Raw genomic sequence first — 57,671 nt, forward strand, 5'->3', positions numbered from 1 at the left:
CCTCATTTTTGGAGCCGAGCATGACGCTGACGCGTTCGTGGAGCTTGCCGGGCTGCAGGTCGAGGATGCGCTGTTTGCCGTTGGTGGAGGCGCCGCCGGCCTGCTCGACCAGCCAGCTCATGGGGTTGGCTTCGTACATCAGGCGCAGCTTGCCGGCCTTTTCGGGCTCGCGTTTGTCCCAGGGGTACATGAAGACGCCGCCGCGGGTCAGGATGCGGTGCACGTCGGCCACCATGGAGGCGATCCAGCGCATGTTGAAGTCCTTGCCGCGCGGGCCGTCCTTGCCCTGCAGGCATTCGTCGATGTAGCGCTTCACGGGTGCATCCCAGTGCCGCATGTTGCTCATGTTGATGGCGAACTCCTTGGTGTCCTCGGGGATTCTGACGTTCTCTTCGGTCAGCACAAAGGAGCCCTGCTCGCGGTCCAGCGTGAACATGGCGACGCCGTCGCCCACCGTCAGCACCAGGGTGGTCTGTGGGCCGTAGATGCAGTAGCCGGCCGCGACCTGCTTGTTGCCGGCCTGCAGGAAGTCTTTTTCTTCGACGCCGGCATGGCCTTCGGGCTTTTTGAGCACGCTGAAGATGGTGCCGATGCTGACGTTGACGTCGATGTTGCTGGAGCCGTCGAGGGGGTCGAACAGCAGCAGGTATTCACCCTGGGGGTAGCGGTTGGGCACCACGTAGATGCTGTCCATTTCTTCCGAGGCCATGGCCGCCAGGTGGCCGCCCCATTCGTTGGCTTCGATCAGCACCTCGTTGGCGATGATGTCGAGTTTTTTCTGGATTTCGCCTTGCACGTTCTCGCTGGAGGCGGTGCCGAGCACGCCGCCCAGCGCGCCTTTGTTGACGGCCTGGCTGATGCTCTTGCAGGCGCGCGCGACCACTTCCAGCAGCAGCCGCAGCTGCGAGGGGATGTGGCCGTCCATGCGCTGCTGCTCGACCAGGTAGCGGGTCAGGGAGATTTTTTGGGACATGGGGGCTCCGTTGGATGAAAGGTTGGATCGGTTGGCGGCGATGTTGTTGTCGGGTATGGCCGGGCGAGGTGATCAGCGGGGCTTGCCTTGCGGTTTGCGCTCTTCAAATTCGGCCAGCGTGGCCAGGGCGCTCTCCAGCAGGTACTCGTCGTCCTTGGCGCGCGCAATGTCCACGCGTTGCTGGAAGAAGGCGCGTGCTTCGGCAGTCCGACGTATTTCGTGCGCGAGCACCCCGAGCTGGAACAAGGCGTCGAGCACGATGTCGGTGTCCTCCAGGGCCTTGCCCAGCGCCAGGCGCTGCTGCAGCCAGGTTTTTGCCTCGGCATGTCTGCCCAGCTCGTAGGCATTTTGCGCCAGGTTGTTGATGACGCCGGACAGGCGCTTGTCCGTGCCGAAGCCGAAGGCGGCTTGCGCATCGGTGAGCAGTTGCCGGTTGTGCGCCAGCGCTTCGGCGAAGCGGCCGGCCTCGTGCAGGGCGTAACCGATTTCTTCGCGCATACCCAGCTTCTGCTCGACGCTCAACGTGACGCCTTCGTGCGCGGCCCAGTGGGCCGACTGCTGAATGTGTTCGATGGCGGTGTCGTATTCCTTGGCCTCCAGGGCCGACTCACCGATGGCGTAGTGTTGTTCATAACGCCCGGTGGGGGTCAGCTTGCCTTTGGCGGCGCGCATGGCCAGGGCGCGCAGGCCCAGAGGCAGGCCTTCGGTGTCCTGCTGGCGTTTGTGGAACACCGCGAACTGCAGCCACAGCAGGTCGGCCATTTCGTCGGAGTCGGCTCCCACGGCTTCGGCCAGGGGCTGCAGAGCGGCCAGGTCGGCCGACATGCGTGAACCGCTGAACACGCCGCTGGCGTCGTACACGGTGTCGCTCAACCGCTTGAACTTTTTCGCAAACCGCTGTGCGGGGGTACCGAATGAGAAGAATGCCATGGTGGTGTCGTCCTCGTTCAGTCGGCCAATGCGCGCGAGACCACTTCGTGGGTGTCTTTGCTCAAATCGGTTTTGGCGGCGACGCGGGCAATCGCTTCACGCGCCGCGCTGCGGTAGGGCTCGGCCAGCTTGCTCCAGCGGTCCAGGGCGCGCGCCAGGCGGGCGGCGACCTGCGGGTTGATGGCGTCGAGCTCCATCACGCGGTCGCTCCAGAACACATAACCGGCGGCGTCGGCGCGGTGGAAGGCGGCGGGGTTGCCCTGGCAGTAGGTGCTGACCACGCTGCGTGCGCGATTCGGGTTGCGCAGGCTGAAGTCGGCGTGCTTCATGAGCTGCTTGACGGCCGGCAGGATGTTGCCGTTGCGGTCGGGCGCGCCGGCCTGCAAGCCAAACCATTTGTCGATGACCAGGGCTTCGTCCTTGAACATGGCGTGGAACAGCGGCAGCGCCTCGCCGGCCAGGGCATGGCCGCTGGAGACCAGCGCGGCCAGCGCGTTGAAGCGGTCGGTCATGTTGCCGGCGTCCTTGAAGCGCTGCAGGGTCTTGCCGGGCCAGGTGCCATCGCCCGTGGTTTGCGCGGCCAGGCACAGATAGGTCAGCGCCATGCCTGCGAGCGCGCGGCGGCCGCTGGAGATGGGGTCGGGTGTGTAGGCGCCGGTGTCGTGGTTGGCCTGGTAGGCGGCCTCCCAGTCGGCGGCCAGGGCCGTGGCCAGTTGCAGGCGCATGGACTCGCGCACCGCGTGGATGCGTTGCGGGTCGACCACTTCGAGTTGTTCGGCCAGGTAGGTCTCGGACGGCAGCGTGAGCACCAGTTCCTTGAAGGCCGAATCGAGCGTGGGGTGGCGCAGCACCTGGCGCATGGCGTCCAGGTAGGCTTCGTCGAGCACGGCGGCGGGGGTGGACACCGCGGTGATGGCCGCGATGGCGCGGTTGACGGCCAGGCGCTGGCCGGCCTCCCAGCGGTTGAAGGGGTCGCTGTCGTGCGCCAGCAGGTGCAGCAGCTGGGCATCGGTGTAGTCGAACTCGAGCACCACCGGGGCGGTGAAGCCGCGCAGGATGGAGGGCACGGGCTCGGCATCGATGTTGGTGAAGGTCAGTGTTTCGCTGGGCTGCGTGAGCACCACGGTGCGCGTGCTGGCGGGCGGCTGGCTTTCGCCGGCGAGCTGCAGCGGCAGGTCTTGCCCATCCGCGCCCAGCAGGCCCAGGCCGACCGGGATCACAAACGGTTGCTTGACCGGCTGGCCCACCGTGGGCGCGCAGCTTTGCGCCAGCGTCAGCGTGTAGGTGCGGGCGACGGCGTCATAGCTGCCTTGCGCGCGCACGCGTGGCGTGCCGGCCTGGCTGTACCAGCGCTTGAACTGGGGCAAGAGGCGCGCCAGGTCCGACATCGGGTTGGCGTCGGCAATCGCCTGCGCGAAATCGTCGCAGGTCACGGCCTGGCCGTCGTGGCGCTCGAAGTACAGCGTCATGCCGCGCGCAAAACCCTCGCGCCCGACCAGGGTCTGCATCATGCGCACGACCTCGGCGCCTTTTTCGTAAATGGTGACGGTGTAGAAGTTGCTGATCTCGACATAGCTGTCGGGCCGCACGGGGTGGGCCATGGGGCCGGCGTCCTCGGGGAACTGGGCGGTGCGCAGCACACGCACGTCCTCGATGCGCTTGACGGCGCGGGCCGAGGGGGCGCCGGCCAGGTCCTGGCTGAACTCCTGGTCGCGGAACACCGTGAGGCCTTCTTTCAGGCTCAGCTGGAACCAGTCGCGGCAGGTGACGCGGTTGCCCGTCCAGTTGTGGAAGTACTCATGGCCGACCACGCTCTCGATGTTGGAAAAATCCACGTCGGTGGCGGTGGCCTGGTTGGCCAGCACGTACTTGGTGTTGAAGATGTTCAGGCCCTTGTTTTCCATGGCGCCCATGTTGAAGTCGCTGGTGGCGACGATCATGAAGCGCTCCAGGTCCAGCGGCAGGCCGAAGCGGGCTTCGTCCCAGGCGACAGAATGCATCAGCGAGGTCATGGCGTGCTCGGTCTTGTCGAGGTCGCCGGGGCGCACGTAGACCTGCAGCGTGTGCTGCTTGCCGGCGCGCGAGGTGATGCGCTGCTCACGGCTGACCAGCTGGCCGGCCACCAGGGCGAACAGGTAGCTGGGCTTTTTATGTGGGTCCACCCACTTGGCGAAATGCCGCGCGCCGTTGGGGCCGGGCTCCAGCGGGCCCTGGTCGACCAGGTTGCCGTTGGACAGCAGCACCGGGTACTGGGCCTTGTCGGCGCGCAGGGTGACGGTGTAGCTGGCCATCACGTCGGGGCGGTCCAGGAAGTAGGTGATGCGGCGGAAGCCCTCGGCCTCGCACTGCGTGAAGAAGGAGTCGTTGCTGACGTAGAGGCCCATCAGCTTGGTGTTTTTGGCCGGGCAGGTGGTGGTGAAGATTTCGAGGTCGAAGGGCTCGTGGCCTTCGGGCAGGTTTTCCAGCACCAGCTGGTTGCCTTCCATCTTGAAGGAGGTGCCCTGGCCGTTGACCAGCACGCGCGACAGGTTGAGTTCCTCGCCGTCGAGCTTGAGCGGCTGGGCCGGCACGCCGGGGTTGCGGCGCAGGCGCATCTTGTTGAGCACGCGGGTCTTCGCCGGGTCCAGGTCGAAGCACAGGTCGACGGTGTCAATCCAGTAGGCGGGGGCGATGTAGTCGGCGCGGTTGATGACCACCGTGGGTCCTTGTCCTGATCCACGGTCATCGGGCATTTGCAACATGGCTACTTCCTCAAAATCAAAACAGTCTAAAAACTCAAATCAAATCAGCAAACCCCGGCCGGCCGGCGTGGCCGCCCGGGCGGGCCTTTATCAGACGCCCTGCTTCAGCGAGGCCTCGATAAAGACGTCCAGGTCGCCGTCCAGCACTTTCTGCGTGGCCGAGACCTCGACGTTGGTGCGCAGGTCCTTGATGCGGCTGTTGTCCAGCACATAGCTGCGGATCTGGTGGCCCCAGCCCACGTCGGTCTTGGTGTCTTCCAGCTTTTGCTGGGCTTCCTGCTGCTTGCGCAGCTCGAAGTCGTAGAGCCGCGAACGCAGTCGCTTCCAGGCCACGTCGCGGTTGCTGTGCTGGCTGCGGCCGTCCTGGCACTGCACCACGATGCCGGTCGGGATGTGCGTCAGGCGCACGGCCGAGTCGGTCTTGTTGATGTGCTGGCCGCCGGCGCCGCTGGCCCGGAAAGTGTCGGTGCGCACGTCGGCCGGGTTGATCTCGATCTCGATGGAGTCGTCGATCTCGGGATAGACGAAGACCGAGGCAAACGAAGTGTGGCGCCCGCCGGAGGAATCAAACGGCGACTTGCGCACCAGGCGGTGCACGCCGGTTTCGGTGCGCAGCAGGCCGAAGGCGTACTCGCCCTCGATCTTGATGGTCGCGCCCTTGATGCCGGCGGTGTCGCCGGGGGACTCGTCCTCGACGGTGGTCTTGAAACCCTTGCGCTCGGCGTACTTGAGGTACTGGCGCAGCAGCATGCTGGCCCAGTCGCAGGCTTCGGTGCCGCCGGCGCCGGCCTGGATGTCCAGGAAGCAGGGCAGGGGGTCGGCCGGGTTGTTGAACATCCGGCGGAATTCCATTTTTTCGACCTCGGCGGCGATCTTGGCGGCATCGCCTTCAATCGACACCATGCCGGCTTCGTCGCCTTCGCCCTTGGACATCTCGAACAGCTCGGTGTTGTCGGAGAGCTCCGACGTCAGGCGGTCGATGACGTGGACCACGTCTTCCAGCGATTTCTTTTCCTTGCCGAGTTCCTGCGCGCGCTTGGGGTTGTCCCAGACCTTGGGGTCTTCCAGCGCGGCGTTGACTTCGTTCAGTTTTCGTTCTTTGGCAGGGTAGTCAAAGATACCCCCGAAGCTCGTTGACCCGGTTGCTGAGGTCGACGAGCTGGTTGCTGATGAGGTTGATGCGTTCTGCGTCCATGGTTCTTCTGTCCTGAAAGTGGTGGCCGCAGGGGGCGGCCTAACCCGCTATTTTCTCACGACACAGAGGCGTTTAGCCCAGAAAGCCCTCAATCAGTGTTGCCAGCTGTTCCGGCTGGTCGTGGTGCAGCATGTGGCCGGCGTCCTGGATCACGGCGACGCGGGCCTGGGCCACCTGTTTGAGCCTTTCGTGGTAATCGGCCAAACTGTATTTGCCCTGCCACCAGCGGGCCAGCGAATCGTCGGAGGCCTCGACGGCCAGCGTGGGGGCGCCGATGCGGCGGTAGATCGCCAGGGTTTCGTCGACGCGGTAGAGCTGCGCGCTGCCGATCTTGTGCGCGGCTTCGCCCAGGATTTGCCATTTCCCCGCGGCATCCGGCCGCGCCCAGTGGCCGGCCAGCCAGCCGGCCTTGTCGGCCGACAGGCGCGGGTTGGTCTTCATCAGGCGGCGCGCCACGCCGTCCACGTTGTCGTAGGCCTTGAGTTCGAGTTCGCCGCGCCGCAGGCTTTTGAGCTCGTCCATCCATTTGGCATAGCGGCCCGGTGCCTGTTCGGGCTGGCTGGGCGGCAGGCCGAAGCCTTCGAGGTTGACCAGCCGGCGTACGCGAGTGGGCCGCACGCCCGCATACAGCATGGCGACATTGCCGCCCATGCTGTGGCCGACCAGGTCCACCGCTTGCTCACCGACATAGTGGTCGAGCAAAAAATCCAGGTCGGCCAGGTAGTCGGCAAACCAGTAGTTGTCAGCGGGGCTGCCCTCTGGGCCGGAGCCGGTCAGCCCGAAGCCGCGCCAGTCGGGCGCGATGATGCTGCGGCCTTGTGCGAAGGCATCCGACAGGGCGTCGACCATGAACTGGTAGGAGGCGGCGACGTCCATCCAGCCATGGACCAGAACCAGCGGCGGCAGCGCGGGGTTGGTGCCGGAGGGGCTTTCCCAGAGGCGAACGTGGTAGCTGAGGCCGCGTATAGGGACAAACTCGCTGCGGGAAGATCGTTTTTCTTTGTACATTGGACCCCATGATAAAGAGACACGAAGCCAAGCGCAGTCAACACAGGGACAAGCCGGCCGTCCCCCAATCCCAAGCCGACCACTACGCGGCACTGCACACCGGTTTTCGCTGGCAGGTGGATGAATTTTTCAACATCGCCGAGGCCTGCTGCGGCCGCTGGGCTCGGGCCGAGGCGCGGACAGCCATACGCATACACAAGCCGGGCGCAAAAACCGTGCTGCACAGCTACCAGGAACTGCAGAAAGCCGCCGATGCGCTGAGCCAGGTGTTGGCGGGGCTCGGGGTCAAGCGCGGCGACCGTGTCGCCATCGTGATGCCTCAGCGCCTGGAAACCGCGGTGGCCTATATGGCGGTGTTCCAGATGGGCGCGGTGGCCATGCCGCTGTCCATGCTGTTCGGCCCCGAGGCGCTCGAGTACCGGCTGCAGGACAGCGATGCCGTGGTGGCCATCTGTGACGAAAGCTCGATGGCCAGCCTCAAGGCGATCCGTGGCCATTGCCCGGCGCTGCGCACGGTGATCGCCGCCGGCACGGCCCAGGGCCAGGGCGATCTCGATTACGGCAGCGCGCTCGCGGCGCAGAAGGGCGTCTTCACGGCCGTCAAGACCAAGGCCGAGGAAGGCGCCATCCTGATCTACACCAGCGGCACCACCGGCCCGCCCAAGGGCGCACTGCTGCCGCACCGGGCGCTTATCGGCAACCTGCCGGGGTTTGTTTGCAGCCACAACTGGTTTGGCTTTGACGGCAAAACCAACAAGAAGTCCGACGCGGTGTTCTGGTCCCCGGCCGACTGGGCCTGGACTGGGGGCCTGATGGATGCGCTGCTGCCCAGCCTGTATTTCGGCCGTCCCATCGTCGCCTTCAACGGGCGCTTCAGCCCCGAGCTGGCGTTCAGCCTGATGGCGGCGCAGGGCGTGACACACACCTTTTTGTTCCCCACGGCCCTCAAGGCCATGATGAAGGCCTATCCCAAACCGAAGCAGCATTTCAGGATGACGCTGCAGGCCATGATGAGCGCGGGCGAAGCGGTGGGCGACGCCGTGTTCGCCTACTGCCGCGAGCAGCTGGGTGTGACCGTCAACGAAATGTTCGGCCAAACGGAAATGAATTACGTGGTCGGCAACTGCAGCCGCCTGTGGCCGGCGCGCCCCGGCAGCATGGGCAAGGCCTATCCGGGCCACCGCGTGGCGGTGATCGACGACGAAGGGAATGAATGCGCGGTGGGCGTGCCGGGTGACGTGTCGGTGAACCGTTACGACGTCCACGGCGATCCCGATCCGATCTTCTTCCTGGGCTACTGGAAAAAAGAGGCCGCGACCCGCAACAAGTTCACCGGCGACTGGTGCCGCACCGGCGACCTGGCGCGCCGCGACGCCGACGGCTATCTCTGGTACGAGGGCCGCGCCGACGACGTGTTCAAGGCCGCCGGCTACCGCATAGGCCCCGGCGAGATCGAGAACTGCCTGGTCAAGCACGCGGCCGTCGCCAACGCGGCCGTGGTGCCCAAGCCCGACCGCGAGCGCGGTGCGGTCGTCAAGGCCTATGTGGTGATCGCGCCCGACCAGGCCGCGGCCCGTGCGGCGCATCCAGGCGGCGCGGCGCGCTTTGACGAAGAGCTCACGGTGAAACTGCAGGCCCACGTCAAGAACCTGCTGGCGCCTTATGAGTATCCGAAGGAGATTGAATTTATTGATGCGCTGCCGATGACGACGACGGGCAAGGTACAGCGGCGGGTTCTGCGATTGCAGGAAGAAGAGAGATTCAGGGCTCAGTCATAGCCCTGAGGCAGACATAAAAAAAGCACCCGAAGGTGCTTTTTTTATGGGTTAGCCAATGCTCAGCGGGCTGCGACATGTTCGGCGACGTAGATTTCAACGCGGCGATTTTTGTCGCGGCCTTGCTGCGTGCTGTTGTCGGCAACCGGTTCGCGCGAACCGCGGCCGTCTGTCACGATGCGGGTGCGGGCCACGCCGCGGCTGACCAGGTAGTCGCGGGCCGAATCGGCACGGTCCACCGACAGCGGGTTGTTGATGGCGTCGGAGCCGGTGTTGTCGGTGTGGCCGATGATGGTGACCGTCGTGACCGGGTTCTGGTTCAGGCTGGTCGCGAACTGGTTCAGGATGGGCGCGAAGTTGGGCTTGATGGCCGAGCGGCCCACGTCAAACGAGACGTCGCTGGGGATGTCCAGCTTCAGGCGGTTGTCGGTGGTCTGGCTCACGGCCACGCCGGTGCCGGCGGTGGCGCGTTCCATCGCGGCTTTCTGGTCCTGCATTTTCTTGGACCAGATGTAGCCGCCGCCCGCGCCGACCGCACCGCCCAGCACCGCGCCGGTGGCGGCGCCCTTGGAGCCGCCGGTGGCCGCGCCCAGCAGCGCACCTGCGACAGCGCCTATGCCGGCGCCCTTGGCCGTGTCGGACTGGGTTTCCGTCATGTTGGCGCAGCCGGAAAGCATGGCGGCGGCCAGGACGGCGCAGCTCAGGGAAGTGGTGGTCAGTTTGTTCATGGAAGTTCTCCTCGGGAAAAATTGGACGATTGTCGTTTTGAAGCTGTATATGAAGCCGTGTTGGCGTTTCAGGATTCAGCCACGAGCGATTAAATCGTTGGAGTGTGAATACTAGGCAGGCAATTGGTGAGCAGTTGTAAGACAAAGGCCCGAATTGGCCCTCAGCAAGCCGCGCGTTAAGCCCTTAAACTAGCCGCTTTGTGAACTTCGTCACACCGCTTCTTCATTGACGCAACACTGCCTCAAGCCCGTTTTTATCCATCCCTTATCTCATCCCCAACCGCATCAAGCGCAAATCCCATGAATAAAGTCCAACTCGGCTCCAGCGACCTGCAGGTGACACCTATTTGCCTGGGCACCATGACCTTCGGCGAACAGGTGGATGAAAAAACCTCGCATGCCATCCTGGACCGTTCGCTGTCGCGCGGCGTCAACTTCATCGACACGGCCGAGATGTACTCGGTGCCGGCGCGCGCCGAAACCTGTGGCTCGACCGAAACCATCATCGGCAACTGGTTTGCCAAAAATCCGTCGGCGCGCAACAAGTTGGTGCTGGCTACCAAGGTGGCCGGCCCCTCGCGCGGCATGCCCTGGGTTCGCGACGGCAGCGGCATGACGGCCAAGGACATCGTGGCTTCGTGCGATGCCAGCCTCAAGCGCCTGCAGACCGAGGTGATAGACCTCTACCAGATCCACTGGCCCGAACGCCACGTGCCGGCCTTCGGCGCGCTGTACTACAACCCCGCGCAGGAGCGTTCCGCCACCTCCATCCATGAACAGCTGGAGGCGCTGGCCGGCCTGGTCAAGGCGGGCAAGGTGCGCGCCATTGGCCTGTCGAACGAAACCCCTTACGGCGTGCATGAGTTCGTGCGCCTGGCCGAACAGCACGGCCTGCCGCGCGTGGCCGCGGTGCAAAACCCGTACTGCCTGATCAACCGCACCGTGGAAAACGGCCTGGATGAAACCATGCACCGCCTGGGCGTTTCGCTGCTGGCCTATTCGCCGCTGGGCTTCGGCCTGCTGACCGGCAAGTACGACGAATCGGGTTTCGAAGGCCCGGCCGCGCCGAAAGAGGCGCGCATCGCAAAATTCGAATCGACGCGCAAGCAGCGCTGGGGCCGCCCCGAGGCACTGGCCGCCGCGCGGCGCTACAACGCGCTGGCGCGCGCCAATGGCCTGACGCCCACGCAGCTGGCCCTGGCCTTTTGCTACACCAAGTGGCAGGTGGCCAGCACCATCATCGGCGTGACCTCGGTCGCGCAGCTGGATGAAGACCTCGATGCCTGGGGCACAAAACTGTCACCCGAAGTGTTGGCCGAGATCGACAAAATCCGCTGGGAATCGCGCGATCCGGCACTGTAAGCCCAGGTTTGTCGCGCGCGCTGCACCATGGCCAAAAAAGACGGCAAAAAGGATCACGTTAGCGAGACTCCGGCTACGCAGTTGTTGAAGGCGAATAAGGTCGACTTCACCGAGCACCCCTACGAGTACCTGGAACACGGCGGCGCCCAGCACAGCGCCGAGGTGCTGGGTTTTGACCCCTTCACCGTCGTCAAGACTTTGGTGATGCAGGACCAGGACGCCAGGCCGCTGGTGGTGCTGATGCACGGCAACCGCAAGGTCTCGACCAAAACCTGGCGCGGCAGATAGGCGCCAAGTCGGTCGAGCCCTGCAAGCCCGAAGTCGCCAACCGCCACAGCGGCTACCTGGTGGGCGGCACCTCGCCCTTCGGCACCCGCAAGGCCATGCCGGTGTATATCGAGGAAAGCATCCTGGCTTTGCCTAGAATCGCCATCAACGGCGGGCGGCGCGGCTACCTGGTCGGGATAGACCCGCAGGCCTGTGTCACATTGCTCGGTGCAAAATCGGTGAACTGCGCGCTCAGCCTGGACAATGCCGCCGGCTACGGCTGACCCCGGCCCCAGGGTCCGCAGCCACCACATATATAAAGAGGGAGACCCATGGTTTACGCATACTCAATTGGCGCCACGCTGCTGGCCTACCTGCTCGGCTCGCTGTCTTTCGCGGTCATCGTCAGCAAGCTCATGGGCCTGAGCGACCCGCGCAGCTACGGCAGCAAAAACCCGGGGGCCACCAATGTGCTGCGATCCGGCAGCAAGCCGGCCGCCGTGGCGACCTTGCTGCTGGACGGCCTCAAAGGCTGGCTGCCGGTGGTGCTGGTCAAATGGTTCGGCGCCGACTACGGCCTGGGCGACGGCACGGTGGCCGCCGTCGGCTTTGCGGCTTTCCTCGGGCATCTGTACCCGGTGTTCTTCCAGTTCAAGGGCGGCAAGGGCGTGGCGACGGCGGCGGGCGTGCTGCTGGGCGTGAGCTGGATCCTGGGTCTGGCGACGCTGGCCACCTGGGTGATCATCGCTTTCTTCTCGCGCTATTCCTCGCTGGCCTCGCTGGTCTCGGCGGCTTTCGCGCCCCTGTACTACCTGTTCGGTGACCGCGAGGCCTGGTATGTCGACAAGGCCATCCTGGTGGTGATGTTCGCCATCAGCGCGCTGCTGGTGTATCGCCACCGCGAGAACATCAGCAAATTGCTCAAGGGGACCGAGTCGAAACTCGGTAGCGGCAAGAAGGGCTGAGCCCCTCAAAAACCCTCCTGGCGTTGTTGCGCCGCCTTGCCGTACTGGTGTACTGTCTGCGGCGACGCGCCTAGCCAGGACCGCTTCGCTGGGTTTTGTGAGTGGCTCTTGATCGAAGCAGGGTCAGAAGCGCCGGGTCAAGACCATTTCTTCATTGGTCCGATTCATTTGGAATCGTGTCAGGAAGCTGTTGCCCAGCAGGATGAAGGGCATGTCGCGCGCGGCCACCACGGCCGGCACGTTGAAGACTTCCACATCACCGACGCGCACCGAGGCGAGCGTGGTCTGCCAGCCGAGGATGGTGCCGTTGGCCGTACCCAGCTGCACGGGCCGGCCCGATTTGTAGTCAATGCCCATGCGCTCGGCATCGGCCAGCGACATCGAGACGGCGCTGGCGCCGGTGTCCACCAGGAACTGGGCCATCTTGCCGTTGATCTGGCCCTGGGTCATGAAGTGCCCGCCGCTACCGGCCGTCAGCACGATGCGGCTGCCCTGACCGGCTTGTGTGCCGGGGCCTCCATTGGCACCCACGCTCATGGGCGCATCCCCGATACGCAGGGAATGGCGCTTGCCGTCGAGGTCCACCACGGCCTGGTCGCCGGAGGTAGAGACGACCTTGACGCCCTTGTGCGTTTCCCCGGGGGCGACGGTCTTGGGCGGGCCGCCGTCCACGATCAGCAAGGCCTTGTTGCCCAGCATGCCGGCCAGGCCCACGGTCTGGGCCTGCGCGGCGGCGGGCAATAGCGCGAGCGCCAGCAGCAAGCGTGCCGCACGCGAAGTGCCAAGCATGGGAGTCATGGTTATTTCTATCTAGTCGCGGAAGTTGTTGAAGCTCAGCGGGAAGTCGCTGATTTCGGCGCGGATCATGGCCATGGCGGCCTGCAGGTCGTCGCGCTTGGCGCCGGTCACGCGCACCGCGTCGCCCTGGATGGAGGCCTGCACCTTGACCTTGCTGCCCTTGATGAGCTGCTGGATTTTCTTGGCCTGTTCGGCCTCGATGCCGTTGCGCACCTTGGTCACCTGCTTGACCTTGTCACCGCCGATTTTTTCGGACTTGCCGACATCGAGGAAGCGGATGTCGACGCCGGCCTTGGTGAGCTTGTTGCGCAGGATGTCGTTCATCTGGTCGAGCTGGAAGTCGCTGTCGCCGATCAGCGTGATGTCTTTTTCCTTCAGCTCGATGGAGGCGGAGGTGCCCTTGAAGTCGAAGCGCGTGGCGATTTCCTTGCCGGTGTTTTCCACGGCGTTTTTGACCTTGACCAGATCGGCTTCAAGAACGGTGTCGAAAGAGGGCATGATGCGAGTCTTTGTTACGGGTGTTGGGGTGAGACAATCCCCCGGATGTTAGTCGAGAAAAACGTTCCACTCCAGCATTCCAACAGCTTTGGCATCGTGGCCAAGGCCCTGAGCCTGGTCCGCATCGCCGGGGAGGCGGATATCGCCGCCGTGCTGCAGGACCCGGCCCTGAAGGCCGCCCCGAAGTTCGTGCTGGGCGGCGGTAGCAACATCGTGCTGACCGGCGACGTCAAGCCGCTGGTGCTCAAGGTCGAAATCATGGGCAAGCGCCTGGTGGGCGAAACCGCCAAGGCCTGGATCGTGGAGGCCGGCGCCGGCGAAAACTGGCACGAGCTGGTCACCTGGACCCTGCAAAACGGCTACCCGGGGCTGGAAAACCTGGCGCTGATCCCGGGCACGGTGGGCGCCTCGCCGGTGCAGAACATAGGCGCTTACGGCGTTGAACTGCAGGACCGCTTCGAGTCGCTGGACGCCGTGGACCTGACGACGGGCCAGCCCTTCACCCTTGAAGCCGCCCAATGCGCTTTCGGTTACCGCGATTCGGTGTTCAAGCACAGCAGCGCGGCGCCCGGGCCGGGCGGCCACGGCTTCGGCTTCGGCTTGGCCGACAAGGCCCTCATCACCCGCGTGCGCCTGGCCCTGCCCAAGGCCTGGAAGCCGGTGCTGGGCTATGCCGACATCGAGAAAAAAATGCAGCAGTCCGGCATCCACGCACCTGATGCGCAGCAGATTTACGAATGGATCTGCGAGATCCGCAAGGCCAAGCTGCCCGATCCGCAGGTGATCGGCAACGCCGGCAGTTTTTTCAAGAACCCCACGGTGTCGCCCGAGCAGTGCGCCGACATCATCCAGCGCGAGCCCAAGATCGTCCATTACCACCTGGCCGACGGTTCGGTGAAGCTGGCCGCGGGCTGGCTGATAGACGCCTGCGGCTGGAAAGGCAAATCCGTCGGCAACGCCGGCGTTTACGAAAAGCAGGCGCTGGTGCTGGTCAACCGCGGCGGCTCCGCCGACCCGGTCACCGGCGGCGAGGTCATGACCTTGGCCAAGGCGATCCAGACCAGTGTGTATGAACGCTTCGGCATCCTGCTCGAGCCCGAACCGGTGGTGGTCTGATATATGGCACGTTTGGGTAAGGTTTACATGGGGCCGCAGGTGTCGTTCGGACGCCGGTTGGCGCTGAAGTATTCAGGCCTGGCCGCTACATTACTGGGCCTCCTCTGGGTTTGCTTGTTTCTAGGCTCGATATTTTCCGGCTGGCGTCGTCCGGACGGGGCACTGCTGCTCATTGTTGCGTTGGCCGGCATGCTATCTCTTGTCGCAATGTGGGCGACCTGGGAGCGCGGCCGGCTGGTCCGTGAAACGCCGCTGCCCAGGTTCCTGCGGCGCAAGCTAATGGACACCTATCCGCACCTGAGCCTCAGGGATGCCGAACTGGTAGAACGCGGGCTGCGCCAGTTCTTTATCGCCTGCCAGCGCAGCAACAAGCGCTTTGTCGCCATGCCCTCGCAGGTGGTCGACAGCATGTGGCATGAGTTCATCCTGCACACCTCGGCCTACCGCGAATGGTGCGACCTGGTGATAGGGCGCTTCATCGACCACGTGCCCGCCGAAGTGCTGGGCCGCAAAGCCTCGACCAACGACGGCCTGCGCCGCGCCTGGTTCTGGTCCTGCCGCGACGAGTCCATCAACCCCAAGCAGCCGAGCCGCCTGCCCCTGCTGTTCGCGCTCGATGCAAAGTTTGCGATTCCCGGCGGTTTCATCTACATGGCCGATTGCAAGGGCGTGCGCCGTGATGGCGAGCAGGGCGGCGCCCACTGCGGCGAAAGCTTTTCGGACGGCAGCTACAGCGGCGATGCCGACGGGTTTGGCGGCAGCGAGTCGTCCTCCAGTAGCAGTAGCGATAGCGACAGTTCCGGCAGCGGCTCCGACGGCAGCAGCGGATGCGGCTCGGGTTGCGGCGGCGGGGGCGACTAGCTGCGAGCCACCACGTACGGGCGCCGTCCGGAGTACCTGGTCAGGCAAAAACGGCTGTGTTGGCGTGCGCCGGGGTGGGTAGGCTAAATTTTTCTGGGCATCTGCGCCCTGTTCAAGCCTGTTTTCATACTTGCGCTTCACATTAAAGATTGGTTTAATGTGACTCGACTCCATTAAAGACTTCTTTAGCACCATGCGCAGCACCGGTACCTACACCACCTCCACCACCTCGGGCGAGCCCGTGCAGGCGTTCGTGCCCCACGCACTGCCGCCCGCCAAGCCAGCGCTGGCGCCCGAGTCCTTTGTGGAGGCCAACCGTGCGGCCGAGCTGGCGCTGGCCCGCTTGTCCGGCGTGGCCGGGCTGGTGCCGTCGGTGGACTGGCTGCTCTACAGCGCCATCCGCAAAGAAGCGCTGCTGACCTCGCAGATTGAAGGCACCCAGGCCACGCTGGCGGACCTGTTTGACGAAGAAGCCGGCTTTGCAGTCAGCAACACCGACGACGTAGAAGAGGTCACCAACTACCTGCGTGCCTTTCGGCGGGTGCAGTCGCAACTGCGTGACCCGGCTGGCTTGCCCTTGAGCGTGCGTTTGCTGTGTGATGCCCACCGGCTGCTGATGGACGGCGCCCGCGGCAACGGCAAGCAGCCAGGCGAGTTGCGCCGCTCTCAAAACTGGATTGGCGGCACCCGGCCCGGCAATGCGGTGTTTGTGCCAGCACCGCCCGAGCGGGTGCCCGCCTTGCTGGCAGACCTCGAGCGCTTCATCCATGACGCAGCGCAACCCTTGCCGCCGCTGGTGAAAACAGCACTGGTCCACCTGCAGTTTGAGACGATTCACCCGTTTCTGGATGGCAATGGCCGCATCGGGCGCCTGCTGATTGCCGCGCTGCTGGAGCATTGGCGCTTGTTGTCAGAGCCATTGATGTACCTCAGCGGCTACCTCAAGCAACATCAGGCCGAGTACTACCGCCGCCTTTCCAACGTGCGCACCGAAGGCGATTGGGAAGGCTGGGTGGCGTTTTTCCTCGAAGGCGTGGCCGTCGCCGCGCAGGATGCCGAACGCAACATTGTGGCCATCGCCACGCTGCTGGCTTCAGACCGTCGCAGTTTGCTGGCTTCGCCCAAGGCAACGCCCAGCAGCTACCGCCTGTTTGAAATGCTGCCCATGATGCCGCGCTTCACAATCGACCAGGTGCGCCAGAAGCTGGCCACCAGCTTCCCAACTGCCACCGCGGCGGTGAAGGTGCTGGAAGATTTGGGCATCGTCACCGAGCTGACCGGGCAGAAAAAAAACCGCAGCTACAGTTACACGGCGTACATTGCACTGCTGGCTGAATAAGAAATTCGAGGGGAGGGAGTCATGCTCATCAAATCAGCGGACGACAAGTCCAAACGCCTGGCCTTGCTGCAGGATTTACAGCAGTCACCTCTGCTGGACGCCCGCCAGAAAGAGTGGCTGCGCGTTGAACTGCGCAACCTGACCGCCGGCATCAAGGGCGAGCGAGAAGCGGCCTTCCACCTCGACGGCCATTACAAGGATGGCCAAAACAACGTGCTGTTGCACGACTTGCGGTTCAAGATCGATGGTGAGGTGGCCCAAATTGATCATTTGGTCATCAATCGCACCGGCTACATGGTGCTGATTGAAACCAAAAACTACTCAGGCGACCTGGAAGTCAACACCCATGGCGAATTTACCGTGCGATACGGCAGGGAGCGCTACGGCATTCCCTCCCCTTACGAGCAAAGCCGCCGCCACGCACGCATCCTGGGCAAGCTGCTGGAACGGCTTGAAATCAGCACTCGTACCGACAAGCTGCCCGAGTTCCATAACGTGGTGCTGATGCACCCGCAAGCCATCATTCAGCGGCCAGACGCCAAGGCCTTTGACACCAGCTTTCTCATCAAGGCAGACCAGTTCCGCGCCTGGCATGAAAAGCTGGTGGACCGCATCGGTACAGGTGCTGTGCTCAAGGCTATGCTCAACATCCGAAGCCCAGACACCATCAAGGAATGGGGCGAGAAGCTCAAGCGCCAGCATCGACCGCCAGACCTGCTGGAGCTGCCGGACTTTATGCAGCCCAAGCCCGAGTTGGCTAACGCCGTGATGGAGCCTCAATCCGCGGCGCCAGTGTTTGTAGCAGCGCCCGCCACCCCGGCGCCCACACAGCCCGACGCCTCATTGGCCAAAAAGCTGATCTGCGCCCACTGCCGTGAGAAGATCAGCTTCCCCGAAGGCAAGTTCTGCTGGAACAACGCCAAGCGCTTTGGCGGGTTGCAGTATTGCCGGGAGCATCAAGGGTTGTTTGCCTGATTCCGTCTAAATCGTATTAATACAGCTCCAATGGTTTACCGCGACAAAACTGAGGCTGAAACTCGATCAAATCTGATTGATCAGCAGCTCGCGCAGGCAGGCTGGTCTCGGAATCGTCGCACGTTGCTTGAAGAGGTTTTACTTAGTGCCTCTGAGCCAGATAGTGCTTATGGTAGTGAGCAGTTCGCTGACTACGTACTTCTCGGTTCAGACGGGAAGCCGATTGCGGTAGTCGAGGCCAAGCGATCATCCCGAGATGAAATCGCCGGAAAACGTCAAGCTGCGGACTATGCCGATGCGATCAAAGCCAAATTTGGCACTGATCCATTCGTATTTCTCACCAACGGCAAAGAGATTCAATTCTGGGATCGCGAACGGTACGCGCCACGAAAAGTCTCCGGTTTTTTCACTCGGGACGATCTGGAACGACTGCGACATCAACGCCAGTTTGCCGAACCGTTGAGCGGCGTTTCCATCAACCCCGACATCGCCGGCCGCGACTACCAAAACGAAGCTATCCGCCGGGTTACGGAGGGAGTGGATGCAGCCAAGCGCAATTTCTTGCTAGTAATGGCGACGGGCACCGGCAAGACTCGAACGACCATTGCTCTTGTAGATACATTGTTGCGTTCAAAGCGCGTGCAACGGGTGCTATTCCTGGCTGATCGCCGCGAGCTAGTGCGCCAGGCAATGTCGGAATTCAAGTCACATCTTCCCAGCGAAAGCTTGGCTCGAATCGAGTCCGGCGAAACCTCAGGTGCGCGCATCCAGTTCTCGACCTACCCCAGCATGATGCAGGTGTATTCGCGCTTGTCGGTGGGTTACTACGATCTGATCGTTGCCGACGAAAGTCACCGTTCCATCTACCAGCGCTACAAAGCTATCTTCGACCACTTCGACGCTATCCAACTCGGTTTGACCGCGACTCCGACTGACTACATCGACCACAACACGTTTAAGTTGTTTGAATGTGGTGACGGAGCACCCAGCTACTACTACAGCTATGAGCAGGCGATTGCTGACCGGAACTTGGTGAACTATCGAGTACTCGACGCGCAAACCAATTTTCAGCTTCAGGGTATTCAGGGTGACGCATTGCCAGAGCCGCTGAAACAGATGGCCCGCGATCAGGGTGTAGAGCTAGAGGAGCTGAATTTTGAGGGCAGTGATATCGAGAAAGGCATCGTCAACTTGGGCACTAACGATGCCATGGTGCGGGAGTTCATGGACAAAAGCCGCAAAGACGTGCGCGGCTTGCCGCACAAGTCCATCATTTTTGCGGTCAGCCATGCCCACGCCAAACGGCTTTACGAAGGTTTTAACCGCCTGTATCCGGAATTGCAACGCCAAGGCATGGCGGAAATCATCGATAGCCACATGGAGCGCGCCGACGCGACGTTGGACGATTTCAAATACCGCACCATGCCGCGTGTGGCCATCTCGGTAGACATGCTAGATACGGGTGTGGACGTTCCTGCTATACAGAACCTAGTTTTCGCAAAGCCCGTTTTCAGCAAAGTCAAGTTCTGGCAGATGATCGGGCGCGGCACTCGGCTACATACTGATAAGACCACAGGCGAGATCAAGAAAGACTTCCTGATCATCGACCATTGGAAGAACTTCGCATATTTCAAACTCAAACCCGATGGCGAGGTAGATCACCCCAGCGAACCGCTACCGGTGCGCCTTTTTCGCCTACGACTGGAAAAATGGCAGCTGCTGCATGCCCAACAGCTAGAAACACAAACAGCTATTGCCGATTTACTGGCTATGCTTCAAGCGTTGCCTCGCCACAGCATCAATGTGCGTCCGCATTGGGATGATCTCGATGCATTGGTAGCGCAATGGCCGATCCCGAGCCAAAGCGCGATGGAGCACCTGTCCAAGACCATCGCACCTTTGATGCGACTTGCCCCATTTGCTGGTCTGGATGAGCTTCAATTTCGCATCTGGTGCGAACGCCTCACCGTTGCCTGGCTCAAGGGTGATGCCTCCGAACAAACCAAGGTGCGCGAACGCGTCCAAGAGGCTGTAGGCAGCCTAGCCGAGAACATCCCTGAGGTGCAACGAGTGGCTGAAAAACGCGCATGGGTGCAGTCAGTTGGCTTCTGGCAACACCTGGATGGCGACCGTTTGACCACACTTCAGGCCGTATTCGCCCCGCTAATGCGCTTCCGCACCACAACGCCTAGCCACACGGTCGAAATCAATCTGCCAGACAGCATCACCCAGCGTAGTTGGATCATTTACGGGCCTACTGGCGAAGGCGCATTTGCAGAAAGCTATCGCGAGCAGGTTGAGGCACTGGTGCGACGGCTAGCCGACCAACTTCCAGAGCTCGCCAAACTCAAGCAAGGCGAGCAGTTGGGCGATGACGAACTGGAGCGAATCAGCGACACGCTGAACCAGACGGATCTCTTCGTCACCGAAGACACCTTGCGCAAAGCTTTTGAGGCCCCTGCCGCGTCGTTGACCGATGTCCTGCGTCACATACTGTGCGAGGGGACGAATCTGCCCAACCGCGAGCAGCGCATCAATACCGCGTTTGATGCATTCATTGCCGCTCATGGATACTTACGTGCCAACCAACTCAACTTCCTGCGGGCTGTAAAAGCTGCTGTGCTACGCCACGGGCGCATTACCCGCGCTGCGCTTAGCGAGCCGCCGCTATCGCGCGTGGGCCGAGTGGAAACACTTTTTCCGCCGCAGGACATCGACGAACTCATCAACCTCTCCAGCCAGCTGTTGGATGAGGCTGCCTGAACCATCAAGGACACCACTGAATGCTTGCCCCTCATATTAAGAAAAAAGTCGACGAACTCTGGAGCCGCTTCTGGGCCGCAGGTATTACGAACCCGCTCGTCGCAGTAGAGCAAATCACATATCTAATTTTCTTGCGGCGTTTGCAAACTATTGACGTCAACCGCGCTACTTCAGCTCAAAAGGCGGGTAAGCCCTACGTGTCTATTTACGAAAAGCGAGAAAGTGACCCACCTGAGTGGAAGCCGGATAGATGCAAGTGGAGCTACATCCGCGAAGAAAAGACGGATGTTAAAAACCTGATCGACAACGTCTTCCCTTGGCTGCGCTCAATCGAAAGCCGGCTTAGTGGGGCGGATTCAACCGGTAGCGACGAACTTAATAGCCTGCATAACCGCATGGCCGATGCCTACTTTCAGCTCGATCCCAACAAGGGCAAGGTGCTGAGCGACGCCATTGATGCCATTGATCAACTATTTGTCCGCGCCGGTGAAGGTTCTGCTGCCCAAGACATCATGGGCGACACCTTTGAGTATCTGCTGAGCGAAGTGGCCACTGCCGGCAAGAACGGCCAGTTTCGCACCCCGCGTCATTTGATCCGCTTTATGGTTGAGTTACTCAACCCCGAGCCCGGTCAGCGCGTTATAGACCCGGCTGCCGGAACGGGTGGTTTCTTGTTCAGCACCCAGCAACATCTGATGCGCAAATACTCGGCGCAAGAAAACCTCGTGCTGGAATGGGACGGGACCCCGCACCGCACCGATGGCGCTGCCGCCACACCCGAGCAATACGCGGCTATCCACAACGGTGCCAACTTCATTGGCCTAGATAACGACCGCACCATGGCGCGCATCGGCTGGATGAACCTTGTGCTGCACGACGTGACCGATCCGCATTTGTTGCAGGGCGATTCGCTCAGTAGACGCGAGGGCAAGGCCAAGCTTAAGGAACTGCTAGAGCCGGGAACCTATCAATACGTCCTCGCCAATCCACCCTTTACCGGAACGGTTGATAGCGGCGACCTGGAGCCTGACTCTGTATTGTTCCCGCGCGTCGGCGGCGGCGGCAAGAAGAAAGACGAATCGATCACCAATAAGAGCGAGCTGCTTTTTCTATGGTTGATGCTCGACTTGCTGGATACTGGTGGGCGCTGCGCGGTGATCATTCCCGAGGGTGTGTTGTTCGGTAACACCGATGCTCATGTGCGGCTACGTCGAGAGTTGCTTGTAGAGCATGTGGTTGAGGGCATCATTTCCCTTCCTGGTGGTGTGTTTCAGCCCTATACCGGTGTCAAAACCTCCATCGTGATCTTTCGCAAAGTCACGCGCCGCGATAGTAAACAGACCTTGCCCAGCAACGCGGTACCACTCAGTGAACACGTATGGTTCTATGAGGTAGAAGAAGATGGCTATTCGAAGGACGCCAAGCGCAACGCCCGCCCCGGTCAGCAAAACGACCTTTGGGACGCGCTCGAAAAGTTCAAGACGTGGATATCCCATGGGCGCTCAGGCGCTAAGCGCAATGAGAAAACCTTGTTGCAACCCAGCTTTCACCTCGAGCGTTGGCGCCAGGCTCTTCTGCGCGATACCGCCGACAAACTCACTCCTGCAGGTGAAGCCTTTGCCTCGCTGCCTGACACCAGCATGTGGGACGGTCAGGTTTGGGGTATTCACGAGCTGTTTCCTGACATTCCGAGGAATCCCAAAGAAGCCGAAATCCAAGTGCGAAACAGCGCAAGTCGAATGCTGTATGACCAAGTAATTGCGTTCTTTGCACCAGCGACCAAGCCTGTGTGGGAAAAGTGGAAAGATGCTGGCACCGCTGTCAAACAAATGGACGGCGACAAAGCATTGGCCGAATGGCAAAAGGCCGTCAAGGTGCCGCAACAGGAATTCAACCGCGCCGCGCGCGATGTGCAGCGCTTTTTTGAATCAGAGGACGGCCCGGCACTCCAGCTATGGAAGGACATGGTTAAGGACGCACTCAACGCGGGCCTTACCTATCACAAGCACGCTGCCACACAAGCGCCCACGGTGCTGTTTAGCCCTCATGAGCCGGTTGCCGACCTCAACGCAGCGCTGGAAGTCATTGCCCGCGAAGTTGCCAAGGTCGATGGCTTCGATGTCACCCTGCGCAGCTTGGCCGTCGACCAGGCCACTGACCTCAAGGCTGCCAAGCACTGGGTGGTGGCTGTGCGCGACTGGGCGCGCAATGACGAATGGCAAAGTAAAGATGGCCAGCTCATCGGCTCGCACGATGCCGACGGCTTGGTGCGTCCGCCGTATGTGCAAGCTATATTGGCCGACGGCCTCTACGATGACAAAGGCACGCTCAAGGAAGGCCTGCTCGACCCCGACTGCATCGAGGCCCGCGACTGGAACCTGTCCGCTGGGCAGTACAAACCTTTTGACTTTACCCAACTTAAGAGCGAAAAAAGCGTGGCTGAGCTGATCGGCGCACTGAAGACCACCGAGCACGACATCATCAAAGGCTTGGACCAGCTGCTGGCGATGGTGGAGGGGCGGGCATGAGTTTGCCTGAAACCTGGATACAGACCACGGTGCGCGCCGTGGTTGAGGATATCCAACCCGGCTTCGCTCAAAAGCCTGGCGATGAAGATGAAGGCACAACGCCACAGATCCGTACGCACAACGTCACACCGGATGGCAAGATCAGTTTGGAAGGCATCAAACACATCACAGCCAGTGAAAGAGAGACGGCACGCTATTCGCTGGCGATCGGTGATGTGATTTTCAACAACACCAACAGCGAAGAGTGGGTAGGAAAAACCGCAGTCTTTGACAAAGAAGGCGAATTCGTTTTTTCTAACCACATGACGCGTTTACGGGTATGCCGAGATTTGGCCTTGCCCGAGTATCTCGCTTGCTATCTGCACCTGTTGTGGTCGATGGGATATGCTAAAACTCGCGCGAAGCGCTGGGTAAGTCAGGCGGGTATCGAAAGTGATGTACTCGCCTCGTTCAAGATTCCACTCCCTACACTTCCCGAACAGCAGCGGATTGTCGATCTGCTGCGGCAGACGGAGGAGGTGGCGAAACTTCGACATGACTTTGATGAGCTTCTCGTCAGAGCCAAGCGTCAGTTGTTCGTTGAAATGTTTGGTGATCCAAACCCTAAATTCAATGCGCGGTGGCCTGTCGTAAAGCTTGGGAAATTTGTCACCGTCGCGACGGGTGGAACTCCACCGCGCGAGCAAGCCGACAGCTATGGGACTGCCCATGCCTGGGTGAAGTCTACTGATCTTAAGGATGGCTTGATCGTCACAACTGAAGAACGAGTATCAGAGCTCGGCATTCAGCGTAGCAATGCCAAGCTTTATCCCAAACAAACGATTATGTTGGCCATGTATGGGCAAGGGCAGACGCGAGGACGCACAGGAAAGTTGTTGATCGATGCTGCGTGCAATCAGGCTTGTGCAGCATTGTTGCCAAGTGATGAACTGATTCCGGACTACCTTTGGATCTGGCTGCAACTTTCTTACGAAGCTGTGCGAGCGCTGGGGCGTGGAGGGCAGCAAGAGAACCTTAACCTGGACATCGTTCGCGGCATACAACTTCCAAAGCCACCTGCCACGTTGCAGCAAGAGTTTTCTAGGCGCCTAACAGGCCTGCTGGACTTGTTTAAGCAGTCGCGGGTGGCTAGGGAGCAGTTTTCTACGATGCAGGAAGTGTTGCAGATAGAGGCACTCACAGGCGATGCAACAGCCGCTTGGCGCGAGCTGCACTCGTCCGAAGTCGCAGAGGCGGCGCACAGGCGGGACACCCTGCTTCGCGAGCGCGGAACTAAGGTCGCATTGGCCGGAACAGCCAAAATCAGTTTTGCGGCACAAGCTGACCTAACCGCACGCCCCGCGCGCCACTGGTTACTGGGTGAGCTCAGTGAGTTCCAGCGTCAGGTACTGGCGGCCTTCACCGAATATTGCCAACAAAGTGGCCTGCCCTTGTTGGTGGAAGACCCAGACATATTTGCCCGCTTTTGCGACGACGCGGCCTTGACCGAGCGTTTGCAAGCCTTCGGCCAGTCCCACGGCAATCGCATCCGCCGTTCCCTCAGCCAATTGGCGGCGCTGGGGCTGATCGCCAAAATCACCCTGCCTAAGCAAGACCCGGATAGCGGGGAGCACGACTACCTAAAGGCCTTTCGTCCCCTGCGACCGGAAGAATTCGCGCGCATGGCAGACGTGAAGACCTTACGGACGGCTTTGGCGCGCAGTACAGATGAGGAGCTCGAGTAATGCGTCTGCGCTACTTGCACCTGAAGAACTACCCACCGATCTCCGACATCAAGGTGTGTTTTGCCAGCGGTTCGCCGCTGGCCCGTGAATGCGCCATTCGCTTTGTGGTGGGGGTGAATGGCAGCGGAAAATCCAACTTGCTGCGCGCTGTGGCCGAGGTATTTCTTGCGCTGGCGGACCTACGTGTGCCGGCATTTCCAGTGAGCTTGGTGTATGAACTGGGCGCGCGCGGGTCGCCGAACCACCGTACCCTGCTCCTACACTGCCCGGGCAGCCGGCAGCGAGCCAGCTTGTGGCTGCACGAGCGCTTTGCCTTTGACGATCAGAATGGCCAGGAGGTGTTCGATGCCTGCATCGAACACCTGGACCTCAAGGGTGTGCCGATAGTGCCCGGTTTCTCGGCACTGATTGCCCTCGGCAGCTGGCCGCTTCGCGACAGCTCGCCACCGCAGATTGCATTACCGTCGGCTGTGCTGGCCTACACAACTGGTGACCTACGCCCTTGGCGCTCGGTGTGGAGTCGAAACCAGAACGCGGACGGGTGGCAGCTAAACATTGACAACGCCGAAGATGAGGAGCGCCCCGCGGGTTGGACTGCTGCGCACGAGCGCGCGCTACTTGCGGTGAGACCACCCTTCCGCGCAACGCAAGACACCGATAAGGGCGTGTCAGTTTCCGAGACGCAAACATTTCGACGCCCAGTGCTGCTGGATGCAACGCTGCTCAAGTGCGCATTGTTGGCAGTGGCCCTGCCGCAGGCCCTTGTTGAAGCAGCAGACACTCCGCTACGGGCGGAAGCTGATGCCGTGATGGCCAAGCTGCGTGGGCGTGAAAACAATAGGAGCCCGTTGCAAGAGCTACTGGAGCGTGGCGGCTGGCATCATTTGGTTTCAGTCGCGTTCCGCTCGCGCCTGCAAACAGATCAATGGGATGGCAAGCTGTGCGAGACCGCCCACGATTGGTGGCTGTGCGCGAGCGAGGTGATTGTCGAGCCGCATCCGGTGGAACCGCGTCGCACAGTTTGGTTCGACCTCAACGGACCATTCGACACTCAAGGGCAGTCTTTTTTGTCTCCCGCCCGCGATGAGTTGCAAACCTGCATCAGCCAGGGCGAAGCCTTGTGGGCCTTGCTGGGTGGCGCAAAGGATGCCAGAAGCTTTGAGCTCTTTACCCGCTTGCTAGAGTTGAACCAGGCTGGCTTGTTTGACGATGTGCTGCTGCGCTTGCGCCGCGCGGCCGTGCCTGCCGGGAGCGCCGAGCCCGGTTCGCCCGACATTGGCGTATTGCGCTACGAGGAACTTTCGGACGGAGAGCAGATGGTGCTGGGCCGCATGGCGCTGTTTCACTTGCTGCAAGGCCAGCAGGACGCCTTGCTACTACTCGATGAGCCCGAGACCCATTTCAACGATAAATGGAAGCGCGAGATTGTCGACATCATCGACGACGCCATTGGTCACACGTCCAACGACGTGTTGATATCCACCCATTCGGCCATCGTGCTCTCGGATGTGTTCAACAACGAGATCGTGATGGTGCAGAAAACGCAGAATGGTTCGACCGTCCGCAGTGTGGACGAACCGACGTTCGCGACCGATCCCAGTGCGCTAATGATGACGGTGTTCGGGGCGGAAGATAGCATTGGCAAACGCGCTCAGGAGTTCATTGAGGGCAAGCTCCGTCAAGCTACCGGCACGCCAGACGAAGTGGCCGACTTGGAGCGCCTGATCGCCCGAATGGGCTCGGGCTTCTATCGCAGCGAGCTGCGCACTTTGCTCAATACTTGGCGGGGGGGCAATGCTTAAACCCATCCATCGCGTTGCGTGTTCTCCGGCTCTGGCTGCCTGCCAGCAGTTGATGCGGCGTTTTGCGCTGTGGTTGTGTGATCCTGCGATCACAGGTGCCCACATCAGCCTGCAGGGTTTACAGCCCCCCGTGCTTGCCAGCACGATTGAGGCGAATTGGTTGTGGGAATTTCTCCAGCGCGTTGACGCCGGTCAATCGTTATTGAGTCGTGCACAAACGGTTGCGGCCATGCCTGCGGCGCAGAAGACAGCCTTGGGGGCTTGGATACAGACTGTCTCTGCTCTTGCAACCCAATTTCAACCCATACCAACACCGTGGCCAATCAATCGCCCGGTTGCAATCGAGTCGGACTGGATCGCTTTCAAAGAGCTATTTGAATCCTTCTACCAAAAGGGATTTGAGAGTGGCTTGCCTTACCTGCCCAATGGCACGCCCACGGCTGCTGCTGGCGTGAACTACGCCGACTACGTGACCGCCTTTCGCAATACCCATCGCCTGAATCCAGCCCCCGATGCGCGTGAGGTTTGCGTACTATGCGGCGGCCTGCTAGGCGACACTCCGCAGGTTGATCATTGGGTTCTCGAGAGTAGGTTTCCGCTGCTGAGCGTTTGTGCAGACAACCTCTTTTTAATTTGCAGCACCTGCAACGAGGCACCGAACAAGGGTAAAAAACCTGTTCATTCCAACGGCAGCTTTGCCGATTGGTTTCATCCATACTTGCGTCCGGGCAATGGCACGGTGCGTTTGGGCTACGTGCTGGCTGATCTCTCTGTGCAGTGCTCGGCCGTCACCCCTGCCGATCAGCCCAAAGCAGCCAAGCTAGACGCACTACTCAATTTATCAAGTAGGTGGACACGTGAATTCAAGGCCGAATATGCCAAGCAACAAGGTGTGCTGTCTGGACGTGAACGAAGAAGAATAGCGCAACAACAACTAAGACAAACACAACAAGACGTCGAGCTCCATGTGCAGCAATGGAAAGATGATCTGCTACTCAGTGAGCCTCATCACGAGGTACATGATTTGTTGGGGCTGGCCTTAATGGAGCCCGCGCGGGTCCAGGCTTGGTGTGCAGAGCTTGCATCGATTAGTTGAAAGGTAGTGTTATGGCTGAAATTACACGCCGCCGTACCGGCGAACTGTTACGCGAGTTGTTCAACATTCTTATGTCCAAGACCGATGGACTGCGGGCCAGCGAGGCGCTGCAAACACTATCGGAGCGGGTCACGCTCACGCCCTATGAGACAGACACCTATGAGTCTGGAGGGCGGCGCTTTGACAAGATCGTGCGCTTTGCAACGGTGGATTGTGTCAAGGCAGGTTGGCTGCTTAAAGACAAAGGCATTTGGTCCATCACTGACGAAGGTCGCAAGGTGCATGCGGAGCTACAAGATCCGGAGGCCTTTTATCGCCAGGCCGTAAAGCTCTACAACGCCTGGCGTTCTGCCCAGCCAGATGCAGGGCCCGTGCCTGCTGTAGGCGCAGGAGACGCAGAGCCGCTAGACAGCGACAATGCGGCCAAAGCGGTAAGAATTACGTTTGAAGAAGCCGAAGAACACGCTTGGGCCGAGATTTCGCAGTACCTGCGCAACATGCCGCCGTACGAGTTTCAAGAGCTGGTGGCAGACTTGCTGCGCGCCATGGACTACTACGTGGCCTGGGTGTCGCCGCCGGGGAAAGATGGTGGCATCGATATCTTGGCGCAGCCAGACGTGCTGGGCACACGTCCGCCGCGCATTAAGGTACAGGTCAAACGGCAACAGCAGGCCGTGAGCGTGGACGGTTTGCGATCGTTCATGGCCCTCTTGGGCGATGAAGATGTGGGCCTATTTGTGTGCACTGGTGGTTTTACCAAAGACGCCATTTCCGAGGCGCGCACGCAAGAGAAGCGCCGCGTCACCCTAATCGGACTAGAAAAACTGTTTGATCTGTGGGATGAGCACTATGACCGCTTGTCCGACACGGCACGTAGGCGTCTACCCTTACGATCTATCAAATTTCTGGCACCTGACGGGGCTTGATACCTAGAAAAAGAAAAGCCCGCTTTCGCGGGCTTTTCCATTAAAGCTATTGATCTTGGCTTACTTACCCAACTTCAAAAAGTCATCCCCCTTGCCCAGCTCCAGCATCCCGGCATTGGAATAAATCCCCAGCTTGGCGCGCGTATCGGTGATGTCCAGGTTACGCATCGTCAGTTGCCCAATACGGTCCAGCGGCGAAAACGGCGCGTCTTCCACCTTCTCCATGCTCAGACGCTCAGGCGCGTAGGTCAGGTTGGGTGATTCGGTGTTCAGCAGCGAGTAGTCGTTGCCGCGGCGCAGTTCCAGCGTGACGGTGCCGGTGATGGCGCTGGCGATCCAGCGTTGGGCGGTCTCGCGCAGCATGATGGCCTGGCTGTCAAACCAGCGGCCCTGGTACAGCAGCCTGCCCAGCTTGCGGCCGTTGTCGCGGTATTGCTCTATGGTGTCTTCGTTGTGGATGCCGGTGACGAGGCGCTCGTAGGCGATGAACAGCAGCGCGAGGCCGGGGGCTTCGTAGATGCCGCGGCTCTTGGCTTCGATGATGCGGTTTTCGATCTGGTCGCTCATGCCCAGGCCGTGGCGTCCGCCGATTTCGTTGGCCTTGAGGATCAGGCTCACGAGGTCTGGGTATGCGACGCCGTTCAGTGCGACGGGGCGGCCTTCTTCAAAGGTCACGCTGACTTCTTCGGCCTTGACGACGCAGTCGTCTTTCCAGAAGGGCACGCCCATGATGGGGTTGACGATCTTGATGCCGCTGTTGAGGTTTTCCAGGTCCTTGGCTTCGTGCGTGGCACCCAGCATGTTGCTGTCGGTGCTGTAGGCCTTCTCGGCGCTCATCTTGTAGCCAAAGCCGTTGGCCGTCATGAAGGCGCTCATTTCAGAGCGGCCGCCCAGCTCGTCGATGAACTGCTGGTCCAGCCAGGGCTTGTAAATTTTCAGCGCGGGGTTGGTCAGCAGGCCGTAGCGGTAGAAGCGCTCGATGTCGTTGCCTTTGAAGGTGGAGCCATCGCCCCAGATGTTGACGTCGTCCTGCTTCATGGCCGACACCAGCATGGTGCCGGTGACGGCGCGGCCCAGCGGCGTGGTGTTGAAGTAGGTGACGCCGGCGGTGGTGATGTGGAAGGCGCCACTTTGCAGCGCTGCAATGCCTTCAGCGGCGAGTTGTGGGCGGCAGTCGACCAGGCGCGCCTTGATGGCGCCGTATTCCATGGCCTTGCGCGGGATCTCGTCGTAGTCGGCTTCGTCGGGCTGGCCCAGGTTGGCGGTATAGGCATAGGGCAGGGCGCCCTTCTGCTTCATCCACAACAGCGCGGCGCTGGTGTCCAGGCCGCCAGAGAACGCGATGCCGACCTTTTGGTTGGCGGGGATGTTTTGGAGAATGGTGTTTGACATTGAATGTGCCTCTAGCCCGTGTGAAATATGCGCAAGCAGCTATGAATAAAGGAGCGGTTTTGGATGGCTCCAGACGTTTTTTAACCGAAGTGGCAGATGTAGTGGTAGGCCGCTTCGCCTGCGGCAACGCGGATCTCGAATTTGGCATTGCCGGGGACGCTGAATTTTTCGCCGGCTGAGGACTTCATCCAGCTGTCGCTGCCGGCCAGCTTGTATTCGCAGGCGCCGGCCACGCATTCCATGATCTCGGGCGCGCCGGTGTTGAAGGTCAGGGTGGCCGGCAGGATCACGCCCACCGATTTTTTGCTGCCGTCGGCGAAGGTGATGCCGTGGCTCACGCATTTACCGTCAAAGTACACATTGGCCTGGGTGCTGACGCTGACGTTGTCGATTTTTTCGGTGGGCATGAAGAAGGGGTCTGAAAAAAGCAGGGAAGGGCGGGAAAAGGCGGGAAAGGACGGGGAAAAGGGCTGGGGCGGCACCAAAAACCCCTGATTTTAGGTCACGCCGCGCCCCGGGGGCGGGTCGCCGTGAATCCGTTGGGCCTTCTGTCGCGTATCCCCTGTCAATACCTCACAATGTTCGCCATGAAACCAGAAAGCCCGGACCTCCAATTGATCGCGCTGATCGACCGTGTGGCCCGGGCCGATGAAGCAGCCCTGCGGCAGCTGTACGACCTGAGTTCGTCCAAGCTTTACGGTGTCGCGGTGCGGGTGGTGGGCAATCGCGAATGGGCCGAAGACGTGCTGCAGGAGGCTTTCCTGAACATCTGGCGCATTGCCGGCGACTACAAGGCCACGCTCTCGCCACCCATGGCCTGGATGGGATTGATCGTCAGGAGCCGCGGCCTGGATTTCCTGCGCCGCCGAACGTCCGACCGGGCCGACCTGATGCAGGAACTGGACGACGTGCTGTCGGACACCGTGGCGGGCGACTCGCCCAACCCCATGGACACCACACAGGCCAGCGAACAGGCCTGGGCACTGCACCAGTGCCTGGACAAGCTGGAACAGAAGCAGCGCGAGGTTGTGAGCCTGGCCTACCTGCGGGACCTGAGCCATAGCGAACTGGCGGAACAATTGAAGCTGCCGCTGGGGACGGTCAAAACCTGGATACGCCGCGGACTTGAGCAGCTGCGCGGCTGCATGGCGAGGTTTGCGTAATGAACATCCGCAACAACCCCTCCCTCATGGATCAACTCGCGGCCAGCTATGCGCTGGGCACCTTGCGCGGCGGTGCGCGCCGCCGCTTCGAGGCCTTGGCGCGCGACGACGCCACCCTGCGCGCCGCGGCCCTGGTCTGGCAAAGCCGGCTGTCCTCCGTCGCCGAGCTGCAACCGCAGGCGGCGCCCAGCCCGGCGGTCTGGACGCGCATTGAAAACCTCGTCAAGGCCGACAAGGAGGCACGTGCCATGCAGGCCGCACGCGGCGCTGCGCCGGCAGCGGGCGGCTGGTGGGCCAGCCTGGGGCTGTGGCGCGGCGCCAGCGCTGCCGGTGCTGTGGCTGCGGCGCTGGCGGTCGTTGTCGGGCTGAATGTGAACTCGCGGCTGAGCGGGCAGGTCAGCGAGCTGTCGGCCAGACTCACGGCCACGCCGGAGATCGAATACGTGGCCGTGCTGACGGATGACAAGGCCTCGGCCTCGCTGCTGGTGACCTTTGACCCGAAGAACAAAACCCTGGTGCTCAAGCGCGTGGGCGGCTTCCGCGAGCAGCCGGACAAATCGCTGGAGCTGTGGGCCTTGCCGCCCGGCGCGGCGCCGAAGTCGCTGGGGGTGCTCAATGCCGACCCGGTGGTGCGCCTGGCCGCCGCGGGCACCGACATGCGGCAGGTGCCGACACTGGCGATCACGCTGGAGCCCAAGGGCGGTGTGCCGCCGGGCAGCGGGCCTACGGGGCCGATGCTATTCAAGGGCGCACTCATCGAGACGCCGAAGTAAGAGCGCTCTTGCCACCATGATTGGCAGGCAACAAAAAAAGGGCGCTGGTAGCGCCCTTTTTTGATGGAACCGGAAGCCGCGGCCTCAGGGCCTTAGCGCCAGTGATGGTGGCCGTAGCCCCGGCTGTAGCCGAAGTTCAGCGACAGGCCGATGGGTGGGTAGTAGGGGCGGTAGTAGGCCGGTGCGTAATAAGCCGGATAGACCACGGGCTGCACATAAGCCGGTTGCACATAGGTCGGGGATTGCTCGACGTAAGCCGGTTGTACGGGAATCGGCTGGCTGTAGGCTTGCGGCTGCTGGGGCGCGGACTGGAAGGTCTGCGGAGCGGGTGTCATGGCGCCGACCGGCGTGACCTGCAGGCGCACGTACTGGCCGGGATCGTTGGCCATCTGCGTGCTGTACTGCGTGCCCTGGTATTCATAGACCACGTTGTAGTGGCTGGGGCGATTCTCGTAATAGGTCTGCGTCGTGCACTGCTGCATGTTCTGGACCTGGTTGTTCGAGCCCTCGATGCGGTCGCCAATCATGGCACCGCCGACCAGGCCAATGACCGTGGCCACCGCACGGCCGCCGCCATTGCCGATGGCGTTGCCGGCTGCACCGCCTGCGATGGCGCCCATGAGTGCGCCGGCGCCTGAATTGGGAGATTGCGTGATGACCGGCTGGTTGGTGCAGACCTGGCGCGGCACGGCGACCTGCTGCACCACCGGCGTGCTGGAAATCACCCGCGCCAGGATGTCCATGGCGGAGGCGGGTACGGCGGCAAGGCCTGCGGCCGCGGCGAGGGTGGAGAGGACGAGTGCTTTTTTCATGGTTCGAATCCCTTTTCAGCAAATGGCTGAAGTTGCGCCGCCTGGTGGTGCTGCCCGGGGTGCGGGCGGCGGCGCTGGCGGCTAGTGCGATTTTAGTAAGTCAGAGCCGTTTTGGGGCGCGGAGTTCGGTAAATCGGCTGTAAAGCTCTTCAGGAACGGTAAAGCGCTGCGAAAGCGGTCCAAAAAGCGTGGAAAAACACCTATTTGTGTGAAGGTGCGCGGCATGCGCATCGGCGTTCAGACCCGCGCCGCCCAGGCCGCGGCATCAAAGCCGACGGTGATGCCCTTGCCCCAGTCCACCACGGGGCGCTTGATGACGCTGGGGTTGGCCAGCATCAGGGCCTGGGCGCTCGCGCTGTCCTGCGCGCCGGCCTGGGTTGCCGGGTCCAGCTTGCGCCAGGTCGTGCCCTTGCGGTTGAGCAGCGTTTCCCAGCCGGCGGCCTGGGCCCAGCGCCCCAGCTGTTCGGGCGGCACGCCCTGTTTTTTGAAGTCATGGAACTGGTGCTCGACGCCATGCTCGGTAAGCCAGCCACGGGCCTTTTTGACCGTGTCGCAATTGGGGATGCCGTAGAGAATGATCATGCGGTGATTCTGGCAGATGTAGCGGCTGCACCTGCGGCCTGCGAGGCTGGAATAATCAAACGATGCTGCCACCCGGTAGCCCCTGTTCGCTTCAACATTTCACGGATGTCCCATTCATGACCGCTGCTTCGGCCACGCCCACCGACTCCTCCCAAACCGTCTTGTACCCGCCCATCGAGCCTTTTCGCACCGGTGTCCTGGAAACCGGCGACGGCCACTCGGTCTACTGGGAGCTGTGCGGCAATCCCAAGGGCAAGCCGGCGGTGTTCCTGCATGGCGGCCCGGGCGCGGGCTGCTCGCCCGAGCATCGCCGCCTGTTCGACCCCGAGCGCTACTGCGTGCTGCTGTTCGACCAGCGCGGCTGCGGCCGCTCGCGTCCCAGCGCCTCGCTGGACAACAACACGACCTGGCACCTGGTGGCCGACATCGAACGGCTGCGCAGCCTGCTGGGCGTGGAGCGCTGGCTGGTGTTCGGCGGCTCCTGGGGCAGCACGCTGGCGCTGGCCTATGCGCAGACGCATCCGGCCCGGGTGTCCGAACTGGTGGTGCGCGGCATCTTCGCGCTGCGGCGCGCCGAAGTGCTGTGGTACTACCAGGAAGGCGCCTCCTGGCTGTTCCCCGACCTGTGGGAGGGCTTTCTCGCGCCGATTCCCGAGGCCGAACGCGGTGACCTGATGGCCGCCTACCGCAAACGCCTGGTCGGCAGCGACAGGGCGGCGCAGCTGGCGGCCGCGCGCGCCTGGAGCCTCTGGGAAGGCCAGACCATCACGCTGCTGCCGGATCCGGCTTTCACCGCGCTGCACGGCGACGATGATTTCGCGCTGGCCTTCGCGCGCATAGAAAACCACTACTTTGTGCACGCCGGCTGGCTCGAAGAGGGCCAGCTGATCCGCGATGCACACAAGCTGGCCGGGATTCCCGGCGTGATCGTGCAGGGCCGCTACGACGTGGCCACACCGGCCAAAACCGCCTGGGACCTGCACCGCGCCTGGCCCGAGGCCGATTTCCAGCTGGTCGCCGATGCCGGCCATGCTTTCAGCGAGCCCGGCATCTTGCATCGGCTGGTCGCCGCAACCGATCGCTTCGCCCGCTGAGTCCAGGGTTTTGGCCCGTGCGCGACAATTCGGGCCTGTATGCAAAACCTCAACACTCTTGAAGATTGGCTGGCTTACTGCGAGCACCTGCACCCTGTCGGCATTGACATGGGCCTGACGCGTATCAGCGCCGTCGCCAAACGCATGGGCCTGGCCTTTGACTGCCCCATCATCACGGTGGCCGGCACCAACGGCAAAGGCTCGACCTGCGCGATGCTCGAAGCCATCCTGCTGGAGGCCGGCTACCGCACCGGCGTTTTCACCTCGCCGCACCTCGTGCATTTTGAAGAGCGCTGCCGTGTGCGCGGCGATATCGTCAGCGCCGCCGACCTGGTGAAACAGTTCGCGCGCGTCGAGGCGGCCCGCACGCAGGGCGAGGCGATTTCGCTGACCTATTTCGAATTCACCACCCTGGCCATCCTGCAACTGCTGGCGGATGCGAAGCTGGACGTCGTCATCCTCGAAGTCGGCCTGGGCGGGCGGCTGGATGCCGTCAACATGCTGGACGCCGACTGCGCGGTGATCACCAGCATAGACCTGGACCACATGGAATACCTGGGCCCCGACCGTGAAAGCATAGGCCGCGAAAAAGCCGGCATCATGCGCGCCGGCAAGCCGGTCATCGTGAGCGACCCGGTGCCGCCGCAAAGCGTGATGGACCATGCCGCGGCGGTGGGCGCCGATTTGTGGCGCTTTGGCACGGACTTCAATTTTTCGGGCGACAAGCAGCAGTGGGGCTGGGCCGGGCGCGGGCGCCGGTACGCAGGGCTGGCTTACCCGGCGCTGCGCGGCGCCAACCAGCTGGTCAATGCCTCGGGTGTGCTGGCGGCGCTGACGGCGCTGCGCGACCGCCTGCCGGTCACGGCCCAGGCGGTGCGCAACGGCCTGTCCATGGTCGAATTGCCGGGGCGCTTCCAGATCGTGCCCGGCCAGCCCACGCTGGTGCTGGACGTGGCGCACAACCCACATTCGGTGGCCGCGCTGGCCGAAAACCTCGATGCCATGGGCTTTTACCCCTGCACCCATGCGGTGTTCGGCGCCATGGCGGACAAAGACCTGGCCCCCATGCTGGCGCGGGTCGCGCCGCTCATCGACAAGTGGTATTTCACCGATCTTCCGACACCGCGGGCCGCCACCGCGGCGGATTTGCAGGCGCGCTGGACGGCGGCCAACACCCGGCCCGACGCCACCTCCGGCACCCATCCGTCCCCCGAAGCGGCGCTGCAGGCGGCGGTCAAGGCCGCGACCCCCGCTGATAGAATCGTTGTGTTCGGCTCGTTCTACACAGTGGGCGGTATTTTGAAGGACGGCGTGCCGCGTCTTTCGGCCCCGCACCTGGCCAGCTGAAGCCGGACGCGCCGCCCCCGGCCCCGCGTTCCGGAGGGCCCGGAGCCCACCTTCACCGTTAACGCCACCCTTATCGGATCCAAGCCACACCATGCCGTTTTTCAACTTCCGCCGGGGCGGCTCCAACGCTGCCTCCAATGCCGGGCCAGCCGCTCAACCGGAAAGCGTGGAAGTGATGCGCAAGCGCGCCAAACACCGGCTGATCGGTTCGGCCGTGCTGGTGCTCATCGGCGTGGTGGGTTTTCCGCTGCTGTTCGACACCCAGCCCCGGCCCATCCCGGTCGACATCCCCATCGAGATCCCCGGCAAGGGCACGGTCAAGCCCCTGGCCGCGCCGGCAGCGCCGACCGCTACGGCCCCCGCGCCGGCGGCAACCGCAACACCAGCCCCCACGCCCGCTGACAAAGTGGCCGCAGCCGCGAGCCTGGCGCCCAAGGAAGAAATCCTGCCGTCCAAGCCCGCCGCTGCTGCGTCTGCGCCGGCAGCGGTCAAACCCGAAGCCAAGCCCGAGGCAAAACCGGCGCCCAAGCCTGAGCCCAAGCCGCCCGCCAAGCCTGAACCCAAGCCCGTCGCCAATGCCGATGCCGCTCGCGCCAGCGCGCTGCTCAACGGCAGCACGCCGCCGGCCGCCGCCAAACCGGCCGCCTCCGAGGCCGAAGGCCGGCTGGTGGTGCAGGTGGGCGCCTTTGCCGACGTCGCCAAAGCGCGTGAGGCGCGCCTGAAGCTCGAAAAAGCCGGGCTGAAAACCTATACGCAAGTCGCGGAAACCAAGGACGGCAAGCGCATTCGGGTCCGTGTGGGGCCGTTTGCCACCAAGGCCGAGGCTGAAAAGGCTGCCGGAAAAGTCAAGAGCCTTGATTTACCGGCCGCCATCCTGACCTTGTAATGATTCGTGACGGCTGTTGACTGGATTTTGCTGGGGGTGCTGGTGTTTTCCATGCTGCTGGGCGCATGGCGCGGGTTGGTGTACGAGGTGTTGTCGGTGCTGGGCTGGGTCGTGTCGTTTTTTKTGGCGCAATGGTTTGCGCCTGACCTGGCCACCCGGTTGCCGCTGCAGTCGGCGGCCGACCCGGTGCGTTATGCGGCGGCCTTTGTGCTGATCTTCATCGCCTCGGTGTTCGCGGCGGGGCTGCTGGCGTTTTTGGTCAAGAAACTGGTGGCCGCCGTCGGCCTGGCGCCCATTGACCGTGTGCTGGGCGCCGGGTTCGGCGTGCTGCGCGGCGTGATTTTGTTGCTGGCCGCGACCGTCGTGATCGACATGACGGCGCTGAAAACCAGCGACTGGTGGCGGGAATCAAAGGGCGCGCCGGTGTTGGCGGCCACGCTCAAAGCCCTGAAGCCGGTGTTGCCCGAACAGTTTGCGAAATATTTAACCTAACTTTGAAGAGTCAACTCATCATGATCGGAACACCATGTGCGGGATAGTCGGCGTCGTCAGCAAAGCCCCCGTCAACCAGCTCATCTATGACGGCCTGCTGCTGCTGCAGCACCGCGGCCAGGATGCGGCGGGCATCGTCACGCAGCAGGGGCGCAAGTTCTACATGCACAAGGCCAAGGGCATGGTGCGCGACGTGTTCCGCACCCGCAACATGCGCGCGCTGCCGGGCACGGTGGGCCTGGGCCAGGTGCGCTACCCGACGGCCGGCAACGCCTACAGCGAAGACGAGGCCCAGCCTTTTTATGTCAACGCACCTTTCGGCCTGGTGCTGTCGCACAACGGCAACCTGACCAACGCGGCCGAACTCAAGGCCGAGCTCTTCAACACCGACCACCGCCACATCAACACCGACAGCGACTCCGAAGTGCTGCTCAACGTACTGGCGCATGAGCTCGAGAAAACCACGCGCGGCCTGCCGCTCAAGCCCGTCGACGTGTTCGCCGCGGTGCGCGGCGTGCACAAGCGCGTGAAGGGCTCCTACGCCGTCGTCGCGCTGATCGCCGGCCACGGCCTGCTGGCCTTCCGCGATCCCTTCGGCATCCGCCCGCTGTGCATAGGCCGCGGCCAGAACGAGGGCGGCGCCACTGTCATGGTGGCCAGCGAATCGGTGGCCCTGGAAGGCACCTCGCACCAGTTCGAGCGCGACATCGCGCCCGGCGAGGCGGTGTATGTGGACATGGAAGGCGTGGTGCACGCCGAGCAGTGCGCGCCGAATGCCAAGCTCAACCCCTGCATCTTTGAATTCGTCTACCTGGCACGTCCCGACTCGGTGCTGGACGGCATCTCGGTCTACCAGGCCCGCCTGAACCTCGGCGAGACGCTGGCCAAGCGTGTGGTCTCCACCGTGCCGCCCAGCGAGATCGACGTGATCATCCCGATCCCGGAATCCAGCCGCCCCAGCGCCACGCAACTGGCGCATCTGCTGGGCATTCCCTACCGCGAGGGCTTCGTCAAGAACCGCTACGTCGGCCGCACCTTCATCATGCCGGGGCAGGGCGTGCGCAAGAAATCCGTGCGCCAGAAGCTCAACGTGATTGCCAGCGAGTTCAAGGGCCGCAACGTGCTGCTGGTCGACGATTCCATTGTGCGCGGCACCACCAGCCGTGAGATCGTGCAGATGGCGCGCGACGCCGGCGCCAAAAAGGTTTACCTGGCCAGCGCCGCGCCACCCGTGCGTTTCCCCAATGTCTACGGCATCGACATGCCCACGCCGGGCGAACTGGTGGCGCATGGCCGCACCATCGAGGAAATCCGCGAAGTCATTGGCTGCGACGCGCTGATTTACCAGGACGTCGAGGGCATGAAACGCGCCATCGGCTCGCTCAACACCAAGCTCGACGGCTTTGACGCCTCCTGTTTTGACGGCGTCTACATCACCGGCGACGTCACGGCCGAAACCATTGCCGCGATGAACTCGCAGCGCGCCGACACCGCCGAGAAGATCGGCGAGGACAGCGACGTCGATGTGTCACGCCTGGCGCTGCCCAATCCGCAAGAAGCCTGAGCATGACAAAAAGAAAACTGCCCGACAACCTGCACCGCGACACGCTGGCCGTGCGCGTGGCGCTGGAGCCCAGCCAGCACGGCGAAAACTCCGAAGCGCTGTACCTGACCAGCGGTTTTGTGCAGCCCGATGCCGAGACCTCGGCGCGGCGCTTTGCCGATCCGACGGAGGGCTACACCTACGGCCGCACTTCCAATCCCACGGTCACGAGTTTTGAGCGCCGCCTCGCCGCGCTCGAAGGCACGGAAGCGGCCATTGGCGCCTCCACCGGCATGGGCGCCATCCTCATGATGTGCATGGGCCTGCTCAAGGCCGGCGACCACGTGATTTGCTCGCGCTCCATGTTCGGCTCGACCATCGCGCTGATAGGCCGCGAGTTCGGCAAGTTTGGTGTTGAAACCACCTTTGTCTCGCAGACCGACATCAGCGAGTGGAAGGCCGCCTTGCGTCCCGGCACCAAGCTGCTGTTCGCCGAAACGCCGACCAACCCGCTGACGGAGGTCTGCGACATTCGGGCGCTGGCCGACCTGGCACACAGCGTGGGCGCCTTGCTGGCGGTCGACAACTGCTTTTGCTCGCCGGCCTTGCAACGCCCGGTGGAGTTCGGCGCCGACCTCATCATGCATTCGGGCACCAAATACCTGGACGGCCAGGGCCGTGTGATGGCGGGCGCGCTCTGCGGCCCGTCCAAACTGATCGTCGACGTGTTCGGGCCCATCGTGCGCACCGCCGGCATGACGCTGGCGCCTTTCAACGCCTGGGTCGTGCTCAAGGGCCTGGAAACCTTGAGCATCCGCATGCAGGCGCAGAGCGCGAACGCGCTGGCCGTCGCGAAATGGCTGGAGACCCAGCCCGCCGTGAAGCGTGTGTACTACCCCGGCCTGGCATCGCATCCGCAGCACGAACTGGCCATGCGCCAGCAGTCGGGGCTGGGCGGCGCGGTGCTGTCCTTCGACGTGCGCGGCGACACGCCGGAAACGGCGCGCGCCAATGCCTTCCAGGTCATCAACAGCACGCAGGTGCTCAGCATCGCCACCAACCTGGGCGACACCAAGACCATCATCAGCCACTCGGCCACCACCTCGCACGGGCGCCTCAGCGAAGAGCAGCGCCAGGCCGCCGGCATAGGCCAGGGCCTGGTGCGCGTGGCCGTCGGGCTGGACCACGTGGACGACATCAAGGCCGACCTCTCCCGCGGCCTCAGCCTCATCGCATGACTGCAGTAATGACTCAAAAGACCCGCACCCGCTTCGCCCCTTCACCGACAGGCTTCATCCACCTCGGCAACATCCGCTCCGCGCTCTACCCGTGGGCCTTTGCCCGCGCCACCGGCGGCGACTTCATCCTGCGCATCGAGGACACCGACGTGGAGCGCTCCAGCCAGGAGGCCGTCGACGTCATCATCGAAGGCATGCGCTGGCTGGGCCTGAACCACGACGAGGGCCCGTTCTTCCAGATGCAGCGCATGGACCGCTACAAGGCCGTGCTTGCGCAGATGCGCGCCGACGGCCTGGTCTACCCCTGCTACATGAGCGTGGCCGAGCTCGACGCCCTGCGCGAAAAGCAGATGGCCGCCAAGGAAAAACCGCGCTACGACGGCACCTGGCGCCCCGCGCCCGGCAAGACCCTGCCGCCCGTGCCCGAAGGCGTGTTGCCGGTGCTGCGCTTCATGAACCCGCAAGGCGGCAGCGTGGTGTGGGACGACAAGGTCAAGGGCCGCATCGAGATCAGCAACGACGAACTCGACGACCTCGTCATCGCGCGGCCCGACGGCACGCCGACCTATAACTTCTGCGTGGTCGTCGACGACATCGACATGGCCATGACCCACGTGATACGCGGCGACGACCACGTCAACAACACGCCGCGGCAGATCAACATCTTCAAGGCCCTGGGCAAGGAGCCGCCGGTCTATGCCCACCTGCCCACCGTGCTCAATGAGCAAGGCGAAAAACTCAGCAAGCGCAACGGCGCCAAGCCGGTCACGCAGTACGCCGCCGAAGGCTATCTGCCCGACGCCATGGTCAACTACCTGGCGCGCCTGGGCTGGAGCCACGGCGACGACGAAATCTTCAGCCGCGAGCAGTTCATCGGCTGGTTCAACCTGGACCATTTGGGCAAGAGCGCCGCGCAGTTCGACGAAGCCAAGCTGCGCTGGGTCAATGCCCAGCACCTCAAGGCCATGCCCGACGACAAGCTCGCCGAGGCGGTCACGCCTTTCCTCGCGGCGCAGGGCGTCACGGGCCAGGACACGGCATGGATCGCGCGCGGCTGCGGCCTCTTCAAGGACCGCTGCAGCACGCTGGTGGAACTGGCCGGCTGGCTGCAGCGCCTGGTCACGGGCGGCCAGCCTGGCGCTGAAGACCTGGCCACGCACGTGACCGATGCCGTGCGCCCCGCGCTCGCCAAACTCGCCGATGCCCTGGGCTCGGCCGAGTGGAACAAGGCCGCGATTTCCGCGGCCATCAAGCAGGTGCTGGCCGACACCGGCCTCAAGATGCCGCAGCTCGCGATGCCGGTGCGCGTGCTCGTGATGGGCACACCTCAGACCCCGTCACTCGACGCGATTCTGGAGCTCATGAAACGCGAAGATGTGGTCTCCCGGCTCAAGCTTGTCTGAGGATTTGAAAAAGATCAAATTTTCGGGCTATAATTCAAGGCTCGACACAATTGCAGGGCAACTTGCAATAGCTTGAAGGGGGTATAGCTCAGCTGGGAGAGCGCTTGCATGGCATGCAAGAGGTCAGCGGTTCGATCCCGCTTACCTCCACCAAAGTTTGTCGCGAAGAATTTGAAGTTAGCCGGGACTTTGTGTCACCACAAAAGCCCGTCGGAAATTCCAAGGTTTTGACCCTATCGTCTAGAGGCCTAGGACACCACCCTTTCACGGTGGCTACAGGGGTTCGAATCCCCTTAGGGTCGCCAGCATTCATCACCTCGTGTGGTGCCCAAGGCGCAAGTTGACAACCGCAGTCCCGCAAGGGCCAGCGACTTGGCTCGAAAGAGCGAATGTTGTCACTACCAGGAGTGGTAGTTCAGTTGGTTAGAATACCGGCCTGTCACGCCGGGGGTCGCGGGTTCGAGTCCCGTCCACTCCGCCAAATCCGAAAAGGGCCTGCAAGATTTCTTGCAGGCCCTTTTTTCGTTTTCGGCTTTTGTGTCCTGCGTGCGGACGGTGACGAAATGGTCGAACTCATCCGTCACCACCACGCACCCCAGGCAGCCCGGCACCTTCTGCATCGCTTTTTCGAAATCGGCGAAGGACTGCGGGGTGGACCGTCCAGCACTCCGCCGATCACGACCTGCATGCCAAGGTTTAGCGAAGCAGGATTGAGCAGCGCAACCCGGTCCAGGTCAGGCACCGGGTAATGGTTTCATTCTGTAAACGCACTTTTATTTCTTAATATTATTTAATTAAACAATTTTCGAAAATTTTTTATCGAATTATTCAAATATTTAACCTGAAAAGTCGATCACATTGCAACCCTGTTATACGGCCTCGGCGATAGACTTTGTTTCAACGCGGCCCATGCCGTATCAAAGAGGAGCAATGCGATGATGAACCCAAGGTATGAGAAGCGCTTCTTACTGGCCATGGCGCTGGTCTTGCTGGCCCCTTGGGCTGGCGTCCACGCGCAGGGCTATCCGTCCAAACCGGTCCAGCTGGTCATCCCTTTTCCGCCGGGAGGCGCCACCGACATCGCCGGACGCCTGGTCGCCAAAAAGCTGGGCGAGCGCCTGGGGCAGCCAGTGGTCATCGACAACCGCCCGGGCGCCGGCACCATCGTCGGTGCCGCATTCGTCGCCAAGGCGTCGCCTGACGGCTACACGCTGCTGATCAGCTCGGGATCCACCTTCACGGTCAACCCGGCACTCATGCCCAAGCTGCCTTACGACCCGATCAAGAGTTTCGAGCCTGTCGGGATGGTGGCGCGCGTTCCCCTGGTTTTGCTGGCTAACGTCGATGTCCCGATCAACGACCTGAAGCAGCTGATCGCGGCGGTGCAACGCGCACCGGACAAGTACGTGTACGGCTCCTTCGGCAACGGTACCACGGGACACTTCGCCGGCGAATTGCTCTGGAGCACCGCCGGCATCAAGCTGCAGCACATCGCATACAAGGGCAGCGCGCCGGCGATGACCGACCTGATGGCCGGCCAGATCCCGTTCGCGATTGACACCGTCGCAGCAGCGTTGCCGCAGCTGAAGGCGGCGAAGCCGAAGATCAAGGCCATCGCCGTCACCGGCGCCAGCCGCGCGACACAAATGCCCACCGTGGCGACTGTTGCGGAGAGCGGCTTCACCGGCTTCTCGGCCGATTCCTGGCTCGCCATTGCCGCGCCCAAGGGCTTGCCGGCGGACGTGAAAGCCAAACTGCAGAAGGCGCTGGCCGACACCATGAAGGATCCCGAGATCCGCGACAAGCTCGTCGCCAACGGACTCGAGCAAGCCTGGGAACCCGCTTCCGCGGTTGCGGCGCGCATTGAAAACGAACTCCCCCGCATGCGCGCGGTCGTCCTGCGTTCCAACATCCGGGTCGATTGAGCGTGGCCGCCGGCGGGGAGTGTTGCCCGCGGGACCGGATTCGCCATCGACGGTCTCAGGCATGGCTGGTGAAAGCGTTGCACGTGAGGGTTGGACCTCGTGAAGGAAACTGGAAATGAGAACTGGTCAGTGGATCGCCCGCCTGGCGGGCTTGGTCATCGCGGGCGGCATAACGTCGTCCGTGCCGGCCGCGCAGCTTGTCGTCGGTCAAGTGGCGCCGTTGACCGGTATCGACGCGAGCCAGGGCCGCGCCTACGCGGCCGGCATGCTGTTGCATTTCAACGCCGTGAACAAGGCCGGTGGGGTCAACGGAAACACCTTCACCCTGGCGCGCCGCGACGACGCCGGGCGACCCGATGAAACACTCACCCAGACACGCGCGCTTCTGGCCGAGGACAAGCCGGTGGTGCTTGCCGGCTACTTTGGAAGCCGCAATATTGCTCAACTGATCAGCGCGGGCGTCTTTGAGCGCGAGCGCATCGTGCTGGTCGGCTTCCGCGCGACCGAACTGAACCTGGAGGCTCCGCAACTTTACGGCGTGCGTGCCACATTGCGAGACGAACTTGCCAGAATCACGGCGCACCTGGCCACGGTCGGAATCACCCGGCTGGGCTTGTTTCACGAAAACGGCTCCGGCGCTGCGCCGCTCATCGCCGCCGCACAGGAAGCCGCGGCGAATGCCAAGGCCAGGATCGTGCAAACGGCGGGTTATGACACCGGAACCAACCGCGTGAGCGCCGCCGCCGACGCCATGCTGCAGGCAGCGCCGCAGGCGATCATCATGATTGCCAGTGGAGGCGCTGCTTCGAACTTTGTGGAGAAATACCGTTCAGCCGGGGGAACGGCCCAACTGTTCGCGCATTCGGGCGCGGACATTGAGCAGATGTCGAAACGGCTGTCAGAAGAGCAGATGCAAGGCATCGCGATCGCCCAGGTCACGCCCAGCCCCTACAAAATGACAAACCGGCTCTCCAAGGAATTCAACGACATCGCGGCAACGGCAGGCGCGCAGGATGTTCCGATCAGCTACGCCATGATGGAAGGCTTCATCGCTGCAAAGGTGATCGTTGAAGCCGCCCGGCGGCAAGGCGCGCGTGTGACCCGTGAAGGTTTTGCGTCCGCTCTGGATGGACTGGAAAGCTATGACCTCGGAGGATACGTCATCGGATTTCGGCCGGGGATGCGCAATGGTTCGCGCTTCGTGGAGATGACCATCATCAGCGGGAACGGAAGAATCCGGCAATAAACATCCAGGGAATCGCCAAAAGCCGCCTGTCACGCCGAGGGGCGAGGGTTCGAATCCCGTCCACTCCGGCGACCCGCACGCGATTTTGATTGTTGGCTGCAGGGCAGGGCGCTGGTATCAAAAGTAACGCTGCCCGTCCAGACCGGAGCTCGCGCCACGCTTCGGCCATAATGAGAATAATTCCCATCTACGACGCGCGCGCCTGGTCAGCCACCGCCACATCTCGTCTGCCGCTTGGAGGGGTTCGTCACTTCCCATGGCATTGACCGACCTGTGCTTGAGCGCTATTACCAAGAACTGCTGAACTTCTGTTCCCGCACGGTGCGCAACCGCGATGCCGCGGCTGATGTCGTGCAGGAGAGTTATGCGCGCGTCCTGGCGGTGCAGCATTCCGGCCAGGCAGTGCCAGAGCCACGCGCGCTGCTCTACCGCACGGCGCGCAACCTGCAGATCGACCAGCACCGCCGCAGCGAAGTGCGCGGCGAAGCGCTGCACCCGGACGCCGAAGCCTCGGCCGCCGAACTCGACAACCTTGCGGCGCCGCAGGCCTTCGAGCCCGATGCCGCTGCCTCTTCCGCGCAGGGAGTGAATGCCCTGCTGGCCGCCATCGATGCCCTGCCTTTGCGTTGCCGAGAGGCCTTTGTCCTGCACAAGTTCGACGGCTTGCCGCATTCGGAAGTGGCCGAGCAGATGGGCATATCGCGCAAGATGGTCGAGCAGCACATCAAACTGGCCATGGATGCCTGCAGGCGCTGCAGGGATGGCTTGGATGGAACGCCTGTTGCCGCCCCAGCCCCCAAGCTTCGAAGAAGAAAACCTCCCCGCGAATGACTTTTTGTATGCGTTCCTGCTTTCCCGGCCTAGGGTTTTGCTGTGCTCGTGCGTCTACATCCAAGAGCCGATAAGCACACCATGACCATCCCGCCGCCAGCCCACCCGCCAGCCGCACCGTCCACTGACCCCGACGAAGCGGCGCTGGACTGGTTCGTGCGGCGCGCCGGCGGGCTGCTGGCTGCGGCGGACGAGGCCGCATTCCAGGCCTGGCTGGCGGCGGACAGCGCCCACTTCGCGGCTTTCGCGCGCCACCAGGACGACTGGCGCGCGCTTGATGCGCTGCCGGCGGAAGGCCTGCGCACGCTCAGGCAGAACCTTGCCGACGACAAGGCCGCCGCCGCACCGCGCCGGCAAGCCTGGTGGCGCGAACTGGCCGCCTGGGCGCCGCAAGGCGCGCTGGCCGCCGTGGCGCTCATGGTCTCCTGCGGCGGCTACCTGGCCTGGGGCCTGTGGCAGCAGCAAGCTTTGTTCACGCAGACCTTTGCCACCGCGCGCGGCCAGCAACTCGAGGTGACCCTGCCCGAAGGCAGCCGCCTGAGGCTGGACACCCTCACCAGCGCCGAGGTGGCGCTGTACCGCGGGCGCCGCGAGGTCCGCCTGCCGCAGGGCCAGGCCATGTTCCAGGTCAAGGGCGATCCGGCGCGTCCCTTCGACGTGCTGGCCGGTCCCCTGCGAATCACGGTCGTCGGCACGCGCTTTTCGGTGCGCTACACACCCGGCGTTCCGGGCCGCGCCGGCGTCCAGGTCGCCGTGGAAGAAGGGCGGGTGCGCGTGGCGCGCGCCGAACGCTCGGCCGCGGGCGATGCGGCGGTCGAACTTGTCGCCGGCCAGCAGATCGCCAGCGACATGACGGGCCTGCTGGGCGCCGTGTCCGCGGTTCCCGCCGCGGGCATCGCGCCCTGGCGCGAAAGCCGCGTCAGTTTCGACGACACGCCGCTGGACCAGGCCCTGGCCGAGTTCGGGCGCTACGGCCCCGTGCACCTGACGGTGCGGGACCCGGTCGTCGCCGCGCTGCGCGTGACCGGTACCTTCGACCCGCGCCGTCTCGACAACTTCTCGCGCATCCTGCCGCAGGTCTTGCCCGTGCGCTTGCGCGAGCGCGATGGCGAAGCCGAGATCGTCTCCGCCGGCCACTGAACGCCAACTGGCTGGCCGTTCGCCGGCCATCAAACTCCGTCAATTCACCGCGCGAAAAATTTTTGCGCCCGACCTAGGGTTTCCCAAACCCCATGCGTCTACATGAGAAGGATTCTTATTTGAACCCCATTTAACCCTTCTTCCGGAGATTGCACGCATGCCTCGTTCCCGTTTCCACCTGCCCCCTTTGGCCTTGTTTTTGGCCCTCGGCAGCCCGGTGGTTTATTCACAGGGCGCCGCCGGCGCGCGGGCCGCCACCCCCCTGCAGATCAGCATGGGGGCGCAGCCCCTGGCCCAGGCGCTCAACAACCTGGCGCAGCAGGCCGGGCTGGAGTTGATGGTCCAGCCCGCGCTGGTGGCTGGCAAGACGGCGCCCGTGGTGTCCGGCCGGCTGACACCGCAACAGGCGCTGGACCGGCTGCTGGCCGGCAGCGGGCTGGCAGCGAGCATAGACGGCAATGTGTTTGTCGTGAAGGCGGCTTCGGCCACGACGGGCGCCCAGACCCTGCCGGTGGTCACCGTGACGGCCGGCGCGGAGGAGACGGCTACCAGTGGCGGCAACGGCTATATCGCCAAGCGCAGCGCCTCGGGCTCCAAGACCGACACGCCCATCATCGAGACGCCCCAGTCGATCTCGGTGGTGACCAAGCAGCAGCTTGAAGACCAGAAACCGCGCAGCGTTCCCGAAGCCTTGAATTACGCGCCCGGCGTTTTCACCGGGCTGGTCGGTTCCTCCAACCGCTACGACTACGTGGCCCTGCGCGGTTTCAAGGACAGCAGCGTGGACAGCACCCTGCTCGACGGCCTGCGCATGCTGAGCGACCAGGGCAGCTACACCTCCATGCAGGTCGACCCTTATTTCCTGGAGCGCATCGACGTGGTGCGCGGCCCGGCCTCGGTGCTGTACGGCCGCGCATCGCCGGGCGGCCTGGTGGCGCTGACCAGCATGACGCCGCAGTACCAGCCCTACCGCGAAGTGCAGCTCACGGTCGGCAACCGCAACCGCCGCGAAGCCGCCGTTGATCTTTCGGGCCCCATCGACAAAGACGGCGTGATGGCGTTCCGCGTGACAGCGCTGGAACGCTCGCTGGACTCGCAGTTCAGCACGGTCAAGGAAGAGCGCCAGGCGCTGGCCGCCTCCCTGGCGATCAACCCGTCCACGGACACGCGATTGCTGCTGCAGGCCTACCTGCAGGACGACCCCGAAGGCAGCTATCACAGCGGCGTGCCGGCGGACGCCAGCCTCAACGCCAGCCACAATGGCCGGCTGATTTCGCGCTACTTTTTTGATGGGGACCCCAGCGTCGAGAAATACCAGCGCAAGCAGCGCTTCCTCGGCTACCAGTTCGAGCATGCCTTCAACGACGCCTGGAAATTCCGCCAGAACTTCCGCCACGTGCGGGCCGACACCACGCTGCGCCAGATTTACGGCTACGGCTGGGCCAGCGCCAACGAGCTGACCCGCTTTTATTCCGGCGCCAACGAATCGACGCGCGGCAACACCATCGACAACCAGCTCGAGGGCCGCTACCAGACCGGTGCGCTCAAGCACACCGTGCTGGCCGGGCTCGACTACCAGAAGCGCCGCGTCAGCGGCAGCTGGGAATCGGGCAGCGCGCTGCCCATCAATGTGCTCACCCCCAGCTACGGCGCCCCGGGCCTGACCGGTGTGACCAGCGACCCGATTGACCGCAAGCTGGAACAGACCGGCCTCTACCTGCAAAACCAGACCGAGCTGGACCGCTGGCGCTTCACGCTGGGTGGCCGCATGGACTGGGCCAAGGCCTCCAACCAGTACGGCACCGGCAACCCGGCGCAGTGGAGCGGCTCCAAGTTCACCAAGCGGGCCGGCGTCGTCTACCTGTTCGACAACGGCGTCGCGCCTTATATCGGCTACTCCGACGGCTTCAACCCCAGCCTGCGCAACGACCGGCAGGGCAACAACCTGCAACCCGCCGAGACCAAACAGGTGGAGGTGGGTGTTCGCTACCAGCCCAAGGACTCCAACACCTTGCTGTCGGCGGCGGTGTACGAGCTGTCGCAGAAAAATGTCGCCACACGCCCGGTGGGCGCCGCCTACTTCGAGCCCACCGGCAAGGTGCGCTCGCGCGGCCTCGAGCTGGAGGCGCGTTCGCAGCTGAGCCGCAGCGTGTCGGTGATCGCCAGCTACACCTACACCGACATGAAGTTCACCGAGTCCTCGGACGGCTTCACCGGCAACACGCCCTACCAGGCGCCGCGCCACATGGCCTCGGTCTGGGGCGACTGGAACTTCACGCCGGGCTACACCATGGGCGCGGGCGTGCGCTATGTGGGCTCCAGCTGGGTTGACAACGCCAACAGCATGAAGGTGCCGCCCTACACGCTGGTGGACTTGATGCTGCGCGTCGACCTGGCCCAGCTGAGTCCGTCGCTCAAAGGCGCCAACCTGCGCCTGAGCGTCAACAACCTTTTCGACAAAAGCTACGTGGCCTCGTGCCTGAGCCAGCAGTACTGCTACTGGGGCGATGCGCGCAGCATGGCCGCGACCGTGACCTACCAGTGGTAGCGGCGCGGCCGGTTTTGCCGCCGGCCGCGTGCATTCTTTTCACCATCATGGCCGCCACCCGGCGTGCCGTTCCATCAGGGAGTTGAGTGCAATGAACAAGAATATTTATGACTTCGTGGCGATCGGGCTGGGGCCCTTCAACCTGAGCCTGGCCTGCCTCGCCGAGCCCATCGCCGGGCTGAACGCGGTCTTCCTGGAGCGCAACGCGGAGTTCAACTGGCATCCCGGGATGCTGATCGACAACACCACGCTGCAAAACCCCTTCCTGGCCGACCTGGTCAGCCTGGCGGACCCCAAGAGCTACTTCAGCTTCCTGAACTACTGCAAGGAAGAGGGGAAGATCTACTCCTACTACTTCCGCGAAAGTTTTTACCTCACGCGCGCCGAGTACAACGCCTACTGCCGCTGGGCGGCCGCGCGGCTGTCCAAGGCGCGCTTCGAGTACGACGTGCAGGAAATCGTCCATGACGCCGAATCCGGCTGCTACGTGGTGACCGGCGTGCAGGGGCCGCAGCGCGAGCCCTTCATCATGCGCTGCCGCAAGCTGGTGCTGGGGGTGGGATCCCGGCCGCTGTTCCCGGCCTGCTGCGCGCCCGGCGGCCACCGCTACCTGCACACCGCCGACTACATCACCAGCAAGGCCGAACTGCAGAAAAAACGCTCCATCACCATCGTCGGCAGCGGCCAGAGCGCGGCTGAGGTCTACCACGACCTGCTGAAAGAGGCCGAAGCGCACGATTACAGCCTGACCTGGATCACCCGCTCCTCGCGCTTCTTCCAGATGGAGACCACCAAGCTCACGCTGGAAATGTTCTCGCCGGACTACATCGACTACTTCTACAACCTCGACGACGGCAAGAAGGAGCGCATCGTGCGCGCGCAGGACAGCCTTTACAAGGGCGTCAACGCCAGCCTGATCAACCAGATCTACGACCTGCTCGACGACAGGCGAAAGCAGGGGCCTCTGCGCACCCACCTGATCACCAACTGCGAACTGCAGGGCTGCCGCTATGACGCCGCGGACGGCTGCTACGAGATCGAGTTCCGCCAGCTCGACAACGAGGCGCGCTACGCGCACCGCAGCGAGGGCCTGGTCTTCGCCACCGGCTACCGCGAGAACATCCCGGCCTTTGTCGACGGCATACGTCACCGCCTGCGCTGGGACGAGCAGGGCCGCTACCGGCTGGCGCGCAACTACGCCGCCGACTTCAACGGCAATGAGATTTTTGTGCAGAACGCCGGCCAGCACACCCACGGCATGACCAACCAGGACCTGGGCATGAGCTGCTACCGCAACTCCTACATCCTGCGCGAGCTCACCGGTGTCGAGCACTACAAGATAGAGCGGCGCGTCGCGATCCAGGATTTCACCATCCCGTCCACCGCGGACTTCGTCCTGCTCTGAGGCTGGAGGCGCACGGCATGAACCTCAGATTCCACATCATCACCATGACGGTGCTCGCCGTCATCAGCGACGCCATCCTGATTCCCTTCTACCCGCAGTTCTTCAGCGCGCGTTACGGCATCGACAGCCCCGTGCACGTGGGCGCCTACGTGGCGGCGATCTCCATCGCCGTGATGTGCACGCTGCCCTTCTGGGCGCGCGTGGCACGCCGCGTCGAGCCGCTGCATCTGCTGGTCTACACCCAGTTCGCCGCCGGCACCTTCAGCCTGCTGAGCGACTGGGCGCCCACCGTCGAGGCCTACTGGGTGCTGTCCATGCTGATGTTCATGTGCAAGAGCAGCTACCTGCTGATGTACCCCTACATGATGCGCCTGACCCCCAAGGAAGAGCACGCCGCCACCATCGGCATCCTCTCGGTGGTGGTGCACTTCGGCGCCATCTTCGGGGCGGTGGTGGGCGGCTTTGTGCTGCAGACCTGGGGGCCGCGCGCCAGCATTTTTGCCATGGCCGCCGGCGACTATTTCCAGATGGCCGTCTGCTTCTACCTGATACGCAGCGGAAAAATCATCCGCGTCAACACCGGCGAGCAGGCGCTGGCCGAAGCCACCGAAGCGAAGCGCGTCGGCCTGCTGGCTCGCCTGCCCATCCTGAAGCTGGCGCTGGTGATGCTGATATTCGACTTCAGCGCCTACCTGATCCGCCCCTTCTTCGCCCTCTACTGGCAGAAGATCACCGGCAACGACAGCGAGCTGCTGTCCGGCATGGCCTTCGCCATCCCCGGTGTGGTGGCCATCGTGGCGCTGCGCCTGCACGCCTGGATACGCGCGCGCGGCGGCCATCTGCCCGACCACACGCTGGGCAACCTGCTGCTGGGCGCCGTGGGCCTGTTGTTGCATGCCGCGCCCGATCCGCTGCTGGTGGTGCTGGGCCGCGTGCTCTACGGCTGGGCCTTCTTCCAGATCATCGTCAAGCTCGAAGTCAACCTGTTCCGCCTGTCCACACCCCAGCGCTACGCGCAGGACTACAGCATCACCAACTTCTTCCAGAACATGGGCGTGCTGCTGTCCTCCTTCGCGGCCGGCGCCATCGTCAATCGCTACGGGCTGCACCTGCCCTTTCTGCTGGCGGCCGGCGGTTTTGTGCTGACCGCGCTGCTGGACCGCCTGATCCTCAAGGTGCCCAGCGCCGGGCACCTGGATGAAACCGGCAATGCCGCCACTCTGAAGGAGCCCGCCCATGCCAATTGATACTGACACCCTCCACCGCCGCGCCGATGCCGAACTCAGGCCTTACCGCGACGAAGCCGGCTTTGTGTTCCGCCCATTGCGCATACCCGCCGACATCTCCACGCTGCACCGCTGGTTCACGCAGGAGCGCGCCGCCTTCTGGCTGATGCAGGACAAGAGCGAGGCCGAAGTCCGCGAGGCCTACCAGTGCATGCTGGATTCGGGCACTGCCACGCCTTACATAGGCTGGCACGAAGGCCGGCCCGCCTTCCTCGCCGAATGCTACGACCCCGCACAGGACCGCATCAAGGCCTTCTACGAGGTGCGGCCCGGCGACCTCGGCATGCACATTTTTATAGCGCCGCCCGAGCGGCGCATCGCCGGCTATTCGCGCAGCGTGTTCCATGCGCTGATGCGCTTCATGTTCGAACACCTGGGCGCGCAGCGCATCGTCGTCGAGCCCGACGCCAGCAATCACAAGGTCCATGCCTTGAACCGGTCGGCGGGCTTCGCCTACGACCGTGATGTGGTCTTCCCCGAGAAGATCGCCAGCCTCGCCTTTTGCACACGGCGGGATTTTGAACAGGCTACGGCCGCCACCTTAGAGGAAGTCCATTCATGAACGTCACCATCGCCCACCAGATCGCGCACGACCCGGCCCGCTTCGCCGCCCACCTGACACCCGAGGCCTGGGCCCAGGCCAACCGCCTGCTGCTGCGCAAGGCCATTGCCGAATACGCCCACGAGCTCATCGTCGAGCCCGAGCAGCTGCGCCCACGCGACGGCGGCTTCGCGCTGTACCAGCTGTTCTCGGACGACGGCGCCGCCTGCTACCAGTTCGAGGCACAGCGCCTGGCGCTGCGCCACTGGTTTATCAAACCGGAATCCATCCACAAATACGTTAAAGGCGCCGAGCAGCCGCTGGACGCGCTGCAGTTCATCATCGAATGCCGCCAGCGCTTGGGGCTTCGCGAGGAGCTGCTGCCCATCTACCTCGACGAGATCAGCAGCACGCTCTTCGGCAGCGCCTACAAGCGCATGAAAGCCGACGCGCCCAGCAGCGCCCAGCTGGCCGACGCCACCGACTTCCAGTCGATTGAAGTCGCCATGACCGAAGGCCATCCGGGGTTTGTTGCCAACAACGGGCGCCTGGGCTTCACCGCGGCCGACTACCAGGCCTACGCACCCGAGGCCGGCTCAGAGATCCGCGTGATCTGGCTGGCCGTGCACAAGGACCATGCGGCTTTTTCCAGCATCTCCACGCTCAGCTACGAACAGCTGCTGGCCGAAGAACTCGGGCAGGAGACTGTCGACGGCTTTACCCGCGAAGTGGCCGCGCTGGGCGTGGACCCGGCCGACTACAACTTCATGCCGGCCCATCCCTGGCAGTGGTTCAACAAGCTGTCGATCGCCTTCGCCGGCTATGTGGCCCAGCGCAAGATCATCTGCCTGGCCTACGGCCGCGACAACTACATCGCCCAGCAGTCGATACGCACCTTCTTCAACACCAGCGACCGCAGCAAGCGCTACGTCAAGACTTCGCTGTCCATCCTCAACATGGGCTTTATGCGCGGCCTGTCGCCTTATTACATGTCGGGCACGCCAGCCATCAACGAATTCATCAAGAAGCTGGTGTCCGGCGACGCCTTCCTGCGCGCCAACGGCTTCACCATCCTGCAGGAGGTCGCGTCCATAGGCTTTCGCAACCACTACTACGAGGCCGCGATACCGGCCGACACGCCTTACAAAAAGATGTTCTCGGCGCTCTGGCGCGAAAGCCCGCTGCCCCTGCTCAAGCCCGGCGAGCGCCTGATGACCATGGCCGCGCTGCTGCACGTCGACAAGGACGGCCACGCGCTGCTGCCCGAGTTGATCCGCCGCTCCGGCCTGGGCACCCAAGCCTGGCTGCAGAGTTACCTGAAGGCCTACCTGACGCCGCTGCTGCACTGTTTCTATAAACACGACCTGAGCTTCATGCCGCACGGCGAGAACCTGATCCTGGTGCTCGACAAGCACGTGCCCGTGCGCGCCATCATGAAGGACATCGCCGAAGAGTGCGCCATCCTCAACATCGAGGCCAAGGCGCTGCTGCCAGTGCGCGTGGACCGCCTGGCGGTCGACGTGCCCGACCACTTCAAGCTGCTCGGCATCTTCATCGACGTGTTTGACGGCGTGCTGCGCCACATCAACCAGGTCCTCGTCGAAAACACCTGCTGCACCGAGGACGACTTCTGGCGCGCCGTGGCCGACTGCGTCTCTGACTACCAGGATGCCCATCCCGAGATGGCCGCGAAGTTCGCGCACTACGACATGTTTGTGCCCGAGTTCCTGCATTCCTGCCTGAACCGCCTGCAGCTCGGAAACAACGTGCAGATGGTCAACCTGGCCGATCCGGCATCCAGCCTCAAGATGGCCGGCAACCTGGTGAACCCGATTGCCGGCATGCGCCGCCGCGCCGCCAGGCGGCCCGCGGCGGAAACTGCGGTGGAAAGCGTCGCATGAGCTTTGACATGCGGTCAGGGGATTCGGTGCACGACGGTGCGCCGATGCCGGCCTGGGCCTGCGCGCCCGACGCCGACCTTGCCCGCGTGTTGCGGCTGGCCGCCTCCATCGCCCCCGCGCTGCGCGGAGAGCAGGGCGATGCGCCGCTGCCCGGTGCGCTGCGCCACGGCGATGAGATCGCCGCCGGCACAGGCCCCCTGCGGGCGCTGTGCCGCCACTGGGAACAAGCCTATCCCGAAGCCGGCGCGCTTTATGTGGCGCTGCGCTGCTGGGGGCTGGCAATCTGGCAACCGGTCTACCTCTGCGTGATCGCCGCGCACCTGGACACCCACGTCCCGCGGCTCGCCGGCCTGGCGCAGCCCGTGGTGGACGGCTTTCCCAGCGGCTTCCAGTTGCCGTCGCATGCGCCCCTCAAGGCCGCGACCCTGGTTTCACGCCTGCGCCTGACGGCCGGCGAGCTGCGCGGCTTCTGCCAGTCGACGCGCGCGGCGCTGATGCCTATGGTGGCCCTGCATGCCCGCGCCGCCGACCGGCTGCAGGCCGAGTGTGTGCTGGGCGCGCTGCTGCTGGTGCACCGCGGCCGGCCGGGCCTGGCCGATGCCGAGGTCGCCGCGCTAGGGGAGGAGTGGCTGGCGCAACTGGGCATCCCCGGCGGCTGCGGCTTCTTTGCGTACCGGGCCCGCGACGGGACGCCTGCGCTAGCGTTAGACCGCAAGGTGTGCTGCCACTACTTTCGCCGCCATGACGGCGAGAAATGCAGCACCTGTCCCAAGCTCCCGCTCGACAAGCGCATCGCCCGATTGCTGGCCGATCCTTCGTAGTCCGGGCCATTGATTCCGCGATGCGGCCGTGCCTTTGCCAAGGCCGGTGTGCCTCGCCACGCCCTGGAGAGTTCCATGAACGACATCGCACGCCTGGTGCATCTCATGCCGGCGGACCCGCAACTGCCCGTCAGCGCTTATTTCGACGAAGCCCTGTTCGCGCGTGAACAGGCCTTGATCTTCAACCAGTCCGCCCGCTACCTCGGCCATGAAAAAGCCGTGCCGCAGGTCGGCGACTGGCACCGGCTCGCGCAGGAAGGGGGAGGGCGCGTGCTGGTGCGCAACCCCCAGGGCGTGGAACTGCTGTCCAATGTCTGCCGGCATCGGCAGGCGCTGATCCTGGGCGGCGAAACCGGCAACGTCAGCGGGCCGGCCAACCCCAAGGGCAACCTGGCGGCCGCCGGCGGGCACATCGTCTGCCCCTTGCACCGCTGGACTTACAACAGCAGCGGCGAGCTGCTGGGCGCGCCGCAGTTCGAACAAAAACCCTGCAAGAACCTGCAGCGCTTTCCCCTGCGCAACTGCCACGGCCTGCTGTTCGAAGGCCCGCGCGACCCGGCGCGCGACATGGCGCCCTTGTTCGAAAGGCCAGAGTTCGATTTTTCGGACTACGTGCTCGACCACGTGGAAGTGCACCCCTGCAACTACAACTGGAAGACCTTCATCGAGGTCTACCTCGAGGACTATCACGTCGCGCCTTTCCACCCCGGCCTGGGCAGCTTCGTGAGCTGCGACGACCTGAGCTGGGACTTTGCCGACTGGTACAGCATGCAGCGCGTCGGTGTGCACGAAGCGCTGAACGCGCCGGGCTCCGACATCTACAGCGCCTGGCACGACCGCCTGCTGCAATACCGCACCGGCACGCCGCCCGATTTCGGCGCGGTCTGGGTCACCTACTTCCCCACCCACATGATCGAGCTCTACCCGCACGTGCTGGTGCTGTCCACGCTCTACCCCAAAGGGCCGCAGGACACGGTCAACGTCGTGGAGTTCTATTACCCCGAAGAGATCGCCGCCTTCGAACGCGAGTTCATTGAAGCGCACCGCGCCGCCTATATGGAAACCGCCAGGGAAGACGACGAGATCGGTGAACGCATGGACGCGGGCCGGCGCGCGCTGCTGGCGCGCGGCACCTCCGACACCGGGCCCTACCAGTCGCCGCTCGAAGACGGCATGCAGCATTTCCACGAGTGGTACCGGCGCACCATGGGTGCTTCCAGCCCGCCTTGAAAGAAAGGCGGGCTTGAAGCCGGGGTGCCACCGGCCCCACAATGCGCCATGCGCAAACATTTCTCCGAAACCACAGGCCCGCAGCGGCTCACCCTGGGCCTGGTGGCGGGATTGATCGTGGCGGCCTTGCCGCTGCCCCTGGGCTGGCAGTTCTGCGGCCTGCTCGGCTGGTGCGCCGGCATCTCCGTTTACCTGGGGCTGGCCTGGTGGCTGTGTGTGCGCTTCGACGCCAAACGCACACGCGAACGCGCACAGGCCCAGGACGAGCCCAGCGTCGTGCTGTTTTTGCTGATGCTGCTGGCCACCATGGCCTGCGTTGCGGCCATCACGCTGATGATGCAGCAGGCCAAAAACCTCTCGGGCATGGAGCGCACGCTGCGCATCGCGCTTTCCGTCGCGGCACTGGCCGCTTCCTGGTTGTTCATGCAGACGATTTATGCGTTTCGCTACGCGCACCGCTATTACCACGAAGAAAAACGCAACGAACCCGACGGCCCCGGCCTGTGTTTCCCCGGCGGGCTGGACCCGGATTACTTCGACTTTCTGTACTACGCCCACGTGGTCGGCATGACCTCGCAGGTCTCCGACGTGCAGGTCACCTCGCGCGAAATGCGCCGGCTCACGCTGGTGCACAGCGTGCTGTCCTTCGGCTTCAACATGCTGATTTTGGCGCTCAGCATCAATGTGGTGGCGGGGGCGTTGCAGTAAATCCGGTTGGGCCGCTGCGAGATGCCCGGCGGCTCATGTGCGGTTGGCCTTTGCCGTGCTGTCCACTGACGGACGCACAATATCATTACCCCATCCAACAATAACGTATAAGAACGCAATAGAGTGTCTTCACACCTTGAATACCGCCCAGATATTGACGGCCTCCGTGCCATAGCCGTCCTCGCTGTTATTGGGTTCCACGCATTTCCTGAGTTCGTGCCGGGCGGATTCGTTGGCGTTGATGTGTTTTTTGTGATTTCCGGTTATTTGATTTCGGGAATCATCCTGAAATCACTTGATGAAAACACGTTCAGCATTTCAGGGTTCTACTCACGCCGTATAAGGCGAATATTCCCTGCTTTAATTATTGTTCTGTTGATTTGCTTGATTGGAGGCTGGTTCCTCCTCTTTGCCGATGAATACAAGCAACTTGGAATGCACACAGCTGCTGGATCGTCCTTCGTTTCAAATTTTGTCCTTTGGAGGGAAGCGGGCTACTTTGATGGAACTGCAAGTTCAAAACCTTTGCTGCATTTATGGTCTCTCGGAATCGAAGAGCAGTTCTATTTACTCTGGCCAGTACTACTCCTGGTGCTGTACCGGGTTCATCCGCGCTCAATACCGTTGGCCATTGCCGGAATCGCGTTGTCGTCTTTCCTTTTAGGTGTCATCACTGTCGACCTGGATCCTGTTAAAGCGTTTTATTCTCCCGCTTCCAGACTATGGGAGCTTCTCTTTGGGAGCGCTTTAGCCGCCAAATCCGACGGGATGGATCGCTTCTTTGGCGCAAGCTCGCGAAACTTCAGATCAGCCTTGGGGCTTGGTTGCATGGCCGTCGCGATTTTTGCTTTTAACAAAGATTTTTTATTTCCCGGCTGGTGGGCATTGTTGCCTGTTGTCGGCGCATTCCTGGTTGTCTCTGCCGGTTCTACGCATGGGCTGAATAGAACATTTTTATCCGCGTCTCCCCTTGTCAAGATTGGTCTTATCAGCT

The 57,671-nt window shown here is 62.9% G+C and carries 47 protein-coding genes, 3 tRNA genes and 1 pseudogene (2 of these 51 only partly in view); 39 read left to right on the forward strand and 12 right to left on the reverse strand.

Annotated features, from left to right (window positions below):
- The 5 genes from AC1D1F_RS07590 to AC1D1F_RS07610 all read right to left on the reverse strand — a co-directional run.
- Positions 1-973, reverse strand: the 5' portion of a protein-coding gene (locus tag AC1D1F_RS07590) for a class 1 fructose-bisphosphatase (RefSeq protein ID WP_477678772.1). It extends 35 nt beyond the left edge of the window; 973 of the gene's 1,008 nt are visible here — the first part of the coding sequence; the start codon lies at positions 971-973; the stop codon falls past the left edge of the window.
- 72 nt (positions 974-1,045) lie between these two features.
- Positions 1,046-1,903 carry a tetratricopeptide repeat protein gene (locus tag AC1D1F_RS07595; protein ID WP_477696059.1) on the reverse strand — a complete coding sequence of 286 codons (858 nt, stop codon included), beginning with the start codon at positions 1,901-1,903 and terminating at the stop codon, positions 1,046-1,048.
- Positions 1,904-1,920: 17 nt separating this feature from the next.
- Positions 1,921-4,644 (reverse strand): aminopeptidase N, encoded by a 2,724-nt coding sequence (gene pepN / locus AC1D1F_RS07600; protein ID WP_477696058.1) that lies wholly within the window; start codon positions 4,642-4,644, stop codon positions 1,921-1,923.
- A gap of 90 nt (positions 4,645-4,734) precedes the next feature.
- Positions 4,735-5,839, reverse strand: a protein-coding gene (prfB, locus tag AC1D1F_RS07605; protein WP_477696057.1) for a peptide chain release factor 2 whose coding sequence is annotated in 2 segments (ribosomal slippage) — positions 4,735-5,757 and positions 5,759-5,839 — 1,104 coding nt in all. Because the reading frame shifts where the segments join, the coding sequence is not laid out codon by codon here.
- 72 nt (positions 5,840-5,911) lie between these two features.
- Positions 5,912-6,847 (reverse strand): alpha/beta fold hydrolase, encoded by a 936-nt coding sequence (locus tag AC1D1F_RS07610; RefSeq protein WP_477679016.1) that lies wholly within the window; start codon positions 6,845-6,847, stop codon positions 5,912-5,914.
- Positions 6,848-6,855: 8 nt separating this feature from the next.
- Here AC1D1F_RS07610 and AC1D1F_RS07615 point away from each other — a divergent pair, with 8 nt between their 5' ends.
- Entirely contained in the window at positions 6,856-8,625 is a 1,770-nt protein-coding gene (locus AC1D1F_RS07615) for an acetate--CoA ligase (RefSeq protein WP_477696056.1), read from the forward strand.
- A 59-nt stretch (positions 8,626-8,684) separates the two neighbouring features.
- Here AC1D1F_RS07615 and AC1D1F_RS07620 read toward each other — a convergent pair whose 3' ends face one another.
- Positions 8,685-9,350 (reverse strand): YiaD family glycine zipper/OmpA-like lipoprotein, encoded by a 666-nt coding sequence (locus tag AC1D1F_RS07620; protein ID WP_477665136.1) that lies wholly within the window; start codon positions 9,348-9,350, stop codon positions 8,685-8,687.
- Between the two features lie 300 nt (positions 9,351-9,650).
- On the opposite strand from AC1D1F_RS07620, the gene AC1D1F_RS07625 reads away from it, so the two are divergent.
- The 3 genes and pseudogenes from AC1D1F_RS07625 to plsY all read left to right on the forward strand — a co-directional run bounded on the left by AC1D1F_RS07625 (position 9,651) and on the right by plsY (position 11,944).
- Positions 9,651-10,712 carry an aldo/keto reductase gene (locus tag AC1D1F_RS07625; RefSeq protein WP_477677955.1) on the forward strand — a complete coding sequence of 354 codons (1,062 nt, stop codon included), beginning with the start codon at positions 9,651-9,653 and terminating at the stop codon, positions 10,710-10,712.
- A gap of 27 nt (positions 10,713-10,739) precedes the next feature.
- Positions 10,740-11,263: pseudogene (locus tag AC1D1F_RS07630) on the forward strand (aminoacyl-tRNA deacylase).
- A 48-nt stretch (positions 11,264-11,311) separates the two neighbouring features.
- Complete coding sequence (gene plsY / locus AC1D1F_RS07635) at positions 11,312-11,944, forward strand: glycerol-3-phosphate 1-O-acyltransferase PlsY (protein WP_477677956.1); 633 nt, start codon at positions 11,312-11,314, stop codon at positions 11,942-11,944.
- 123 nt (positions 11,945-12,067) lie between these two features.
- On the opposite strand, the gene AC1D1F_RS07640 is transcribed toward plsY, so the two are convergent.
- Positions 12,068-12,742: a retropepsin-like aspartic protease family protein gene (locus tag AC1D1F_RS07640; protein ID WP_477677957.1), complete on the reverse strand. Its 675-nt coding sequence runs from the start codon at positions 12,740-12,742 to the stop codon at positions 12,068-12,070.
- Between the two features lie 12 nt (positions 12,743-12,754).
- Positions 12,755-13,240 carry a YajQ family cyclic di-GMP-binding protein gene (locus AC1D1F_RS07645; protein WP_477677958.1) on the reverse strand — a complete coding sequence of 162 codons (486 nt, stop codon included), beginning with the start codon at positions 13,238-13,240 and terminating at the stop codon, positions 12,755-12,757.
- A 45-nt stretch (positions 13,241-13,285) separates the two neighbouring features.
- Here AC1D1F_RS07645 and murB point away from each other — a divergent pair, with 45 nt between their 5' ends.
- The 10 genes from murB to AC1D1F_RS07695 all read left to right on the forward strand — a co-directional run bounded on the left by murB (position 13,286) and on the right by AC1D1F_RS07695 (position 28,370).
- Positions 13,286-14,356, forward strand: a complete 1,071-nt coding sequence (murB, locus tag AC1D1F_RS07650; RefSeq protein ID WP_477677959.1) for a UDP-N-acetylmuramate dehydrogenase — start codon at positions 13,286-13,288, stop codon at positions 14,354-14,356.
- Between the two features lie 189 nt (positions 14,357-14,545).
- The gene (locus tag AC1D1F_RS07655) at positions 14,546-15,217 is read left to right on the forward strand and encodes a glycine-rich domain-containing protein (protein ID WP_477677960.1); all 672 of its coding nucleotides are present in this window, start codon (positions 14,546-14,548) and stop codon (positions 15,215-15,217) included.
- A gap of 193 nt (positions 15,218-15,410) precedes the next feature.
- Positions 15,411-16,556, forward strand: coding sequence for a Fic family protein (locus tag AC1D1F_RS07660; protein ID WP_477677961.1), 1,146 nt, complete (start codon positions 15,411-15,413; stop codon positions 16,554-16,556).
- Between the two features lie 21 nt (positions 16,557-16,577).
- Positions 16,578-17,531: a nuclease-related domain-containing protein gene (locus AC1D1F_RS07665; protein ID WP_477696055.1), complete on the forward strand. Its 954-nt coding sequence runs from the start codon at positions 16,578-16,580 to the stop codon at positions 17,529-17,531.
- 30 nt (positions 17,532-17,561) lie between these two features.
- On the forward strand, positions 17,562-20,294 hold the full coding sequence (locus AC1D1F_RS07670) for a type I restriction endonuclease subunit R (protein WP_477677988.1): 2,733 nt from the start codon (positions 17,562-17,564) through the stop codon (positions 20,292-20,294).
- 20 nt (positions 20,295-20,314) lie between these two features.
- Complete coding sequence (locus tag AC1D1F_RS07675) at positions 20,315-22,822, forward strand: type I restriction-modification system subunit M (RefSeq protein WP_477696054.1); 2,508 nt, start codon at positions 20,315-20,317, stop codon at positions 22,820-22,822.
- Positions 22,819-24,546: a restriction endonuclease subunit S gene (locus AC1D1F_RS07680; protein ID WP_477696053.1), complete on the forward strand. Its 1,728-nt coding sequence runs from the start codon at positions 22,819-22,821 to the stop codon at positions 24,544-24,546. The genes AC1D1F_RS07675 and AC1D1F_RS07680 overlap by 4 nt, the downstream gene beginning before the upstream one ends.
- Complete coding sequence (locus AC1D1F_RS07685; RefSeq protein WP_477696052.1) at positions 24,546-26,348, forward strand: AAA family ATPase; 1,803 nt, start codon at positions 24,546-24,548, stop codon at positions 26,346-26,348. The genes AC1D1F_RS07680 and AC1D1F_RS07685 overlap by 1 nt, the downstream gene beginning before the upstream one ends.
- The gene (locus tag AC1D1F_RS07690) at positions 26,341-27,444 is read left to right on the forward strand and encodes a hypothetical protein (protein WP_477696051.1); all 1,104 of its coding nucleotides are present in this window, start codon (positions 26,341-26,343) and stop codon (positions 27,442-27,444) included. Before AC1D1F_RS07685 ends, AC1D1F_RS07690 begins: the two co-directional genes overlap by 8 nt.
- Before the next feature lie 11 nt (positions 27,445-27,455).
- The gene (locus AC1D1F_RS07695) at positions 27,456-28,370 is read left to right on the forward strand and encodes a restriction endonuclease (RefSeq protein WP_477678685.1); all 915 of its coding nucleotides are present in this window, start codon (positions 27,456-27,458) and stop codon (positions 28,368-28,370) included.
- 60 nt (positions 28,371-28,430) lie between these two features.
- Here the strand turns inward: AC1D1F_RS07695 and argG are convergent, their stop codons facing one another.
- Together argG and ppnP are read right to left on the reverse strand one after the other, a co-directional pair.
- Complete coding sequence (gene argG / locus AC1D1F_RS07700; protein ID WP_477678684.1) at positions 28,431-29,762, reverse strand: argininosuccinate synthase; 1,332 nt, start codon at positions 29,760-29,762, stop codon at positions 28,431-28,433.
- Positions 29,763-29,842: 80 nt separating this feature from the next.
- The gene (gene ppnP / locus AC1D1F_RS07705; protein WP_477696050.1) at positions 29,843-30,169 is read right to left on the reverse strand and encodes a pyrimidine/purine nucleoside phosphorylase; all 327 of its coding nucleotides are present in this window, start codon (positions 30,167-30,169) and stop codon (positions 29,843-29,845) included.
- Positions 30,170-30,349: 180 nt separating this feature from the next.
- Between ppnP and AC1D1F_RS07710 the strand changes: the two genes are divergently transcribed.
- Positions 30,350-30,925 carry an RNA polymerase sigma factor gene (locus tag AC1D1F_RS07710; RefSeq protein ID WP_477679090.1) on the forward strand — a complete coding sequence of 192 codons (576 nt, stop codon included), beginning with the start codon at positions 30,350-30,352 and terminating at the stop codon, positions 30,923-30,925.
- Positions 30,925-31,698 carry an anti-sigma factor gene (locus tag AC1D1F_RS07715; RefSeq protein WP_477679089.1) on the forward strand — a complete coding sequence of 258 codons (774 nt, stop codon included), beginning with the start codon at positions 30,925-30,927 and terminating at the stop codon, positions 31,696-31,698. Before AC1D1F_RS07710 ends, AC1D1F_RS07715 begins: the two co-directional genes overlap by 1 nt.
- A gap of 92 nt (positions 31,699-31,790) precedes the next feature.
- On the opposite strand, the gene AC1D1F_RS07720 is transcribed toward AC1D1F_RS07715, so the two are convergent.
- Both AC1D1F_RS07720 and AC1D1F_RS07725 read right to left on the reverse strand, forming a co-directional pair.
- Positions 31,791-32,510, reverse strand: coding sequence for a glycine zipper 2TM domain-containing protein (locus AC1D1F_RS07720; protein ID WP_477679088.1), 720 nt, complete (start codon positions 32,508-32,510; stop codon positions 31,791-31,793).
- 237 nt (positions 32,511-32,747) lie between these two features.
- A complete protein-coding gene (locus tag AC1D1F_RS07725; RefSeq protein ID WP_477696049.1) occupies positions 32,748-33,092 on the reverse strand; it encodes an ArsC family reductase in 345 nt (114 codons plus the stop codon).
- 161 nt (positions 33,093-33,253) lie between these two features.
- Between AC1D1F_RS07725 and pip the strand changes: the two genes are divergently transcribed.
- The 23 genes from pip to AC1D1F_RS07840 form a co-directional block, all read left to right on the forward strand.
- Positions 33,254-34,186: a prolyl aminopeptidase gene (gene pip / locus AC1D1F_RS07730; RefSeq protein WP_477696063.1), complete on the forward strand. Its 933-nt coding sequence runs from the start codon at positions 33,254-33,256 to the stop codon at positions 34,184-34,186.
- A 39-nt stretch (positions 34,187-34,225) separates the two neighbouring features.
- Positions 34,226-35,533, forward strand: a complete 1,308-nt coding sequence (gene folC / locus AC1D1F_RS07735; RefSeq protein ID WP_477676410.1) for a bifunctional tetrahydrofolate synthase/dihydrofolate synthase — start codon at positions 34,226-34,228, stop codon at positions 35,531-35,533.
- Between the two features lie 91 nt (positions 35,534-35,624).
- Complete coding sequence (locus AC1D1F_RS07740; protein WP_477676409.1) at positions 35,625-36,419, forward strand: SPOR domain-containing protein; 795 nt, start codon at positions 35,625-35,627, stop codon at positions 36,417-36,419.
- A 6-nt stretch (positions 36,420-36,425) separates the two neighbouring features.
- Positions 36,426-36,911, forward strand: a complete 486-nt coding sequence (locus AC1D1F_RS07745; RefSeq protein WP_477700692.1) for a CvpA family protein — start codon at positions 36,426-36,428, stop codon at positions 36,909-36,911.
- A gap of 34 nt (positions 36,912-36,945) precedes the next feature.
- Entirely contained in the window at positions 36,946-38,475 is a 1,530-nt protein-coding gene (gene purF, locus AC1D1F_RS07750) for an amidophosphoribosyltransferase (protein ID WP_477696048.1), read from the forward strand.
- 2 nt (positions 38,476-38,477) lie between these two features.
- Positions 38,478-39,692 carry an O-succinylhomoserine sulfhydrylase gene (locus tag AC1D1F_RS07755; protein ID WP_477676412.1) on the forward strand — a complete coding sequence of 405 codons (1,215 nt, stop codon included), beginning with the start codon at positions 38,478-38,480 and terminating at the stop codon, positions 39,690-39,692.
- 8 nt (positions 39,693-39,700) lie between these two features.
- On the forward strand, positions 39,701-41,095 hold the full coding sequence (gene gltX / locus AC1D1F_RS07760; RefSeq protein ID WP_477676406.1) for a glutamate--tRNA ligase: 1,395 nt from the start codon (positions 39,701-39,703) through the stop codon (positions 41,093-41,095).
- A gap of 77 nt (positions 41,096-41,172) precedes the next feature.
- Positions 41,173-41,248 (forward strand) — tRNA-Ala (locus AC1D1F_RS07765).
- 76 nt (positions 41,249-41,324) lie between these two features.
- Positions 41,325-41,400 (forward strand) — tRNA-Glu (locus tag AC1D1F_RS07770).
- Between the two features lie 99 nt (positions 41,401-41,499).
- Positions 41,500-41,576 (forward strand) — tRNA-Asp (locus AC1D1F_RS07775).
- Positions 41,577-42,033: 457 nt separating this feature from the next.
- Entirely contained in the window at positions 42,034-43,020 is a 987-nt protein-coding gene (locus AC1D1F_RS07780; RefSeq protein ID WP_477696062.1) for a Bug family tripartite tricarboxylate transporter substrate binding protein, read from the forward strand.
- Positions 43,021-43,135: 115 nt separating this feature from the next.
- On the forward strand, positions 43,136-44,266 hold the full coding sequence (locus tag AC1D1F_RS07785) for an ABC transporter substrate-binding protein (protein WP_477696047.1): 1,131 nt from the start codon (positions 43,136-43,138) through the stop codon (positions 44,264-44,266).
- Positions 44,267-44,539: 273 nt separating this feature from the next.
- The gene (locus tag AC1D1F_RS07790; RefSeq protein ID WP_477676403.1) at positions 44,540-45,097 is read left to right on the forward strand and encodes a sigma-70 family RNA polymerase sigma factor; all 558 of its coding nucleotides are present in this window, start codon (positions 44,540-44,542) and stop codon (positions 45,095-45,097) included.
- 81 nt (positions 45,098-45,178) lie between these two features.
- Entirely contained in the window at positions 45,179-46,237 is a 1,059-nt protein-coding gene (locus AC1D1F_RS07795) for a FecR family protein (protein ID WP_477676402.1), read from the forward strand.
- A gap of 157 nt (positions 46,238-46,394) precedes the next feature.
- A complete protein-coding gene (locus AC1D1F_RS07800; RefSeq protein WP_477696046.1) occupies positions 46,395-48,785 on the forward strand; it encodes a TonB-dependent siderophore receptor in 2,391 nt (796 codons plus the stop codon).
- A gap of 91 nt (positions 48,786-48,876) precedes the next feature.
- Positions 48,877-50,190, forward strand: coding sequence for a lysine N(6)-hydroxylase/L-ornithine N(5)-oxygenase family protein (locus AC1D1F_RS07805; protein WP_477696045.1), 1,314 nt, complete (start codon positions 48,877-48,879; stop codon positions 50,188-50,190).
- 17 nt (positions 50,191-50,207) lie between these two features.
- Positions 50,208-51,437, forward strand: a complete 1,230-nt coding sequence (locus AC1D1F_RS07810; protein ID WP_477677386.1) for an MFS transporter — start codon at positions 50,208-50,210, stop codon at positions 51,435-51,437.
- A complete protein-coding gene (locus AC1D1F_RS07815) occupies positions 51,427-52,038 on the forward strand; it encodes a GNAT family N-acetyltransferase (protein ID WP_477677385.1) in 612 nt (203 codons plus the stop codon). Before AC1D1F_RS07810 ends, AC1D1F_RS07815 begins: the two co-directional genes overlap by 11 nt.
- On the forward strand, positions 52,035-53,918 hold the full coding sequence (locus AC1D1F_RS07820) for an IucA/IucC family protein (RefSeq protein ID WP_477677384.1): 1,884 nt from the start codon (positions 52,035-52,037) through the stop codon (positions 53,916-53,918). The genes AC1D1F_RS07815 and AC1D1F_RS07820 overlap by 4 nt, the downstream gene beginning before the upstream one ends.
- On the forward strand, positions 53,915-54,739 hold the full coding sequence (locus AC1D1F_RS07825) for a siderophore ferric iron reductase (RefSeq protein WP_477677383.1): 825 nt from the start codon (positions 53,915-53,917) through the stop codon (positions 54,737-54,739). Before AC1D1F_RS07820 ends, AC1D1F_RS07825 begins: the two co-directional genes overlap by 4 nt.
- 75 nt (positions 54,740-54,814) lie before the next feature.
- Entirely contained in the window at positions 54,815-55,969 is a 1,155-nt protein-coding gene (locus AC1D1F_RS07830) for an aromatic ring-hydroxylating oxygenase subunit alpha (protein WP_477677382.1), read from the forward strand.
- 48 nt (positions 55,970-56,017) lie between these two features.
- Complete coding sequence (locus AC1D1F_RS07835; RefSeq protein ID WP_477677381.1) at positions 56,018-56,677, forward strand: DUF1345 domain-containing protein; 660 nt, start codon at positions 56,018-56,020, stop codon at positions 56,675-56,677.
- A gap of 123 nt (positions 56,678-56,800) precedes the next feature.
- Positions 56,801-57,671: the beginning of an acyltransferase family protein gene (locus AC1D1F_RS07840; protein ID WP_477677380.1), read on the forward strand. Its footprint extends 1,031 nt past the window's final position; the window shows 871 of its 1,902 coding nt (coding positions 1-871); the start codon lies at positions 56,801-56,803; its stop codon lies beyond the right edge, outside the window.

The organism is Polaromonas sp. P1_H6 (assembly GCF_056405195.1).

What these genes read in the sequence shown, in the direction of transcription:
- AC1D1F_RS07595 (WP_477696059.1), bottom strand. Translation starts at nt 1,903, where the DNA reads ATGGCATTCTTCTCATTCGGTACCCCCGCACAGCGGTTTGCGAAAAAG.
- pepN (WP_477696058.1), bottom strand. Translation starts at nt 4,644, where the DNA reads ATGTTGCAAATGCCCGATGACCGTGGATCAGGACAAGGACCCACGGTG.
- AC1D1F_RS07610 (WP_477679016.1), bottom strand. Translation starts at nt 6,847, where the DNA reads ATGTACAAAGAAAAACGATCTTCCCGCAGCGAGTTTGTCCCTATACGC.
- AC1D1F_RS07615 (WP_477696056.1), top strand. Translation starts at nt 6,856, where the DNA reads ATGATAAAGAGACACGAAGCCAAGCGCAGTCAACACAGGGACAAGCCG.
- AC1D1F_RS07620 (WP_477665136.1), bottom strand. Translation starts at nt 9,350, where the DNA reads ATGAACAAACTGACCACCACTTCCCTGAGCTGCGCCGTCCTGGCCGCC.
- AC1D1F_RS07625 (WP_477677955.1), top strand. Translation starts at nt 9,651, where the DNA reads ATGAATAAAGTCCAACTCGGCTCCAGCGACCTGCAGGTGACACCTATT.
- plsY (WP_477677956.1), top strand. Translation starts at nt 11,312, where the DNA reads ATGGTTTACGCATACTCAATTGGCGCCACGCTGCTGGCCTACCTGCTC.
- AC1D1F_RS07640 (WP_477677957.1), bottom strand. Translation starts at nt 12,742, where the DNA reads ATGACTCCCATGCTTGGCACTTCGCGTGCGGCACGCTTGCTGCTGGCG.
- AC1D1F_RS07645 (WP_477677958.1), bottom strand. Translation starts at nt 13,240, where the DNA reads ATGCCCTCTTTCGACACCGTTCTTGAAGCCGATCTGGTCAAGGTCAAA.
- murB (WP_477677959.1), top strand. Translation starts at nt 13,286, where the DNA reads ATGTTAGTCGAGAAAAACGTTCCACTCCAGCATTCCAACAGCTTTGGC.
- AC1D1F_RS07655 (WP_477677960.1), top strand. Translation starts at nt 14,546, where the DNA reads ATGCTATCTCTTGTCGCAATGTGGGCGACCTGGGAGCGCGGCCGGCTG.
- AC1D1F_RS07660 (WP_477677961.1), top strand. Translation starts at nt 15,411, where the DNA reads ATGCGCAGCACCGGTACCTACACCACCTCCACCACCTCGGGCGAGCCC.
- AC1D1F_RS07665 (WP_477696055.1), top strand. Translation starts at nt 16,578, where the DNA reads ATGCTCATCAAATCAGCGGACGACAAGTCCAAACGCCTGGCCTTGCTG.
- AC1D1F_RS07670 (WP_477677988.1), top strand. Translation starts at nt 17,562, where the DNA reads ATGGTTTACCGCGACAAAACTGAGGCTGAAACTCGATCAAATCTGATT.
- AC1D1F_RS07675 (WP_477696054.1), top strand. Translation starts at nt 20,315, where the DNA reads ATGCTTGCCCCTCATATTAAGAAAAAAGTCGACGAACTCTGGAGCCGC.
- AC1D1F_RS07680 (WP_477696053.1), top strand. Translation starts at nt 22,819, where the DNA reads ATGAGTTTGCCTGAAACCTGGATACAGACCACGGTGCGCGCCGTGGTT.
- AC1D1F_RS07685 (WP_477696052.1), top strand. Translation starts at nt 24,546, where the DNA reads ATGCGTCTGCGCTACTTGCACCTGAAGAACTACCCACCGATCTCCGAC.
- AC1D1F_RS07690 (WP_477696051.1), top strand. Translation starts at nt 26,341, where the DNA reads ATGCTTAAACCCATCCATCGCGTTGCGTGTTCTCCGGCTCTGGCTGCC.
- AC1D1F_RS07695 (WP_477678685.1), top strand. Translation starts at nt 27,456, where the DNA reads ATGGCTGAAATTACACGCCGCCGTACCGGCGAACTGTTACGCGAGTTG.
- argG (WP_477678684.1), bottom strand. Translation starts at nt 29,762, where the DNA reads ATGTCAAACACCATTCTCCAAAACATCCCCGCCAACCAAAAGGTCGGC.
- ppnP (WP_477696050.1), bottom strand. Translation starts at nt 30,169, where the DNA reads ATGCCCACCGAAAAAATCGACAACGTCAGCGTCAGCACCCAGGCCAAT.
- AC1D1F_RS07710 (WP_477679090.1), top strand. Translation starts at nt 30,350, where the DNA reads ATGAAACCAGAAAGCCCGGACCTCCAATTGATCGCGCTGATCGACCGT.
- AC1D1F_RS07715 (WP_477679089.1), top strand. Translation starts at nt 30,925, where the DNA reads ATGAACATCCGCAACAACCCCTCCCTCATGGATCAACTCGCGGCCAGC.
- AC1D1F_RS07720 (WP_477679088.1), bottom strand. Translation starts at nt 32,510, where the DNA reads ATGAAAAAAGCACTCGTCCTCTCCACCCTCGCCGCGGCCGCAGGCCTT.
- AC1D1F_RS07725 (WP_477696049.1), bottom strand. Translation starts at nt 33,092, where the DNA reads ATGATCATTCTCTACGGCATCCCCAATTGCGACACGGTCAAAAAGGCC.
- folC (WP_477676410.1), top strand. Translation starts at nt 34,226, where the DNA reads ATGCAAAACCTCAACACTCTTGAAGATTGGCTGGCTTACTGCGAGCAC.
- AC1D1F_RS07740 (WP_477676409.1), top strand. Translation starts at nt 35,625, where the DNA reads ATGCCGTTTTTCAACTTCCGCCGGGGCGGCTCCAACGCTGCCTCCAAT.
- purF (WP_477696048.1), top strand. Translation starts at nt 36,946, where the DNA reads ATGTGCGGGATAGTCGGCGTCGTCAGCAAAGCCCCCGTCAACCAGCTC.
- AC1D1F_RS07755 (WP_477676412.1), top strand. Translation starts at nt 38,478, where the DNA reads ATGACAAAAAGAAAACTGCCCGACAACCTGCACCGCGACACGCTGGCC.
- gltX (WP_477676406.1), top strand. Translation starts at nt 39,701, where the DNA reads ATGACTCAAAAGACCCGCACCCGCTTCGCCCCTTCACCGACAGGCTTC.
- AC1D1F_RS07780 (WP_477696062.1), top strand. Translation starts at nt 42,034, where the DNA reads ATGAACCCAAGGTATGAGAAGCGCTTCTTACTGGCCATGGCGCTGGTC.
- AC1D1F_RS07785 (WP_477696047.1), top strand. Translation starts at nt 43,136, where the DNA reads ATGAGAACTGGTCAGTGGATCGCCCGCCTGGCGGGCTTGGTCATCGCG.
- AC1D1F_RS07795 (WP_477676402.1), top strand. Translation starts at nt 45,179, where the DNA reads ATGACCATCCCGCCGCCAGCCCACCCGCCAGCCGCACCGTCCACTGAC.
- AC1D1F_RS07800 (WP_477696046.1), top strand. Translation starts at nt 46,395, where the DNA reads ATGCCTCGTTCCCGTTTCCACCTGCCCCCTTTGGCCTTGTTTTTGGCC.
- AC1D1F_RS07805 (WP_477696045.1), top strand. Translation starts at nt 48,877, where the DNA reads ATGAACAAGAATATTTATGACTTCGTGGCGATCGGGCTGGGGCCCTTC.
- AC1D1F_RS07810 (WP_477677386.1), top strand. Translation starts at nt 50,208, where the DNA reads ATGAACCTCAGATTCCACATCATCACCATGACGGTGCTCGCCGTCATC.
- AC1D1F_RS07815 (WP_477677385.1), top strand. Translation starts at nt 51,427, where the DNA reads ATGCCAATTGATACTGACACCCTCCACCGCCGCGCCGATGCCGAACTC.
- AC1D1F_RS07820 (WP_477677384.1), top strand. Translation starts at nt 52,035, where the DNA reads ATGAACGTCACCATCGCCCACCAGATCGCGCACGACCCGGCCCGCTTC.
- AC1D1F_RS07825 (WP_477677383.1), top strand. Translation starts at nt 53,915, where the DNA reads ATGAGCTTTGACATGCGGTCAGGGGATTCGGTGCACGACGGTGCGCCG.
- AC1D1F_RS07830 (WP_477677382.1), top strand. Translation starts at nt 54,815, where the DNA reads ATGAACGACATCGCACGCCTGGTGCATCTCATGCCGGCGGACCCGCAA.
- AC1D1F_RS07835 (WP_477677381.1), top strand. Translation starts at nt 56,018, where the DNA reads ATGCGCAAACATTTCTCCGAAACCACAGGCCCGCAGCGGCTCACCCTG.